The following is a 55623-nucleotide window of genomic DNA, read 5'->3' as shown; positions in this document are numbered from 1 at the left end:
GTTGCGCGCGAGCACGTCCTGGGCGAACAACATGAGCAGGCGGTCCGCGTAGATGATCTCGCCGCTGGCGGTCACCACGCCCATGCGATCGCCGTCGCCATCGAACGCGATGCCGAGATCCGCGCCGATCGTATGGACGGCGGCGATGAGGTCACCGAGGTTGCGCGGATCGGACGGGTCCGGGTGGTGGTTCGGGAAGGTGCCGTCCACATCGCAGTACAAGGGCACCACTTCGCAACCGATTTCCTCGAGCACGCGGGGTGCGACCGCGCCAGCCACACCGTTGCCGGCGTCGACCACGACCTTGAGGCGCCGTTCCGCCGAGACATCGCCGGCGATCTTCGCCACGTAGGCATCGATGACCGACTGCTCGCGCCATGTTCCCAGGCCGTCTTCCTCGAGACGACCCTCGGCGATGCGCCGGTGCAGATCGGCGATGGCGCCCTCGGCGAGGGTTTCACCACCGACGACGATCTTGAAGCCATTGTGGTCGGGCGGGTTATGGCTTCCCGTGACCGACACGGCGCAGCCGGTGCCGAAGTGGAACGCGGCGAAATAGGCCACGGGGGTCGGTACCGCGCCGAGATCGATCACGTCGATGCCGGCGGCGCGAAGGCCGTCCGAGAGCGCGCCGGCCAACTCGGCTCCCGACACGCGACCATCCCGACCCACGACGATTTCGCGCAGGCCACGCTCGTTCATCAGGCCACCGATAGCCTGGCCGATACGGCGTGCGATGTCGGCGGTCAGCTGGGTGCCGACGATGCCGCGGATGTCATAGGCACGGAAGATCGCCGGATCGAGGGCCACCGAGGGCGCGCGCGCCACTGGCTTTGCCACGTGCGCAGAAGGGGCGGCCAACCCGGGGATCGGCGCCGGCGGCAGGCGCGGCTTGCGTCCAACGTCGGCGACGAGGACATCCTCGGGCTCCGGCTCGGCCACCGGCTGCGGCCGTTGCCGCGCCCAGAGCAGCAGCACGCCACCACCGACGCCGATGAGGGTCAGGAGGACGGCCAGCATCTCGGAGTGCGGAATGACGATGAACGCCTTGGGCGAGATGGCATAGATGTAGAGCGACGTGCCGGGAACCTGCTGGCCGTCCGGTGACAACTCGCCGGACGACGAGCCGACCGCCTCCAGCATGAGGCTGTCGCCGCCGTTGCCCTGGCGCAGTTCGAGACGGCCACTGGAAGGGGACGACGCCATGAACTTCTGGCGGATATCGTCGAAGGGGTATTCGAGCCAGACCCAGGCGCGAACGGCGCCGTCGGCATTGACCGGCTCGGCCACGGTGAGCCGGCGTTCGCTGCCGTGCACCGAGCTCGACGCGAGGGGTGCCGCGGTCGCGCCCAGCGCCGCCATCAGCTGGGCCGCCTTGGCGTAGCCGAATTCGCGGTAGTTGGCGCGGACCACTTCGTCCAGCCCGCCGCTGTAGATCTCGATATTCGACGTGTTCGGCAGGAGCGCGCGCAGGCGCGCGGCGGTAGCGGCATGGTCGTCGATACCTGCTGCCACCTGCGGATCGGTAACGGCCCGCATGAGCTGGCTGTGCCGGGTGGCGTACAGGTCGCCGAGGTCATGCACCGCCTGGCGCTGGGCCAGGCGCGTGCGCTCGGCTGCATCGCTCTCATCGGCGATCAGCCAGGCCTGCCAGGCGCAGAAAGCGCCGCCGGCGATCAACAACGTGGCGCCGATCAGCGGCAGCACGCGTCGCATATCGATACGAAGCCCCCGCTTCGCCCCTCCCTCGTTACGCCCCATGCTGCCCCTTGCTCCCCGTCACCTGTCAGCCAACGCCCGTCGAACCAAATCCGCCTTCGCCCCGCTGCGAAGGGCTGAACCCGTCGACGACGCGCAAACGTGCCCGTCCTACCGGCACCAGCAATAATTGCGCAATCCGGTCACCCGGTGTGATGGTCAATATCGCGTTTCCGCGATTCCAGCACGAAATCATCAGAGGCCCCTGGTAATCCGCATCGATCACGCCGACCAGGTTGCCCATGACCAGGCCCTGCTTATGACCCAGCCCGGACCTCGGCACGATTAGCGCACACCAGGCGGGGTCACCGATATGGATGGCGAGACCCGTCGGTACCAGCAGGCTCTCGCCGGGGGACAGCGTCACCGGGGCATCGACCGCTGCCCTCAGGTCCATGCCGGCGCTGCCATCGGTCGCGGGCTCGGGTAGGGGAATGGTGTCGCCCAGGCGGGCGTCGAGAATCTTCAGTTCGATATCGATCAAGGCTCAGGTTCCGATGCCTGCGAGAAAACGTTGGGCGATATGCGCGACGAGCCGGCGCGCCAGCTCCGTCTTGGGCATCCGGGACAACGCGGCGCCGCCGTCGCGCCAGTACAGCTGCAAGGCGTTCTCCGCTACTTCGAAGCCGCGCCCCGGACCGACCTCGTTGGCCGCAATCATGTCGATGCCCTTGCGAAGCATCTTGTCCTGCGCATACGCGGCCAGCTCCTTCGTCTCCGCCGCGAAGCCGACCAGGAACGGACGATCCGGAAGCGACGCCAACGAGGCGATGATGTCCGGGTTCTCCGCCAGTTCGAGGCGAAGCGGGCTTCCGTCGGTCTTCTTCAGCTTGTGGTCGGCGGTGTCGACCGGGCGGTAATCGCCCACCGCGGCCGCCCCGATATAGATGTCGCTGCCGCGCGCCGCCTTGAGTACGGCTTCCTGCATGTCGCGGGCACTGCGCACGTCGATCCGGGTTACACCAGCGGGTGTTGGCAGCGATACCGGACCGGCGACGAGGGTGACCTCGGCGCCCGCATCGCGCGCGGCCGCGGCGACGGCGAAGCCCATCCGCCCGGAACTGCGGTTGCCGATAAAGCGCACCGGGTCGATGTCCTCGTACGTGGGGCCGGCGCTGACCAGCACGCGACGACCACGCAGCGGTTGTTCGCCGAACGAAGCCACCAGGATGTCGCGCAACTCGTGGGGCTCCAGCATCCGCCCGGAGCCGATGTCGCCGCAGGCCTGATCCCCGTCGGCCGGGCCAAGGATCCCCACGCCGCGAACGCGCAACGTACCGACATTGGCCTGCACCGCCAGGTTCGCCCACATCTGCTGGTTCATGGCGGGCGCTATATACACGGGAGCGGCCGTGGCCAGGACCACGGTGGAAAGCAGGTCGTCGGCGAAGCCATGCGCGAGTCGGGCGATGGTGTCGGCGCTGGCCGGGGCGATGAGCACCCGCTCGGCCCACTTCGCCAGTTCGATATGGCCCATGGCGGCTTCGCCCGCCTCATCCCACAGACTGACGCGCACCGGCTGGCCGGAAAGGGCCTGGAACGTGGTGGGCGTGACGAAGTGGGTGGCGCCTTCGGTCATGACGACGCGCACCTCGGCCTCGAGATCACGAAGACGACGGACGAGTTCGCAGATCTTGTAAGCGGCGATACCACCGGTAACGCCAATCAGGATGCGACGCTGGCGAAGACTCATGGCGGAACGACGCTGCTTCGGAGGGCCAGTTAGCTTAACGGATTTCAGGGAGCCCTTTTTTCAGAATCGTTCTATCGCCAAGGCGATGCCCGCAACCTTAAGTTGTCCGTCGGGCCGTCACTCAAGATGGCAGGACAGGGAATACGAGCGTATGAAGCGGACGACTTCCCATCGGACCGAGGTCCGCGATGCTGGCGTGCAGCCCGCGATGTACCGGCCCAGGCCGATCCATCAATGGCCTGAAGGCGAGCGACCCCGCGAGCGCTTGCTGGCCCATGGCGTGGCCGTGCTGTCCGACGCCGAACTGATCGGCGTCCTGCTCGGCCACGGCACCGCGGGCTGTGATGCCGTCGCCACCGGCCGGGTGCTGCTCACCCAGGCCGGTAGTCTCGGGCGGCTGCTGGCCGATCCAGACCACCTGCCCCGCGTCAACGGCGTCGGGCCAGCCAAACGGGCGCGCATCATCGCGGCACTCGAACTGGCCCGGCGGTCGTTGGGCGAAGGCCTCGCCGAGCTACCCCGCATCGAGAGCCCCGCCGAGAGCGCCGCGTACTTCCGGGCGCGGCTTCGCCACCTGCCCCACGAAGTGTTCGCCGTGCTGTTCCTGGACACCCGCCATCGCGTGCTGGCGTACGAGGAGTTGTTCCGCGGCACGATCGATGGTGCGAGTGTGTACCCGCGCGAAGTGGTCAGGGCCTGCCTGCGCCACCACGCCAGTGCGGTCATCCTGGCGCACAACCACCCGTCCGGGGTGGCCGAACCCAGCCGTGCCGATCGGGACATCACGCGGGTGCTGGTGGAAGCCCTGGGGTTGATGGACATCCGGGTGCTCGACCATCTCGTGATCGGCCATGGCGATCCCGTCTCGATGGCCGATCTGGGCCTGCTCTGACTACCCATAAAAAAGACGGCGCGAGTGCCGCTCGCGCCGTCTGGGGGCCATCTTTCGAGGGAGGGGCGTCGATAACCCTTGTGCCGTCGGCCGGGGAGACACCGGGCACAAGACGAATTGTGACGACAACCAGTTACAGCGCCGTGACGTGCCGAAAAACAGCTGATGACGCCTTGAAGGAATTGACTTATGCACATTGACCCCGTTTTCCACTTGGGCGTCACATCTGCTGTCCTCGCGGAGGTCACGGCTATAAACACATGATTTTGCAAGTCTTTACTTGTTACGCATCGAAGACATTTCCTGTAGGCGCCTTGCAGCTTCCGTTTCGGCCTTTGTTGCCCACAGAGTTATCCACAGGCCTGTGGATGAACTGCACGGGCTGGCGCGACCGGCGCAGGCGCCCCTTCTGATAGGATTGCCGGTTCCATATCCGTGTCCCGACTCCCGTGAAACAAGAGCTCAAACAACTCGTCCTGCAAGCCATCGGGGCTCTGCGGGAGTCCGGCAAACTGCCGTCCGATTTCGTCGCACCGACGTTCGTCATCGAGCGGACACGCAGCCGCGAGCACGGCGATTTCGCGACCAATGTCGCCATGATGATGGCCAAGGCCGCCGGTCGTAAGCCGCGCGATATCGCCACCGACCTGGTCGAGGCGCTCCCCGCGTCTGACCTGGTGGGCAAGGCCGAGATCGCCGGGCCAGGGTTCATCAACTTTTTCCTGGCCCCGGCCGCGTTTCACGCCGAGATCGGCCGCGCGCTCGCCGAAACGACCCGGTACGGCAGCAACCAGGATGGCGGTGGCCGCCAGGCCGGCGTGGAATTCGTCTCGGCCAACCCGACCGGCCCACTCCATGTGGGCCATGGTCGCGCCGCGGCCATCGGCGACAGCATCAGCCGCCTCCTCCTGGCCAGCGGCTGGAAGGTGACGCGCGAGTTCTACTACAACGACGCCGGCGTACAGATCGCCAACCTGGCGCTGTCCACGCAGGCGCGTGCCAAGGGCATCGCGCCGGACGAGGCAGGCTGGCCGGAGTCCGGCTACCGCGGGGACTACATCGCCGAGGTCGCCCGTGCTTTCCTTGCGCGCGAGTCTGTCGAGGCCGACGGTGAGACGGTCGTCGCCTCGGGCGACGCCGATAACCTCGACGATGTGCGCCGCTTCGCGGTGGCCTCGCTGCGCCACGAGCAGGACCTCGACCTCAAGGCCTTCGACGTCGGCTTCGACGTCTATTACCTCGAGTCCTCGCTGTACAGCGAGGGCAAGGTGGAAGAAACGGTGCGCGAACTGGTCGCCCACGGTCACACCTATGAAGAGGGCGGCGCGCTGTGGCTGCGCTCCACGGACTTCGGTGACGACAAGGACCGCGTCATGCGCAAGTCCGACGGCACCTACACCTATTTCCTCCCCGACGTGGCCTATCACCGCACGAAGTGGCAGCGCGGCTATGAGCGCGCCATCACCGAGCTGGGCTCCGACCACCACGGCTCGCTGGCGCGCGTGAAGGCCGGCCTCCAGGCCCTCGACACGGGCATTCCGAAGCAGTGGCCGGAATACGTGCTGCACCAGATGGTGACGGTGATGCGCGGCGGTGAGGAAGTGAAGATTTCCAAGCGGGCCGGCTCCTACGTCACGCTGCGCGATCTCATCGACGAAGCGGGCCGCGACGCCACCCGTTACTTCCTGATCGCGCGCAAAGCCGACTCGCAGCTGGTCTTCGACATCGACCTGGCGCGTTCGCAGAGCAACGACAACCCGGTCTACTACATTCAGTACGCCCATGCCCGCGCCAGCCGCGTGTTCCGCGAGTTGGCCGATCGCGGGCTGTCGAGCGACCGGGGCAACGGACTGGCGAAGCTGCCGCTGCTCGACACCGAGCACGAGCAGGCGCTCATGGTCGAGCTGTCGCGCTACCCGGAAATGGTCGAGTCGGCGGCGGCGAACCTGGAACCGCACCTGATCGCGCAATACCTGCGTGAGCTCGCGGGCTCGCTGCACAGCTACTATCACGAGCACAAGTGGATCGTCGACGACGCCGACCTGCGTGACGCCCGTCTTGTGCTGGTCGCCGCGACGCAACAGGTCATCAAGAACGGTCTGGATCTGCTGGGCATTTCCGCCCCGGAGAGCATGTAAATGGCAACACGCAAGAAGGCAAAGGGTCGTCAGGCCGTCCGCAACGGCTCGAGCGGCATGCCGGGCTGGAGCTGGGCACTGATCGGCATCCTCGCCGGCGCCCTGCTCATGGCATTCGCGATGCGCGGCACGTGGATGCCCATGATGCGCCAGCACGACGGTCCCGAGCCAAACCCGCAGGCCACGGCGCAGAAGGGCAGCGATCCGGGTGTGGTCGACTCCACCGAACCCGAGAAGCCGAAGAAGCCGTCGTACGATTTCTATTCCGTGCTTTCCGAGAAGGAAGTGCGTATTCCGGATGCCGAAATCCGCGCGCAGGCCAGCGCCGAGGCGCAGCAGAAGCAGCAACAGCAGCAGGCGGCCCAGCAGCAGGCGGCGGCCCAGAAGGCCGAGGTCGCCCAGCAGCAGCAAGCCACCGCCGCCGCGGCCAACCTGCCAAAGGCCACCACGCAGACGGTCACGGCCGCACCGGCGCAGCAGGCGCCTGCCGCCCCGGCCGCCACCTCGGGCTACCTGCTCCAGGTCGGCGCGTTCCCGAGCGCCGCCGACGCGGAAGCACTGAAGGCCAAGCTGGCACTACAAGGCTTCGTCGCCAACGTGCAGGCCGTGAAGGTCGGCGCCCAGACCTACAACCGCGTCCGTCTTGGCCCGTTCAAGTCGGCCACGGACCTGGAAAGCACCAAGCAGCATCTCCAGGCGGCAGGCATCAGCGCCATCGCCCTGAAGGAAGGCAGCTGAGGGATTTCCTCACTGCCGTTGCAAAAAAAAACCCGCCGGCGACGGCGGGTTTTTTGTTTTCAGCGGCCGCGCTACGTCAGCTGCCGCGCTTGAGACGAATCAACGCCGAGATGTCGTCGTCGCCGTATCCCTGGGCCATCAGTTCGCCGAAGTCGGCGAGCGACTGCTCGATGATGGTCCGGTCGGTCCCGGCCTCGCTGGCGATGCCACGAACGATGCCGAGGTCCTTGTGCAGCAGGGCCAGCTTGAATCCCACCGAGAACTCGTTACGCAGCATCGTCGCGCCACGCTTGTCGAGGAACCAGTTGCCGGCCGCGCCGGCGGCGAGCGTGGGAATCAGGCGATCCGCTTCGAGGCCGAGGGCCTCACCGAGGGCGAGGCCTTCGGTTACCGCGTGGGCGATGCCGGCCACCAGGACCTGATTGACCGCCTTGGTGGCCTGTCCACTTCCCACCGCGCCCATGTGCGTGATCCGTGCACCGTAGGCCTCGAGAACCGGACGGGCGCGTTCGAGCACGGCCGCGTCGCCGCCGACCATCACCGAGAGCTTGCCGTTCTTCGCGCCTTCCACACCGCCCGACACGGGCGCGTCCAGGAAGTCCACGCCCACGTCCGCGAGCATCCGGGCGGCACGCTTGGCGGTGGCGGGGGCGACGGTGGAATGGTCGATGACGACGCCGCCCTTCTTCATCGTTGGCGCCAGGGCCTGCACGACGCTGATGACGTCAGCGTCCGCACTGACGCACAAGGCGATGACATCGGCCGAGGCAGCCATCCCGGCGAGGTCGGGCGCCGCCACGCCGAGTTCCTTCGCCAGCGCCTCGGCGCGAGCCTGGGTGCGATTGCCGACCGCGACCAGCAGGCCCTTCGCGTGGAGGTGGCCGGCCATGGGCGCGCCCATGGCGCCGAGTCCGATAAACGCTGCCTTGATGCTCATGCCGTGGTCTCCGCGAGATAGGTGTAGCCCGTGAGTCCCTTGTCGAGCGAGGCGTACAGTTCCTCGGCCAGGGCACCCACGATGCCGGCCGCTGCAAGACGGTCGACGTACGACTGGCGCAGCGCCTTGAGGTCGTAACCCACGTAGTCGAGCATCAGGTCCGTCGTGTCGCCACGGCGGATGTGGGCGAACTCATAACCATGAGCCGTGGCGCGCACGTTCACCGCGTCGGTGTCGCCGAACAGGTTGTGGATGTCGCCCAGGGTCTCCTGGTACGCGCCGACCATGAAGATGCCCAGGCGATAGGACTCGCGCTCGTTCAGCGCGTGCAGGGGCAGGCTCACGTCCACGCCCTCGGCATCGACGTAGTGATCGATGCGTCCGTCCGAGTCGCACGTCAGGTCGGCGATGACACCACGGCGCGTCGGCTCTTCATCGAGCCGCGAGATCGGCACGATCGGGAAGATCTGGTCGATCGCCCAGATATCCGGCACGGATTCGAACACGGAGAAGTTGACGAAGTACTTGTCGACCAGCTTCTCGTCGAGGTCGTCCAGCGCCTGGCGGTGCGCACGCTCCGCCGGCAGCAGGCGCGGACGCACGGCGTTGGCGATGGCGTAGAAAAGTTCGTCGAGCGTGGCGCGGTCGCGCAGGTCCAGCTGGCCGAGCGCGTACAGCGAGAGACCTTCGGCCAGGTGGTGCTGGGCTTCGTGGAACAGTTCCAGCGGTGGACGCGAGTCCAGCTCGGCGTGGGTTTCGCGAAGGTGGCGGAGCACGCTGGGCTCGCCCGGGCGGCCTGCGGGCACGGCACCCTGGGGCACCGGCTCCACTTCGCTCACGTTGACGATCATCACCGCATGATGGGCCGTCATGGCACGACCCGACTCGGTGAAGATGACCGGCGCCTTCATGCCGTGCTCGGCGACCGCCTCGGCCAGGGGCTGGACGATGCTCGCCGCGTACTGGCCCAGGCTGTAGTTGATCGAGTTATAGCTGCGCGAGCGGGTGCCTTCGTAATCGACGCCCAGGCCGCCGCCCACGTCCACGATCTCGATCGGCACGCCCAGGCGATGCAGCTCGACGAAGTAGCGCACGGCTTCGCGCATGCCCGCGGCGATGTCGCGCACGTTGGAGATCTGCGAACCCATATGAAAGTGCTGCAGTTTCAGCGTGTGCTTGAGGCCGGCCGCGTCCAGGCGCTCGATCAGCTCGAGGATCTGACCCGGGCTGAGACCGAACTTGCCCTTGTCGCCACCGGTGTTCTGCCACTTGCCGGCACCGATCGAGGCCAGTCGCACACGCACGCCGAGCAGGGGCTCGACATCGAGCGCCTTGGCCTCGGCGAAGACGTGGTCGAGCTCGGACAGCTTCTCGATCACGATGTGGACGCGCAGGCCGAGCTTGAGGCCAATGAGGGCCAGGCGGATGTACTCGCGGTCCTTGTAGCCATTGCAGACCACCATGCTGCCCGGGCGTGCCTGCGCCAGCACGGCCATCAGCTCGGGCTTGGAGCCTGCCTCGAGACCGAAGCCCTGCTCGCCGGCCGCGACCAGTTCGCTGACCACGCCGCGCTGCTGGTTGACCTTGATCGGGTAGATCGCCGTGTAGGAGCCGGCGTAGTCGACATCGTCGATCGCCTTGGCGAAGGCCTGCTGCAGGCGGGCGAGACGATCGGCGAGGATATCGGGGAAACGAATGAGCAGCGGCAGGCGCAGGCCTTCACTCGTGGCCTGATCGACGATGGCCGGCAGGTCGAGGGCCGGGCCCTCCTCGCCACGGGGGCACATGAGCAGGTGGCCGTCATCGGCAACGTCGACGTAGCCGTTGCTCCAGTAAGGAATTGCGTAGGTCGACTTGGCGCGGTCGGTGGTCCAGTTCGCCATGGGCGAAGATCTCCAGGTGATTGTGTCGTGTCCCCCATCGGGGGTGCGCGGAACAGTCGCAGCGGCGAACTTTGACCTGAAGCGGGCCTGGCGGCCGGGAGCCTCGCACGCCGCGGGGCCAACCAGACTGGGCCTGCGCGGCGGGGCGACCACCGGCAGACCGCGTATTGTACCGGGCCGCCATGACATCCGTGTATCGCCCGGGGACCCGTGGGGTAACACCTACAAGCCTGTCAGGCCGAGGCCGGTGGCCGCTTCACTGCCCGGAGCCGGTACAATCCCCGCTTTCGATCCCCTTCCCGTTTGCAGGAACAGCGTCATGTCGCAGCAGCAGCTCAGCTGGTTTACCGAAGCCCACCAGGCTTCGGGCTCCTCCATCGGTTTCCGCGTCGAGCGCCTGTTGCACGCCGAGAAGACCGAGTTCCAGACGATCGAGATCTACCAGACCACCGACTGGGGCAACCTGATGGTGATCGACGGCTGCGTGATGCTCACCGGCCGCGACAACTTCCTGTACCACGAGATGATGACCCACCCGGCGCTGTTCACCCACGCCCGCGCCAAGCGCGTCGTGATCATCGGTGGCGGCGACTGCGGCACGCTACGCGAGGTGCTCAAGCACGAGGAAGTCGAGAGTGCCACCCAGGTCGAGATCGACGAGCGCGTCACCCGCCTGGCCGAGGAGTACTTCCCGGAGCTGTGCGAAGCCAATAACGACCCGCGCGCCGAGCTGCTCTTCATCGACGGCATCAAGTACATGGCCGAGGCGGCGCCGGAGTCGATCGACCTGATCATCGTCGACTCGACCGACCCGGTCGGTCCGGCCGAAGGCCTGTTCAACGCGGCCTTCTACGCCAGCTGCTACAAGGCCCTGCGCCATGGCGGCATCCTGGTCCAGCAGTCGGAGTCGCCGATGGCGCACATCGAGCTGATCAAGGCCATGCGTTCGGCCATGCGCACCACCGGCTTCAAGGCCGTGCGCACCCTGCCCTTCCCGCAGCCGTGCTACCCCACCGGCTGGTGGAGCTGCACCATGGCTCGCAAGGACGGCGATCTGTCGGGCTTCCGCGAGCGCGGCGCGATCAGCAAGAACTTCCCGACCAAGTACTACAACGCCGATATCCACAAGGGCGCGCTGGCCCAGCCGGAGTTCATGCGCGAGGCGCTGGGCGAGTAATCGGGAAAATGTGGGAGCCGCTTCAGCGGCGAAAAGCCAACGGAGCGGTTTAGCGGAAAGCTATGCCGGAGCGGAGCGGTTTATCCGACAGGCCATCGCCGGCATAGCCGGCTCCCACACAGAGCAACTCCCACACAAAGCAAAAAAAGGGCGCCTTCAGGGCGCCCTTTTTTGTACCTGCGACTTTTTCAGGCCTTTGGTTTCGCCGGCTCGGGCTTGGAAGGTTCCCAGCCGACAGGTGCTTCCGGCGGCATGCCGTAGGCACGGAGCGAGGCGAGGATCACGCTCATCTCGGTACCGCCGCTGCGCGCCAGCATCAGCAGCTTCTGCGCCGTGGCCTTGTCACCCTGTGCCTGCAGGTTCAGCTGCGCGAAGCGCTGCATCTGCCAGATCAGGTTGAGACGGGCGGTCTTCGCGGAGGCCTGATCGGATGCGTCGGTGGAAAGCGTCTCACGCAAATGCAGGCCGAGGGAACGACCGAGCGGGCTGCTGCCCCATTCGAGCACCTTGGCCAGCTTCAGGCAGTCGCCGACGACAGACGCATCGTCCTTGTTTTCATCGCAATACTTCGCCGTGGCCTGGAAACCCGGCATCGGCTGGGCACTGGCCAGGCCGAACACCAGCACCATCTGCACGCCGGCGGCGCCGGAGCCCTGCAGGGGATTGAAGGTGTCCGCCGGCGGCGGCAGCTGGGTGACCGAGTTGGCCAGCGCCTTCAGGCTGGTGCCGAGGTAGTCGTCGTAGATCTTCGCATTGGCGGCGCGAGTGAGATCGGCCCGCACGTCAGCCTTCGACGCGTTGTTGTGGCCGTCCACACCCAGCTTGAGCAGCCACACGGCCGCGTTATCCGGCGCCTGCTTCTGCAGCGTGGCCAGCGCTTCGGCGTTCGGGCAGGCATCCGCCTTGGTATCGCAATCGGCCAGTCGCGCCCAGGCGACCTGAGGACCGGCGTCTTCGTTGCGCGACGCCCGTTCGAGCAGGGCGTGGTAGGTGAGCACCTCGGGCGGGTTCACCAGCGGGCGCGCCAGCAGCGCGGCGCCGAGCAGGGGATCGGACTCGGTGCGCAGCGCGAGCACGCTGGCGAGGTCCTTCTGGAACTGCAGGAGGGCCCGGGTCTGGTCCTTCTGCGCCACCGGCCCCTTGGCCGGTCCCGTCGCCGCACCGGGCCACGGCGTTGCCGCAAAGGTGGGAAGCGAAAGCAGGCCAGCTAGGGCCAGGGTCACGACGCGGCGTCGCCGCATGGGCCATCTCCGTGAAATAAAACGACAAGAATACGGTTCGACCATGAACGGAAGCTGCGCCGTCAGGCCTTCACCAAGCGAAGACATTGCTACTATCGGTCCGAGCGCGGGGGGATCGGGACAGCTGTCCGCATGACCGCACCAAAGCAATCCTGCGACAGAACAGGAGTTTACAGTGGATCATTTTGCCTTCTTCACCAGCGCGCCCGCTGGTTTTTTCGTCGGCTGGGGCACGCTCACGCTGATCAACGCCGGCCTCGCACAAGGCAAGAACCGCAGCGGGCTCGCCTGGTGGGCGATCTCGCTCTTCCTCGGCCCCCTGGCGACCCTCATCCTGGTCGTGCTGCCGAAAGTCCGCGCAAAGATGTTCTGACCCGTTTGCGTGGGTCCGCTGGGTGTGTAGGCTAGGAGCCCTCCCACGGCAGGTGCGCGCGAATGCTTACGACGCTCGTAGCAAGCAGCAAGGGTGGTTGTGGCAAGACGACGCTGGTCACCCAGCTGGCCACCCACTGGGCACAGGCCGGGAAGCAGACGGCCATCGTCGACGCCGACCGACAGCAATCCAGCCTTCGCTGGGTCAGCCGGCGGCCGGAGAACGTACCCGGCGTCACCGCCGTCGAAGGCAGCCGCAGAGCCTTCGACCGCTTGCCGGCCGATATCCAGCGAACCATCGTCGACACGCCAGCGGGCGTCGGCGAAAAGGAGCTCGAGCCCTACCTGGAAAAGGCCGATGTCATCCTCGTGCCGGTACTGCCCTCGCACTTCGACCTCGACGCCACGCTCGACTTCCTGGCCGTGCTGCAGGCCATACCGCGGGTCAAGCGAGGCAAGCTGCCGGTCGCCCTGGTCGGCAATCGCCTGAAGCCGTGGACGAACGCCAGCCAGGCCGCGGTCGCCGAACTGGGCGAACGCGCTCCTTTCCCCGTGGTTGCGGAACTTCGCGACTCGCAAGCGTACGTCTTGCTCACGGCGCTCGGTAAAGGCATCTTCGATTACCACTCGGAAAACGTACGCGGACACCAGGACGACTGGGCAAAACTGCTTCGCTGGATCAAGCGCAGCACCTGAGCCGTATGGGAACGCGTTGGTTGCACCACGCCACGTCAGTGGCATTGCGGAGGACGGTACCCATGCACGAACTCATCCTGTTGCGTCACGCTGAAGCCGAGGCCAGTAAGGACGGCAAGGACGACCGCGAGCGAAAGCTCACCGAACACGGCAAGAACGAAGCACGCGCCGCGGGCGAATGGCTCGCCAGCCACGGCATCAAGTACGACCGCATCCTATGCTCCCCCGCCGAACGCACCAGGGAAACGGCAGCCCTGGCCCTCGGTCAGGTCGAGCCCTCCTACGAAACAAGCATCTACGACGCCACGCCCGGCGATCTCTACGACCTCCTCGACAAGCAATCGGATGTCGAGCGTGTGGTCCTCGTCGGTCACAATCCCGGCATCGAACAGCTGGTAGCCTTCCTCGTCGAAGGCCGGTCCGAGGATTACCGTGGCATGCCGCCCGGTGGCATGGCCCGACTCGTCTTCGATGGCCCCCTGGAACCCGGCAAAGCCAAGCTCGAGACGTTCTGGTCTCCTCCAAACTGAGTAGCTGTATGCGTCACCTGTTTGCGGCGATCGTGCTTCTCCTGTCGGCGGCGCCTCTGGCCGCCGCCGACCTGCGAATCGATCCCGTGCGTTCACGCGCCGAGTTCAGTGTCCGGCTGCTTTGGGTCAGCAACGTCTCGGGTGCGTTCGAAGGTATTCGTGGTGACGTTTCCATCGATCACGCCGCACAGACCGCCGTGGTCCGGGCCGATATCGACACCGAAAGTATCCGTATGGAATCGGCCAGACTCCGGCGCTGGGTCCTCGCGCCGGAGTTCTTCGATGCCGTCCACTACCCCACCATTCATTTCGAATCCCTGCCGACGCCCTTGATGTTGCTGACCCACGGCGGGGACGTCGCCGGCAAGCTCACCCTGCGCGGCATCACCCAACCGGTCACCTTCCACCTGCAGGGCAACCGTTGTCCGACGGAGTCGCTGGCTGGCTGCATCCTTCAGCTGCAGGGCATGATCGACCGTACCGATTTCGAGATGCGGGGTCGCCGTGGCGCCCTCTCCGATCGCGTGAATCTCGGCATGGCTATCGTCCTCGAAGCACCCTGACAAGCCCTGCGCCGGCGCAAGCTCACCTGGCGTTGTCGCCCGTCCCCTATCATCGACGGCATGCGCCGCTTCCTTACGATCCTGCTCCTCGCCGCCACGCTCCTTGCCGGCGGTTGCTCGCTGTCGCGCACGCGCATCCGTGAGGCCGACGCCGTGGTCTCCCTCACGGTGGACCGCCAGCTCACCTGTCACCAGGCCGACCGCTGCGCCACGCCCTCCCCGCTCGTCGATGCGGCGAAGGAAGCCAATACCGCATCGACCGCGGACAAGCCGGTCCATGTAGCCACGCTGCTCGAGGATGGCGAGCAGGCCATGGCGGCGCGGATCAACCTCATCCGTGCCGCCACCCAGACCATCGACGTGCAGACCTATATCTGGGAGCAGGACGATGCCGGCAAGCTGGTCCTCGATGAGCTGATCCAGGCCGCGCGCCGCGGTGTCCACGTACGCATCCTCGCCGACCAGCTGTTTTCCTTCGGCGATCCGGGCCTGCTGGCCACCCTGGCCCGCGCCAGCGACAACCTCGAGGTCCGGCTCTACAACCCCACCTTTCACAGCGCACGGACGCCGCCGCTGGAGTTCGCGGCCGGCATCCTCTGCTGCTTCTACAAGTTCAACCAGCGGATGCATAACAAGCTGATCGTGGTCGACGACCTGATCGGCATCACCGGCGGGCGCAACTACGAAGACCGCTACTTCGACTGGGATGGCAGCTTCGACTACATCGACCGCGACGTGATGGTCGGTGGCCCGGCGGCGAAGACCATGGGGGCCAGCTTCGACCAGTTCTGGACACATAAGCGCTCGATTGCCCTGACCCACCTGCATGACGTGAACCGGGAGCTCCTCGCCGATACCGACGACCCCCGGCACTGGCTGCCACCGACCTACGAGCATCCCGAGCGTGTCGCCCAGATCGTCAGCGACGCCGAGGACCCCGACTGGCTCGACGACCGGATCATACGGTCGACGCTACGGATGAACCGCATCGAGTACCTGTCGGACCTGCCCGGCAAGACCGACGAGCCCAAGCGCCGCGAGGCAAGGACGTTGACCCGCCACATCATGGGCCTGGTGCGCAACGCGAAGAGCGAGATCGTCCTGCAGACGCCCTACCTCGTCATGAGCAAGCCGGCGCAGAAGATTTTCGATCGCCTGCATGCGCAGCCGACACCGCCGCGCATCGTCGTGTCGACCAACTCGCTGGCCTCGACGGATGCATTCGCGGTGTATGCGCTGTCGTACAAGCACCGCAAACGCTACCTCACGGACTACGGTTTCGAGATCTACGAGCTGAAGCCGCATCCGGCGAATGCCGACATCGACGCGCTCGAGAATCCCTCGACGGCCCTGGTCACGCCGCCCCTGGCCGCGACGGGCTCGGGTAGCGGGCGCAGCCGGCGTTCATCGGGAGGACGCGCGTCGTATGGCGCCGTGCAGCCGTCGGAATCATCGGGTTTCCTCAGCGCGGGGAGTCGTTCCCGGCGCGGCGCGCGGCATCGTCCGGCGCCACTGAGCACCGAAGGCATCCGCTTCGGCTTGCACGCCAAGTCGATCGTCGTCGATGACACCTTCGCGATGGTGGGCACGCATAACTTCGATCCGCGCTCGGATCACTACAACACCGAGTCCGGCGTGATCATCTACGACAAGCGCTTTTCGGACCGCCTGCGCGATTCGATCATGCAGGACACCGAGCCCGGCAACGCCTGGGTGATCGGTCCGCGTGAAAAGAAGATTCCCGTGCTCTCGTCGGTGAACGAGTTCATCGGCGATGTGTCGGAGCGCCTGCCCTTCTTCGATCTGTGGCCGTTCCGGTACGCCACCAGCTATGAGCTCAAGCCCGGCTGCATTCCGATGCGCTGGACCGACCCGCGTTTCTTCGAATGCTACGAACCCGTGGGCGACTTCCCCGAGGTCGACGTGTCGTTGAAGCTCATCTACACGCGGATGATCACGGCGTTCGGCTCATCGGCGGCCGGCATTCTCTAGAACGGGCTGCTCTGGAGCAACCTGCCCTAGAGGCGCGTGAGTTCGAAGCGAATCGGCAGGTCGGCGGTGTAACGGGACGGACGATTATCCGCCGCCGCGAAGCGCCAGCCGCGGACGGCGTCCGTCGCGGCATGATCCAGGTCGAGATCGCCGCTACTGCGGCCGACGCTGACGTCGGTCACGTCACCGTCCTGGGTGACGGTGACATTGAGGATGACCTGACCTTCGCGTTGCGCACGTATCGCCGTCATGGGATAGCGCGGCGAGGGCATGTAGACGGGAACAAGGGGCTCGGGCTTTGACCCGCTCGCAACGCGCGGCGCGGCGACCGTACGATCGACCGACACGTGCACGCGGGGACGCCCCGCCGTTTCCGCGGCAGCCGGAGCGGTGCCCGGAGACAACGCCAGCGGATGCGCCTTGACCGGTTTCGGCAGCCGCGTCGGCATCACCACTTCGGCCAGGGGACGCGTGGCAGGCGCGCGCTCGTAGGTGAGCGCCGTGAGCCAGCTCGTCGCGGCGATGCCGATGACGAGCCCGAGAGCGCTGAGCGAGGTACTGGTGCGAAGTGCGAGCATGCGGGTGGTGTCGTAGCCGTGGATCAGGGACGTTCGAGGATCGCCGTGACGCCCATGCCGCCCGCAGTACAGATGGAAATCAGGCCGCGGCCCGAGCCCTTCTGCTCGAGCATCTTCGCCAGGGTGGCGACGATGCGCGCACCGGTCGCCGCGAAGGGATGACCCGCCGCGAGACTGGAGCCGTAGACGTTGAGCTTCGACGGATCGATCGATCCCAGCGGGCCATCGAGCCCCAGCCGGTTGCGGCAATAGTCGTCGGATTCCCATGCACGCAGCGTGCACAGCACCTGGGCCGCGAAGGCTTCGTGGATCTCGTAGAAGTCGAAATCCTGCAAGGTCAGCCCGGCCTGCTTAAGCATGCGGGGCACGGCCACGGTCGGCGCCATCAACAGGCCTTCGCCATGGACGAAGTCGACGGCGGAAATCTGCGCGTGCGTGAGGTAGGCCTGGATCGAAAGGCCACGATTGCTCGCCCACTCGTCGCTGGCCAGCAGGACGGCGGCGGCGCCATCGGACAGGCCGGTGGAGTTGCCTGCGGTGAGCGTGCCCTGGCCGGTGGTCTTGTCGAACGCCGGCTTCAGCGAGGACAGCTTCTCCAGCGTGGAATCGCCACGCAGGAAGCCGTCACGCTTGAGACCACGGAACGGCACGACCAGATCGTCGAAGAAGCCGGTCTCATAAGCGGCAGCCAGCTTCTTGTGGCTGGAGAGCGCGAGCTCATCCTGCTCGAGGCGGCCGACCTTCCATTCCTTCGCCATCAGCTCGCAATGGTCGCCCATGGACTTGCCCGTGCGGGGCTCGGCCACGCCGGGGAAGGAGGGCTTCAATTCCTTCAGGGAGAAGCCGCGCGTCGCGACGGTGAACTTCTCCTTGAGCGTCTTCGCGCGATTCAGCGCGAGCAGGCGCTTGCGCAGCTTCTGCCCGTAGACGATGGGAACGTCGCTGGTGGTGTCCGACCCGCCGGCGATACCGGCCTCGATCTGCCCGGCGGCGATCTTGTTGGCGATGACGATCGCGTTGTCGAGCGAGGTGCCGCAGGCGCGCGCCGTGGTGATGCCCGGTGTCGTCGGCGCAAGGCCGGACGAAAGCAGGGCCTCGCGGGCCAGGTTCCAGTCGGAGGAGTGGCGGATGACGGCGCCCATGGCGACCTCACCCAGCTCCGTACCGTGCAGGCCGAACTTCTCGACCAACGATCCCAGCACCTTGACCGACATACCGAAATTGCCGACATCGGCATAGGCGGTGTTGTTGCGGCAGAAGGGAATGCGGACGCCGCCGACCACACCCACGCGCTTTTGCGTCTTTTCCATGCTCTTAAAAGGACAATCCAGAATCGAATGAGGGTGCCGGGGCAAGGGCCCGTTTGCAGGCGAAGGGATCGCGGACGCCGACGATCGCCGACGAACGCGTATCGGCAAGGCTAACCCGCATCCCCTCCGGGCGAAAGCCCGAGATGCACGGATGGTAGAATCGCGTTCCTTTGCCGTTCGGAAAACCCCCGCCGTGAACGAGTCGCTGATCGCCTGCCCCGCCCTCCTGGCGCTGGAACTGGCCAAGGGCGAGATGCCCGGCCGGCTCGAGCTGACGCGTGACGAGGCACAGACCCTGGCCGGCCTGGTGGCCGACGACCTGCGCGCACTGCTCCCCGGCGTCGAAGCCTCGCGGTTTGCCCTGGTCGGTGCCCTGTTCGACGGCGTGGAGCTGCTGCGCCCCGGGTTTCCGGTCTTCGCCACCCTCGAGGAACTCGCCCGGCGCGTGCCTCGCGTGACGACCGCCGGTGGCGTGGTCGCCTTCGGCACCCATGAGGGTCACATGCCGGCGCAACCGCTCGTGCCGGATCCGCGCTATGTGGGCGGCCCCATGCGCCTGGTTCCCTGGATGCTGCTGGCCCCGGCCGAGCTCGCCGAGGAACTGACGGCAACGATGGAAGTGGAACTGGTCGGCCGCGGTGAAGCCGGTGCCGCGACGGCGGATTTTCTCATGCGGACCCTGGGCGTACGTCTCGAACACGCGCGCTACCTCAGCCGCGACGACCTCCTCGCGCTCACCTGCGTGCAGTACGAACACGTGAACCTGGCCCCCTTGTGGACCATGCTCGAGACCGCCCTGCTCACGCCGTATAAGGAAGAAACGGCGCTGGGCTCGCGTGGCCTGCCGCTGCGCTATGCCGAAGGCCGCGTGGGCATTCCCGGTATCGCCGGCTGGTTCGCCCGCGCAGGTGCGCGACGGGACAACCCGGCCCATGAGTTCGCCGGCACCATCTTCGAGCTGCGCCAGTACGCCGCCTTGCTCGCCGCGCATCACGTGCCCCTGCATCTCGAAGGCGAGCCTGCGCAGACCGCGGGTTACCTCATCGAAGCCATGGCCGACGCCGATGCCGCCCTGCCCCAGCCCATGCTTTACGCCCATGAAGCTGTCGGCCTCGGCATGGCCGCCGTGACGGTCGCCCAGCCATCACCGGGCAAGGCGCGGATCCTCGCCCATGGTTACCCGCTCGCCCCCGATGCACTTGGCCCCTTGCTCGACACGCTGGCGGAACGCTACGACACGGCCACCGAGGTTCACGCGCTCGGCAAGGTCCTGCTGGATGCCAACGGTGTGCTTTCCGCGCCAGCACCCTCCGTACACTGACCGATCTTCACGAATCCTTCGATATACGCCGCCGCAGGGACGCATTAGAGTTGGGCCATCGTGTCTTCGGCGACCGCATGCGCCTTCCCGCTCCACCCGTTAACGACTCTCCGACCGACTGGGCGGCCTACTTGCTGGAGCGAGCGCCGGCGATGATGGCCTACGTCGACACCTCGTTGCGCTATCGCTTCGCCAGTCCCGCGTATGCCGCCTGGATGGGCATCGAGCAAGACGGACTCGTCGGGCGCCGTCTCGATGAAGTCATCGCGCCTGCGGTGTACGCCCGCATCGAACCCGGTGTGACCGCCGCGCTTGCCGGCGATCCCGTTATCGCCGATCGCGAAATACGCCGGGACGACGGCAAGTGCTATGCCCAGGCCACGTTCACCCCGGACATCGATGACGACGGCGCGATTCGGGGTGTTTCCATCCTTCTCGCCGACATCTCCGGCCGGCATGTCCTCGAAGCGCGCCTGAAGGAAAGCGAACGGCGCTTCTCGCAGGCCTTCCGCCATGCGGCGATCGGCATGGCCCTCGTACTACCCAACGGCCGCTGGCTGCAGGTGAACGAAGCGCTCTGCACCATGCTCGGCTACACCGATCAGGAATTGCTCACCGCTGCCTACCAGGACATCACGCACCCGGACGACCTTGCGACCGATCTCGCGCTCGTGCAGAAGATACTTCAGGGCGAACGCGCCTCGTATCACCTGGAGAAGCGCTACATCCGTCGCGACGGGCGATTGGTGCATGCACTGCTCACCGTGTCCCTGGTTCGCGACGAAAGTGGCGAACCGCTGTACTTCATCTCGCAGGTCGTGGACATCAGCGAGCGCAAGGCTTTCGAGGACGCGCTGTTCCGCGAGCGCGAACTGGCCGAGGTCACCCTCAAATCGATCGGCGACGCCGTGATCACCACGGACCCGTACCTGATCGTCACCTCGCTCAACCCCATCGCCGAAGCGATGACCGGCTGGACCAGCCACGAAGCCGTGGGCCGACCCATGGACGACATCTTTCAGCTGCGCGACCCACTCACGCGCCGGCCGATCGCGAACCCGCTGCTCACCGCGGTGACCAAGAACACCATCATCGGCCTGACCACCGATGCCATCCTCGTGCACCGCAACGGCTTCGACAGCCCGATCGAGGATTCCGCGGCGCCCATCCACGATCACGCCGGCAATGTCGTCGGCGGCGTCGTGGTGTTTCACGACGTGAGCGAGACCCGTGCGCTCGCGCTGAAGATGGCGCATCTTGCGCACCACGATACGCTCACCGGACTGCCCAACCGCGCGCTGTTGCAATCGCGCATGGAGTTCGCCGTGACCGTCGCGGCGCGGCGTAACCAGCGTGCAGCCCTGCTCTTCGTCGACATCGACCATTTCAAGCAGATCAACGATTCCATGGGCCATGCGGCAGGCGATGCCTTGCTGCAGGAAGTAGCGCGACGTATCCGCGCCGCCGTGCGTCCCGACGACACCGTCAGCCGCCTGGGTGGCGACGAATTCGTCGCCCTGCTGCCCCATGTGGACGGCGCCTCCGATGCGGCCACCGTCGCCGAACGCGTGCTCGAAGCCTGCAGCGAAGCCGTGGGCGTGGATGCCTCGGCGCTCGCGATCAGTTTCAGTATCGGCATCAGCGTGTATCCGGACGACGCCTTCGATGCGGAGTCGCTGCTGCGCAACGCCGACACCGCCATGTACGAAGCGAAGATGCAGGGCCGCAACGGCTATCGCTTCTTCAATGCGAGCATGAACGAACGGAACAGCGCGCGTGTCCGCATCGAAGTCGAACTACGCAAGGCGCTTGCCCGCAACGAACTCAGCCTGCACTACCAACCCAAGGTCGACGTGAACCTGGGCACCGTGGTCGGGGCCGAGGCCCTGCTGCGCTGGCAGGTGGATGGCGAGGACGTCTACACGCCGGAGCAGTTCATCCCCGTGGCCGAGGATTGCGGCCTCATCGTGCCGATCGGCGAATGGGCCTTGCGCGAAGCCTGTCGCCAGGCGGAAATCTGGGCACGTCTCTACCGGCCCCTGTCCGTCTCGGTGAATGTGTCCGCCCTGCAGTTCCAGCACACGCGATTCTTCGAGTCGCTGCGTGTCGTGCTTGCCGAGACCAGCCTGCACCCTACCCTGCTCGAGCTGGAGCTCACCGAGCGCACGGTGATGGAAGGCGGCGACCACATCGCCGACCTGCTGCACCGGATCAAGTCGCTCGGCGTATCACTCAGCCTGGACGACTTCGGCACCGGCTATTGCAGCCTGTCGTACCTGAAGCACTTCCCCATCGACACCTTGAAGATCGATCGCACCTTCATTCGCGATGTCGCCTGGGACAACGACAGTGCCGCCATCGTCAGCGCCATCATCGCGATGGGCGCCGGCATGAACAAGCAGGTGCTCGCCGAAGGCGTGGAAAGCATCGAGCAAGCCAACTTCCTCAGCTCCGCCGGCTGCCCGCAGATGCAGGGCTTCCTGTTCGGCAAGGCCGTGCCCGCTCGCGAGTTCGAAGAACGCATCGCCGCCGTCGACACCGGCGACCCGCGCGTCCCGCAGATCTGACCGCGGCCTCCAGCTCTGACCGCGGCCCCTTGTAGGAGCCGATTCATCGGCGATCCCGCGGCAGCGGGCAAGGTTTTCGCTAGCACCCTATCGCCGATGAATCGGCTCCTACAAGAGCAGGGTGTCGCGAATCAGGCTTCCAGCATCGCCTCATACATGTAGTAGTGGCACCGCTCCATACCAAGCCCCGCATACGTCGCCTGCGCCCGCTCGTTCTCCGTCTCGACATACAAACGCACGCCCACAGCGCCAGCGCCACCGGCCATGGCTTTGACATGCGCATAGAGCCCGCGAAAAACACCCGCCCGCCGCGCCTCTAGCGCCACGTAAACACTCTGCACCCACCAAAAATCGCCGCAACGCCAGTCGCTCCACTCATACGTAACCAGCAGGCAGCCGACCGCGACGCCATCGAGTTCCGCGATCAAATAGAACCCGCGTCGCGGTTCGTCGAAGACAGCGCGCACACCACGACCGATCGTCGCCGGATCGAGCGCCTTGCTCTCCGTCTCCCAAGCCATGGCGATATTCCAGCCGGCGATCGCGTCGGCGTCGTCGATGCCTGCGCGGCGTATGTAGAGACTCATGCGTTTATCCGTTCGAAGGGCGTCGCTTACGCGAGGCGCCGAGTTTGCGTGTGAGGGTATTGCGACCGACGCCCAGGGCAGCCGCAGCGTGCTGCCGGTGTCCATCGTTGGCGATGAGTGCCGCCTGCAACAAGGTCTTGTCCAGCGCATCGCGGGCGCGCGCATGCACATCGACCTCGCCCTGGGCCAGAGCGTCCTGAGCCCAGATGCGCAAAGCGTCGGTCCATTCACTGCTGCGCGTTTCCCGCGCAGGCAAGACACCCAGGTCACCGGCGAGAATTTCCGAACCGGGCGCGATCACGGCGAGGCGACGGCACAGGTTCTCGAGCTCGCGCACATTGCCGGGATAATCGCGCTGCTCGACCAGCTTCATCGCACCGCGCGAGAATCGCTTCGGTGGCAGTTTCAGTTCCGCAGCGGCCTGCGCGAGGAAGTGTCGCGCCAGTACCGGGATGTCACCACGACGTTGGCGCAGCGATGGAAGAGCGATACGCACGACATCCAGGCGATGCTTCAGGTCGGCACGGAAGAGCCCTGCCGCGACGCGCGCATCCAGATCCTGGTGTGTTGCCGCGATAATGCGCACATTACCGCGCATCAGCTCACGACCACCGACGCGATAGAACTCGCCACCGGCAAGCACACGCAACAGACGTGTCTGCAAGGCAATCGGCATGTCGCCGATTTCGTCGAGAAAAAGCGTGCCGCCTTCCGCCTGTTCGAAGCGACCGGCGTGGCGTCGCTGCGCGCCCGTGAAGGCGCCCGCCTCGTGACCGAACAGTTCGCTTTCGAGCAGTTCGGCGGGAATCGCGGCCGTGTTCAAGGCGACATACGGCTTGCCGCTGCGCGCGCTTTCTTCATGCAGCGCGCGTGCGACCAGCTCCTTACCCGTGCCTGTCTCGCCGGTAATCAGGACATTGAGGTCACTCGCCGACACGCGGCCGATCAAGCGGAACACCTCACGCATCGCGGGGCTTTCGCCAAGCAGCGAATGCGCATCCACACGACCGGCAGGCACGATCACTTCTTCGTGCGCCGCGGCGAGCGTGCGCTCCACTGCCTCCACGGCCATGTCGAGATCGAACGGTTTAGCCAGATAGTCGGCAGCGCCTGCGCGATACGCCGCCGCTGTGGTGGCGACGTCGGTATAGGCGCTCATGACGATCACCGGGCCGATATTGCGCCGGGTGAGGTCTTCGAGCAGACGCAGGCCGTCTTCGCCCGGCATGCGCACATCGGTCACCAGCAGGCCCGGCCGGCCTTCGGCCAGCGCAGCACGCACGGCGTCACCCGCGCTGAATTCGCGCACCGTATGCCCCGCGTCACGCAGGGCTTCGGCGAGCACGAAGCGCACGCCGCGATCGTCGTCGGCGATCCAGATCTCACTCATGGTGCCGCTCCATCGGAAGGTACAGGGAGAACACCGTTTCACCGGGGCGACTGGTAAAGCGCAGGTCACCGCCGTGCTCGAGCGCGATCTCCCGCGATAGCGCCAGGCCGAGGCCCGTGCCATCGGGACGGCCCGACACCAGCGGCTGGAAAAGCGAATCACGAAGCTCGTCGGGCACACCCGGGCCGTCATCGATCACGTCGATGCGAAGGGCGGCACGCACGGTGCGCTCGCCCAGGCGCGCGCCGTGCTCGACACGAGTGCGCAGCGTGATCGTCGTCGCGCTGGCTTCGCTGGCGTTGCGGGTGAGATTGAGGAGTACCTGGAGCAGGCGATCGGTGTCGCCGACGCTGTCCGGCAGGCTGGGGTCGTAGTCGTGGCGGACGCGCAAGGCGTCGGCTTCGGCACCGACCAGGCCTTCGAGGCGTTCCAGCAGCTCATGGACGTTGACCGGACCCAAGCGGGCGGCGCCGCGATGGCGCAGAAGGCCGTCTGCGAGTGCGGCCAGACGATCGGCCTCTGCGATCACCATGCCGGCGAGCTGGCGGAGATCGTTGTCGCCTACGCGGCGTTCGAGGAGCTGGGCCGCGCCGCGCAGGCCGGCCAGCGGGTTCTTTACTTCGTGGGCGAAGCCGCGGAGCGTGGCCGAGAGGGGCGTACCTGCGGCGGCGCTGAGTTCGGGCGCCAGCGGGTGTACCTCGACCAGGAGCCGGCCGTCGTCCAGGGGCTGCATGGAGAGGTCCGCGGTGATCTCGCGGCCTCGTGCCACGCCGAAAACGACGCCGCGGAGGTTGAAGGGGCGGCGCTCGAGAAGACAGCGCTCCAACTGCGCGGCCAGTGAGGCCTCCCTCATCAGGGCGTGCAGGGGCTGGCCGACGGCCGTGCGGGGGCCGACGTCGAGTACCTCGCCCAGGGCGGGGTTGAGCCAGTTGACGCGTAGGTCGGCATCGACGACGGCTAGGCCGGTACCGAGGAGGGTTAAAAGGTCAGCCTGATCTGGTGCGTGCATTGCACCAATGTAGGGAGGTTGGGTGGGGGCCGCAACCGGACAGATTCTGAGAGGGAGGGGCGTGGACGGATTCTCATAATCGCGCCGCCGGTAGCAGATAGGAGAATCGCTCAGTGAGCTTGCACCGCACCTGGCAGACAACCGAGATGCGGCTGCGCGGGAAAGTTGGCTCGCTGCTGCCCCAGACTTCGGTTCCTGCGACGAGTTAGGCGAACTCGGCCAGGAACATTTCTATCTCGCGCTTTCCGAGCATCTTCCAGAGGGCGTGCAACTCGGCAAGGATGGGCGCGAGCAGCTGAGGGCGAAGCTCCCCTATCTCATCCTTGACGAGCCGGCAACACCGCTGGTGACGCCGGTGCACGTGACCGCCGAGCGGTTTGGCCGGGTCGACAGGATCTATGTGTCCACCCAGGCCATCACCTCCGTCTTCCAGGCTCGGATGAATCGCGCACGCCCGTGCGGAAGGTCGTGTCACTCCAGACCGGCCACCTGCCCTTCCTGGCGGATATCGAGGCCATGTCGCAGGCGATCGAGAACGCTGCGATCTGAAGGGGCGTCGCGGATGTCCCGGTATCGAGCTTCGATATCGGCATATCGCCGTGGACAATCGGCCGTTGCCGCGATCCTAGTCCTCTTCCGCCGCCTCACGCCCCTGCTGACGAATCAACGCCTCTTCCCGAGCATCATTAATCGACTGCCGAATGCTATCGAGGTCGACCTCAGACTCATCCGGCTCGAAATGCCCCGTCAGTTCCGTATCGGCACGCAGTTCACCGGCCTGGAACAGCGCCCACATCTCCTCGCCATACCACGTGTCCAGCAACTCAGGTGCCGAACGCCCAAGGTAAGCAGTGAGGTTGTTAACGTCACGCAGCAGCATAGTGCGCGCCGCATTGTTGCCCGCCGCGCTGACCACCTGCGGAAAATCGATCACCACCGGGCCATCCGGCCCGATGAGGACGTTGTAGGCGGAAAGATCGCCATGAATCAGACCGGCGCACAGCATCAGCACGACCTGCCGCACCAGGATCGCGTGGTATGCCCGAGCGTCTTCGGCGCTGACATCGACCTCGCCCAGGCGGGGTGCGGAGAGGCCGTCGGCGTCCGTGACCAGCTCCATCACCAGCACACCATGGAAGTAGCCGAACGGCTCAGGCACGCGGACGCCGGCGTCGCGCAGCAGATAGAGCGCGTCGACCTCGGCGTTCTTCCAGGCGACTTCCTGCTGCTTGCGGCCGTACTTGCTGCCCTTGCCGATCGCACGGGCCTCGCGACTGCTGCCGACCTTGCGGCCTTCCTGATACTGCACGCGCTGCTGGAAGCTACGGTGCGCCATGTCCTTGTAGACCTTGGCGCAGCGGACATCGCCGCCGCTACGGACGACGTAGACAGCCGCCTCCTTGCCGCTTTTCAGGGGTCGGAGCACGTCATCGATGATGCCGTCGTCGATCAACGGCTGCAGGCCTTGGGGGGTCTTCAAGATAGTCAGTGGGTCAGTGGCGTGGCGAGGACCGCCATCGACCGATAATTTTCACATTTTCCGGCACATAGCGCCAACTTCGGCCCCAAGCGACGTGAAGAACCGGGACCACGGGCCTCTTCGGACACTCAGGATCCCACTTTCGGCGTAAGGGTTCCCCGACAGACAGCCGGCGGCTTATCTGGCGATGATGCTGGCCATCTGACCACGCTCAACAGGGAGAAGACGTAGTGATCAGCAACACGATGAAGATATCGTTTGGCATGGCCATCGGCGCCATCGGCGCCTTTGCGGCACCCGCCCAGGCCGCATCGCTGGACCCCACGTTCGGCTCGGCAGGCATCGCGACCGCTGCCTTCGGCAGTTATGGTGCCGCCGCTCGGGTGGCGATCCAACCCGACGGACGGATTGTCACCGTTGGCCAGGACTCCCTCGGTGACTTTGTCATGGCACGCCATACAACGAGTGGCGCGCTGGATACGAGCTTCAATGGCACGGGCACGGTCGTTACCTCACCGCCTGGCAGCTGCCCGGGACAGGCGCGGGCGCTCGCCCTGCAGGACGATGGGAAGATCGTCGTTGCAGGCACCTCGTGCCCGAACTTCACCTCCACCCGCAACTTCACCCTTTATCGCTACAACACGGACGGTTCGCTGGACGGCACCTTTGGCAGCGCGGGCAAGGCGACCGTCAGTTTCTCCGCGGGAATCTCGGAGGCCTTCGCCGTGGCCGTCAAGGGTGACTCGATCTGGGTGGCGGGCTACGCAGGCTCTGACTTTGCGCTCGCGCGTCTTACCAGCGGCGGGACGTTGGACTTCAGCTTCGGAAGCGGCACGGGTAAAGTCACCACGGCGATCGGTACCAGCTCTTCCACCGCCGTCGGCATTGTCATTCAGGCTGACGGCAAACCCGTGCTAGCCGGGTCTGCGACGAACTCTGGCTACGTGTTCGCGTTGACGCGGTACTCCACGAATGGCGCGCTGGACACCACGTTCGGTGCCGGCGGTAAAGTCCTGACCAGCGTGGGTGCCGGCGCGGCCGACCACGTCTCGGCGTTGGCAATTCAAGGCGATGGCAAGATCGTCGCCGCCGGCTACGGCGCCAGCACGAACAACGGTTACTACCGTTTTGCGGCCGTTCGCTACACAAGTACCGGCGCACTGGATAGCAGCTTTGGATCCGGTACCGGCAAGGTCCTTACGGCCATCGGTAGCGGTGACGCGATCGGCAGGGATGTCGCTATCGACGCCAACGGAGGAATCATCGTCGGCGGCTACTCCACGGCAGGTAGCTACCGTCAGTTCACCTTGAATCGCTACGACTCGTTCGGCAATCAGGACTACAGCTTCGGACCGGTGATCACGCCCGTCGGCAGCGCAAACGCTGGTGCCCAAGGGCTCGCCATACAAAGCGATGGCAAGATTATCCTCGCAGGCTATGGCAATTCGCCGACGACCTTCGTTCTTGCGCGCTATCAATAATGCCGTTCGAAAATGCTGTCGATCTCGACAGGTATCCCCATCGGCAGGGACGACACGCCGATGGCACTCCGCGCGGGGAGCAGTTCGGCCCCGAAGAGGTCGCGAAGCAGGCCACTCGCCCCATCGGCGACCTTGGGGTGGGCGGTGAACGAGGCTTCGGACCGCACATACACCGTCAGGCGAAGACAGCGCTTGATGCTATCCAGGCCATAGCTCTTCTCGAGACTGGCAAGGATCAGCAACATCGTCATTCTCGCGGCGTCCTGTGCGTCGCTCAGGCTCATGTCGCCACCGACGAGGCCCGTCACGGGCTCGCCATCCTTGATCGGTCCAAGGCCCGAAACGAATACCTGGTTACCGGACGCGGTGACCACGTTGTACGAGCCAAGGGCAGGTAGTGGCGGGGGGAGTACAAACCCCAGCTGTTTGAGTCGATCCATGCAGCGCATAAACAGATGTCTCCTGAGGTTCCAGCACCGCGACATCGTATGCCGTAGTGCTGGAACCGATCGTTACTTGGCAGCCTGCTCGATCAACGCAGCGACCTCGGCCGGATGCGATACCGGCGAGGCATGGCTGGACGGAATCGTCACCGTCGTCGCCTTCATGCGCTGTGCGAAGAGTGTCTCCGCCTGGGGCGGAATCATCATGTCGTTGCCGGAGATCGCATAGTAGGTCGGCTTGCTGTGCCATGCAGCGATCGAGGCCGGCGTGCCGAAGGCCGTCGCGCTGATCGGCATCTGTGCCTTGGCCAGAGCCGCCCCTTCGGCCGCGGGCACGTCGCCGACGAAGACACGCGGGAACGCAGCAGGATCGATGGAAAGAAAGCCCTTCGCGTCCGGATGCACTTCCTTCTGCCCTTCCGTCGGCGGGCCGTTGCTGGAGAGCGTCTGCACACTCTCGCCCTTGTCGGGAGCAAACGCGGCGATGTAGACCAGCGCCTTCACCTTCGGATTGTCGCCGGCTTCGCCAATCACCACGCCGCCCCATGAGTGGCCCACCAGGACCGTCGGGCCCTTCTGCGATTCCAGCACCTCACGGGTCGCGGCCACATCGGCTTCCAGCGACGTCATCGGGATAGCCACCTCGCTGACCGTGAAACCCTTCTTGCGAAGGATCACGGCGACCTTGTCCCAGCTTGAAGGACCGGCGAACGCGCCATGCACCAGCACGACGTTCTTGGCCGTGGCAGCGCTCGCTGCCACGGGAGCGGCCAGGGCCAAGGCGACGGCAAGGGCCGCCGCCGAGTAAAAGAGTTTCATCAAGAGATCCTGTTTGGCGTGATAGTTTTTGCGCGCCGCACAGATATACCTTCCGACGAGAAAGCGAACCATGACAGGGCATCCGAAAGACTTGACGATTCATCCGGACGACGAGGCAGGCACCTCGCCGTCGGCGGATCTGCTTTCACACGTGCTCGCCCAACTTCGCCTCACCGGAGACAAGGTCACGTCGAAGTTCCTGCCGACAGGCCACGTCGTCCAGCTCGACCCGGCGATGGCGCACGTCATCGTGATCAAGGAAGGAGCACTCGCGGTCCATGCCGAGGGTCAGGCGACCATGCAGGTGCGCGCAAACGAGCTTCTCCTGCTGCCTCACGGGCCCGGGGGCGTACGTCTCGTGACGATGGCAACGCCAGCGACCATCATCGACTGCAGCTTCTGGTTCGATCCCGACAGTCGCCATGGCACGGCGCTGGCGCTACCGCCCCGGATCCATGTCCGCGAGGAGGACTGCGGCGCGTGGCTCAAGCCCATCGTTGGCTTCATGCTGGCGGAGGCGGCCGACCATCAGGCGGGCGCCGCTTTGATGGTTTCCCGGCTGATCGACCTGGTGGTGATACGCACACTTCGCAGCTGGGTCCATCAGGGCAACACGACCGGCTGGCTCGGCGGACTGATCGATGCGCGCATCGCCCGTGCGATCAAGGCGATCCACGAGCATCCCCGCGAGCGCTGGAGCATCGACGCCCTGGCTGGCGTCGCGGGCATGTCGCGATCGAGCTTCTACGAGCGCTTCACCGCGCTGGTCGGCCAGTCGCCGCAACGCTACTCGAACGAGTGGCGCCTGGCGCTCGCCCGGGAGCTCTTAAGCAAGAGTGGCGCACGGGTGGGCCAGGTGGGGCTGAGCGTCGGTTACCGATCCGAAGCCGCGTTCAGTCGCGCATACAAAGCACTCTATGGCCATTCGCCGCGCGAATCGGCCCGGCGCTAGGGCGTTTCCACCGCACCGACGGCCAGCGTGAAGCTCTGCAGGAAATGGAAATCCGGGCGGCGAAGCGCGAACTCGGGATGCTCGGGGTCGCACAGTCGCGCAAGGGCGTCGAAATCCTCGCTCGACAGATACGGTCGCAGTCTTTCGCCCCACGTGTTCTGGAAGATCGTCTCCAGAAGGTAGCTCTCGTCCGCGGGGCGCAGCGGCCAGGTCCGTTCGATCATGACCGTACGCACGGTGATGTCGCGTAGCCCGGACCGTTGCATCAACCCGACGAGGGATCGAACACCCGTCATGTCGCGCTCACTGACCTGATAACGAACGCGGTAGTACTGGCGAACCGCGTCGTTCACCAACCTCTCGAGCCTGGCGTCCCACGCAAAATACATGTCCGGCAACAGCGAGCTTTGCCCCACCGCCATGCGCCCGCCGGGACGAAGCAGGCGTGCGAGGACTTTCAAGCCAGCGACGGGGTCGTTGAAGTGGTTGACGGTATTGACCGACCAGATGAGATCCAGGGTCTCGCCCGCCAAGGGAGGCGAGAGCAGATCCGCCTGTATCACGAGGGCTTCGGCGGGTGCGACCGCGCGGGCGACTACCGTATGCGCTGCCGAAAGATCGATACCCATGACCATCCCTTCGTCGCCGACGCCGGCACGCAGCCAGTCGAGCGCATCTCCCGCGCCACACCCTGCGTCGAGCACGCGCATGCCCCTCTGCAACGGCAGGCTAGCGATCGACTGGCGGAGTTCCGGCTCGGCGAACGCATTGAACTGGCTCAACTTGCGTGAGTAGTTCCGTGCTGCCGTGTCACCGAGAACCCCGGATGATTCGGAGGGTCGAGTCATGACACCGGGGTCCAGGAAGGGATGCTACGCATTCCGACTCGCGACCACATGAAGCCCCCTGCGGCCATCCCTTGGTGTGCCGCGATTGTAGGGTGAACTCACACCACGGAGCCATAGGCACTCAGCCGGTTGAAATAGGGCAGGAGTCCTGTGCAACATGCGCGCTGGGAACCCAGGGAAGGCACTGTCTATGTGGGCACACTACGTCGCACTCGCGTTGCGCAGTAGCAGGCGAAGCAAGGCACTGACGGCACTCGTTGTCGCCTTACTGGCCTTTGGTGTTTCGGCCTGCATGGTCTCGTATGCGGTATTCCGCGCGACCACCAGCGACCCGCTTCCCGCCCGGTCTTCGCGACTGTATGCGCCACAGATCGACAACGCCGGGCCGGCGCACACGTTTCAGGGCCAGCCACCCGAGATGCTGAGCTATACCGATGCGGTGGCGCTCTGGCAGGCGGGCAAGGCAAAACGGCAAGCCCTGGTCTATCCGACCAAGTGGGGCGTCGAGTCCAACGATCCGTCGATCCCCGCCCTGTCGATGACCGGCGATGCCGTCACCGCCGACTTTTTCCCGATGTTCGACGTGCCGTTCCGGTTTGGTAGCGGCTGGGCGCCGCACGACGACACCGGCCACGCCTCCGTCGTTGTGATCAGTGGGGCCTTGAACGAGAAACTGTTCAGTGGTCGGAACAGCGTCGGTCAGGTGCTTCGCCTCGACGGGAAGGCCTTCCAGGTGGCCGGCGTCCTCGACGACTGGAATCCCAAACCGCGCTTCTTCGACACCGCCGTTGTTGGAGCTGCGGGCGCGTTCGACGATGTGGGCGATGTCTATATTCCGTTCACTCGCGCGACCGATATGAAGAAGGACAGCAAGTACTCCAACTGCCCGGTGGATTCCGGCGCCGTGGATACAGCGAACTGGGACGCGTACCTTCACGGCGAATGCGAGCGTATCGCCGCCTGGGTCGAGCTGCCGACGGCCGCGGATGTCGTGAGCTACCGCGAGTACCTGCGCCATTACGCTGAAGAGCAGCAGCGTCTCGGCAGGTTTGCCTGGCCACCGAATGTCGATCTGCATGACTTGGTGGACTGGATGGCCTATCTGCGCATCACACCCAAGGCATCGTCCTTGTCCATGCTGGTGTCTGCCAGCTTCCTGCTTATCGTGCTGGTGAATGTCGTCGGTCTCATGCTCGCCCGGTTCATGCGGCGGGCGCCCGAGATCGGCATCCGACGCGCGCTGGGCGCATCGCGCGCGTCCGTGTACCGCCAGTTTCTCATCGAGGGAGCCAGCGTGGGCTTCGTCGGCGGCCTCGCCGGCGTGGCGCTGACCTTGCTGGGACTCTGGGGCATCGGAGGACTCTTCGAGCCGAATATCGCGCGACTGGTAAGCGTCGATGCATCGCTCGTCGGATTGACCGTGCTCCTGTCGGTCGCGGCCACGGTAGTTTCCGCGCTGTACCCGACCTGGCGGGCGGCGCAGACCGAGCCCGCCTGGCAGATCAAGATCAATCCGTGAGGACGCTGACATGGCACTGACCCGCGCACTCATGCAACTGCGCCCGATTCTTTCGGCGCTGACCCGGCATAAGGTCTCCACCGTGCTCATCGTGCTGCAGGTGGCACTGACGCTGGCCGTCGCGTCGAATGCATTCTTCATCGTAGCGACCCGCGTCGTCCACATTTCCCGGCCGTCCGGAACGGATGAGTCGCACCTCTTCGCGATTCGTAGCGGGTGGAAGAGCGGGCTGACCGCGACACAGATCGATGCCAACATCCGCGCGGACCTGGACGCGTTGCGTCATGTCTCGGGCGTGCGTGACGTGTTCTCGAGCCAGGCCTACCCACTGGAGAACTATGGCGTCCGCCTGGCGGGTCTGAAGCTCCAGGCGGATCAGACCACTCGCCCGCCGCTGGGCATCGTCTACCTCGCCGATGACCACGCCATCCCTACCCTGGGTGTCGTATTGGAAGAGGGGCGTAATTTCCATCCCGATGAGATCACCACGATCCATCCTGATGGCGCGATGGCTGCCCCGGGCGTCATCATCACGCGAAGCCTCGCAGGCAAGCTCTTTCCGGACAGCTCGGCTCTCGGCAAGACGGTTTATCTCCCGGGTGGGCCGACGACGATTATTGGCATCCTTGCCAGCCTCCAGTCGCCTCTCACCACGACACACACCCTGGACGACGACAGCCTGCTGATCCCGGCCCGCTCGAGCGATCCGGAGAGCGTGGTTTATCTGGTGCGTACCCAATCGACCGCCATGGCACCCGTGATCGCCGCCGCGTTGAAGTCGCTCGAACCGCGTGGTGGCATGCGCATCGTCGACCCGAAGCAGGGTGTCGTTACCCTTGCCGAGGCACGCCAGCACGCCTATGCGACGGACCGCAGCGTCGCGACGTTGTTGAGTGTCGTCTGCGGATTGCTGTTGCTGGCTACAGCAGGCGGCATCGTGGGACTGAGCAGCTTCTGGGTCAGCCAGCGGCGCATGCAGATCGGGATTCGCCGCTCTCTCGGTGCTACCGCCGGTGACATCCTGCGCTACTTCCACGCCGAGAACTTCGTGATCGTCAGCGCGGGTGTGATCCTCGGCATCGCTCTCGCGGTACTTGCGAATGTCGAGCTGATGAAGGTCTACCCACTTCAGCTCATGCCGTTCTACGTGCCGCTGCTCGGCGCCCTCGTGCTGTGGGTGCTTGGCCAGCTGGCGGTATGGGGGCCGGCTTCCTATGCAGCCAAAGTGCCCCCCGTGGTCGCGATCCGTTCGGTCTGACGCTCAGGGAACCAACAACCAGCTCACCTGCTGGACCGGTGGCGGTCGCGGCAACCACGCACCCGATGCCGGGTAACCGTATTCATACGTCACGGTGTCCTGCATGGCGAACGAGTGCATCGGCTGGGCCTGGCAGACCACATCCCTGACCGGCATGACACCGGCGTTCAGATAAGCAAACTCCGTGCTGCGGGTGCAGGCGTTGTCGTCATACATGACGCCGTGCGTCGTCGCGTTGTTGACCAGCACCATCCGCGAGGCATTACCGCTATCCAGGCGATCCTTCAGCGCTTCCGAGTACGGCGTGGACGGGTCGAATTCGTCCTGCAACATCAAGGCATGCACCGTCGTGCGCGCTTCCAGCACGCGATCGAGCACAGGCTGCCACGGCCAGTTCTCGCAGTTGTCGATCAAGGTGGATGCACCGATGGCCCAATAGGTACGTACGTCCGCGATCTTCTGGTTGATGCTGCGCGGATCGGTGGAGCCGGAGTCGTTGCACTGCAGGGCGAACTGCATCGGGTTGAAACTGGGCAGCACGCGCAGGTCGGCATAGGTGGCCGCCGCCATCTGCTCGGCGGCTGCGATGTGCGCCGGATCGCCATCCAGTGCCTGTGACATCGCGCCCAGCGACGGCGAGACCAGCAGATCCCAGAACACCCACATGCCCGTGCCGTCCAACGCACCCAGTGCCTGGTCCGGCGTGACGCTGCCCATGCGGTGCTGCGAGGTCGCCTGGTAAATCTGCTGGAACGTCGTCAACACGTTCTGCGGCGTCGTACCCATGTGGAACTGGTCGTCGTGGCGTGAGATGAACGGGATGAAGGCCTGCTGGATGTTCAGCTGGTCCATCGCGATGCGCTTCAACGATTGCCGTTCCCAGTCCAGGTGCACCCAGTTCATGTTGCTGTCGAGCACGACGCGATCGAAGGTGTCGGGGAACATGCGGTCCGCATACGCCATCAGGCTGCTCCCGCTCGAGATACCCATCAGGTCGGCACGACGAAAGCCCAACACGGCCCGCACGAGGTTCAGGTCGCGAACGTGGTTGGGTGTGCTGATACCTTTCAGGAAGGCGGCATGTTGCTGCAGGCAGGTACGCATCGACCGGTTCCACCAGGTCTGCTGCGCCCGCAAGCTGGCCGCGGTCGGGTTGCGGCTGTCGCCGTCCATGAAATTCTCGGCACCAGTGCGCGACGCGTAGTCACAGCTCACCTGGGTACCGGTACCGTCGGTAATGCCACGCAGATCGACGCCGACCACCAGGTGATCGACCATGACCTGGGGCTGCAACTGCTCCAGCATCTCCGCCTGCGAAGCGCTGGAGTTATCCGGGCCACCGGCGTTCACCAACAGCAGGCGGGTATACGGCTGCGGGTTGAGCGGCCTGGAAATTCCGATGGTGATATCGCCCTGGCGGGGGTCTGCCCAGTCGACGGGTACCGTGATCAAGGCGCACTGGATGGTGCTGCCATCGGTGAACAGCGAGGGTGGGCAACCGCCCCAGTTGACCTGCTGGTGGTAGTACCTGGCGTAGGCCGGATCACTGCTGTGATCGTCGATACCATGGGCGCTCGCCAGTCCCGGACACGCCATGCAACCGATCAGCGCCAACAGCCTGGGCGCGGTCAACAAAAAGCGCTTCATTTTGATGCATCCTTGGTCAGTTCAGCCTGCGTAGACGCGATGATGTTCAGGGCAAGGGGGAGTCGTAAATGACCGGTCGCGAGCTTTTCCGATGTGACCACTTCGAACTGTCGCGTGAGCCCCGGATGCCGGAACGGGGGAAAGCCGACGATCCCATGTACGTCCAGGTCGCCGAGTCGATCGGGCGGGATATCGATTCAGGGCGCTTCCAGGTGGGCGCGCGCCTGCCCGGAAGCCGCTCGATGGCCGTTGCCCTGGGCGTTTCCCGCACGGTCGTGCTGATGGCTTACGACCAGTTGGAAAGCGAGGGCTACCTTGACTCGCGCTCGGGCAGCGGCACGTACGTGAGTGCTCGACCCGCCGCCGTGTCGGCACGCGAGGCACGCGCTGAGGAACAGAGCGAGGCGCCGGGAGAGGTGCGCTTGTCTCGCCTGGCCCAGCGGGCCGAACTGCCTGCCGCACCGATGCTGGAAGCGTCCGCGCCCGAGGACAACGTGATCGATCTTGCGCAACCTCGCGTAGCGTCAGACCCGCGTAGCCTCAAGGCATGGGTGCAGAACCTGACAGCGTTGCTGCGCCGTCGCCACGTGCCCGACTTCCCCGAGCTGCAAGGCGCTATCGATCTGCGCAAGGCCGTGGCCGGGTATCTGAGCGTCGAGCGCGCCATGGAGGTCGACCCGGACGACATTCTTATCGTCAGCGGCGCGCAGCAGGCACGCGATCTCATCGCCCGCGTCCTGCTCGACGAAGGTGACATCGTCGGCGTGGAAGAACCCTGCCACTGGAGCGTCCGCCACACCTATGAAGCGGTGGGAACGCGGATCGTCCCGTGTACGGTCGGCCCTGACGGTATGGACATCGATCGCCACGCGGCGACGCTGGATGGCGTGCGGCTGGTCAACGTGGCCCCCTCCTTCCAGTTCCCGACCGGCGTCGTCATGACCGAGGATCGACGCAGGGCGCTTCTGCAGTGGGCCTACGCGAACGATGCGTGCCTGGTGGAGGACGACTTCGATTGCGAGCACCGTTTCGGCGTGCGCACCTCGCCGTCGTTGTGGTCGCTGGATCGCCACGGCCGGGTGATCCACGTCAGCAGCTTTGCACGCTCCATGTTTCCCGCCTTGCAGCTCGGTTACATGCTGGTGCCGCGCGCGCTGCGTGAGCGCTTCCTGGCGGTGAAGTGGCTGGCCGATCGTGGCAGCATCTCGATGCAACAGCACGTGCTCGCTGCGTGCATCGGCAGCGGCCAGTATCTGCGCGATCTGCGACGTATCGCGCATGGCCTGGCTCCTCGTCACCGCCTATTGCATGGTGCGCTACACGAGCGTCTCGGCGACACCATGACAGTCACCGGATCGGTGGCGGGCGGATCGCTATTCATCCACTTGCCCCGGCTGCCGCGCAGTGCCACCGGCGCACTGATGGCCGAGGCACTGAAGCGCGGCGTACGCGTCCGCTCCGCCGAACGCTTTCACCGGATACCACCGGATCACGTCACCTTGGTACTGAGCTACGCCGGCGTATCGGAGGCGAACCTCAAACGCGCCGGGGTCCGGCTTGCCGAGGCCTATGTGGCGGTTGCCGGTCCCTAACCCGGAAAGAAAAGGTACACCGCGCTATAAGGCACGCGAACCTCCGCGTCGGCGTGACTGGCATCGCAACCCGTCGCAGGTGCCACGCCGCCCTCCGTGCGCGTACGCACGACATACGCGACCTTGCTCAGCACGCCACTGCCTGTCGTCGACTTCGCATGAATGACGAGCCAGGGAATGGCGCCGGTGTCCGGTGACGGCGACGCGTTCAACGCTTCGCCGACCACCGTGCTGCCATCGTTCGCCTGCCAGCTCGGCCCCGCGAAGTGCTTGCCGATGACGTTGCCTTTGACGTCGCTCAACGTCGCCTCGGGTGCTTTCAGCGTCCAGGCGTAATTCGCTGCGACGGCCTTGCAGGTGTAGATCTGTACGCCCTTGCCGAAGGCTTCGATGGCGGGCGGCTTGGCGGGAGCACTCTGGGCGCTGGCACCACTTGCGACTACCGTCGCGGCGAGAACGCATGTCTGCAAGATCGTACGAAGGACGAACGACGTTTTCATGGGCCTATCCCGGAATGCGTGAGGCCCCGACTATATCGGGTCTCACTGCATCGACGCAGCCACGGCCTTCCCGATTTCCGCGAACCATGCGTCGGCCTGTTTCGGTTTCGCAGGCGAATCGCTCAGGAAGACGGCGACGACCATGCGACGACCATTCGGTGCGGTGACGATACCCATGTCGTTCCACGCGCCCAGGCGGTCGTCGTAGGTTCCGGCGGTACCCGTTTTGTCGGCCAGCTGGAAGCCAACGGGCAGCCCCGCACGAACGCGGTTGGGAATGACCTGCGCCGTCATCATGCCGAGCAACATGTTTGTCGACGATGACGACACCAGCGCGCCGGACTGGAGCTTGTCGAGGAAGGTCGCGGCAGCATCGAGGGTCGTCGAGTCGACCTTGCTGGCCAGCACCGCCTGGAAGCCCTTCTTCTCGCGCGCGTTGGCTGCTTCGTCGGACTCGCCGGCGACAGGCTGCTCGCCAGGCTTGAGACCGTTCAACATCAGGCTCAGCTCGCGCTCGCCCATGTCGATGCGCATGCCGTGAACGCCCTTGCTCTCGAGGAACGCCGTGGCTGCATGACCGCCGCCAAGCAACCGGAGCAGTGCGTCGACGGCCGTGTTGTCACTCTGGGTCACCGCGGCACGAAGGACTTCTTCAACGGACACATCCAGTGGACCGGCCTCGAGCCGCTTGCCGAGCGACGGTACGGCCGAGCCGGGGACGATGTCCGCCGGGACCAGGTGAACTTTTTGATCGAGCTTCAGTTCGCCGCTGTCGACGCGCGCCAGCACCGCGGCGGCGATGGGCGCCTTGAACGCGCTCATCATCAGGTAGCTGCGGCCGTCGTTCACCTTGATCGACTTTCCGGTTGAAGGATCCATGACGACGATACCGAGCGTGCCCGGGCGCGCCTCGCTGGCGATGCGGTCGAGGGATGCCTGCAAGCGCGTATCGACGGGCGCGGCGAAGGCTGAGCCGACGGCAAGTGAAAGGACCAGGGCACGAAGCGTCTGCATCAACATCGGTAAGCCATTCATGGGAAACGGGCGCTCATCGTTGCAATAAATCGGGGTCGGACAACGACGAGAATGTGGCAATTGAGTGGCGGAGGTTGTCATGAACGCTAACGCTGGTGTGGACATGAAACTCGAGATCGTCGTCATTCCCGTCGCCGACGTCGATCGTGCCAAGCGCTTCTACGGCGATCTGGGATGGCGACTGGATGCCGATTACCCTTCCGACGACGGCTACTTTCGCGTCATCCAGTTCACGCCGCCGGGGTCTGGCTGCTCCGTGATTTTCGGCAAGAACGTCACCGCCGCCGCTCCCGGTTCGGCGCAAGGCCTCTACCTGATCGTTTCCGATATCGAAGCGGCTCGTCAGGAGTTGCTCGATCGCGGCGTACCGATCAGCGACGTGTTCCACGATGCGGCTGGCGTATATGCCGGGACTGACGAGCCCTATCTCTTCGGGCGGGTACGGATTGGCGGCGTCGATCCGGCACGTAGCAGTTATCGCTCCTTTGCCTCGTTCCAGGATCCGGACGGCAATGGCTGGTTGTTCCAGGAAATCACGCAGCGTGCGCCCGGCCGGGTAGAGGCCGCCACGACGTTCCGTTCGTCGCAAGACCTCGCAGCGGCCTTGCGGCGGGCGGGTGCCGCACACGGTGAGCACGAGAAGCGCACGGGCGGCAAACACGACGAGAACTGGCCGGACTGGTACGCGGAGTACATCGTCCGCGAACAGGCCGGCGAGGAACTGCCCCTGTAGCGGGCAGTCCAGGCTCCAAACCAGCGTTATGCGCGCGCGAGTACCGCGGCCGTCTCCAGGTGCGGCGCCATGAACGCCTCCCGATCGGCGCCGAAGTTGAGCGCCATGGTTCCGTTCACGGTGAGCAAGGTGGCATCCGTCACCCCGAGAAAGCCGAACATGGTCTGCAGATAGGGGCCGACGAAGTTGTATTCGTCCCTCTGGGGGCCACCGGTGCCGACGATGAAGGTCGCCTTCTTGCCCGTGAGCAGGCCCGCTGGCGTCGTCCCGTCGCCATACGAGAACGTGCGCTGGGCGCGCACCACCTGGTCGATCCACAGCTTGAAGATCGCGGGCACCCCGAAGTTATGCATCGGCACGGCGAACACGTATTCGTTGGCCTCTTCCAGTTCGGCGATCAGCGCATCCGAGAGCGCCAGCGTCTGGGTTTGCGCATCCGACCGCTGGTCCGCCTGCGTGCGCACGGCATTGACCCACGACGCATCGATGGGGGGAATCGGCGTGGCGTAGAGGTCACGCGTCAGCACGCGACCGCCGGGGTTGGCGGCGACCCACTGGTCCACGAACGCCGCGGACAGCTGCCGGGTGACGGAATTTTCGAGCATCGGGCTGGAATCGATGTGCAGTAGCGTGGACATGGCTTGGCTCCTAATAGACAAATGACGTTTACACAGCATATGTCTGCTGCATGTAATAGACAAGTGTCGCTTAGACGTCGGGTGCCTATGCCGGTATCCTTGAGCCCAATGACCCCTTCCGTGCCCGCCAGCCTGCCCGCCGTGCAGAAGATCGACCCGCGCATCCTGCGCAGTCGTCGCATGCTCATCGATGCGCTTGCCCGGTTGCTGACCCAGAAGTCGTTCGAAGAGATCTCGGTCCAGGACATCGCCGACGAGGCGACGCTGAATCGCGCCACGTTCTATCTGCACTATCCGGACAAGAGCAGCCTGCTGCAGGCCATGGCGGCAGCGCGCTTCCGCGACCTGGTCGAGCGGCGCGGACTGTCGTTCAACAGCTGCGAGGGTGGACTCCGGGCCATCGCGCTCGGTGTATGCGACTACCTGGCGGCGTCACCGGGATGTCCGGGCGGGCTCGGCAAGATGCCGCTGGAAGATTCCATCATCGCGGTGGTGGAAGACATCTTCCGCGAAGGATCCGGCCAGCATCAGGTCGTGCCAGGCGTCGACCCGGAACTGGTGTTCACCACGGCGGCGTGGGCCATCTTCGGCGCGGCCCGCCTCTGGCTGACGATGCGCGATCGCGTATCGGCCGAGGAGATGGCGGACAGGATCGAAGCGATCGTCCTGCCCATGTTGATGCACGCCACCGAGCGATAACGCGTCAGCCGTCGGTCGATCGCGTCAGGATCTCCCATGTGTCGATATCAGCCACCATGGCGACGAGTTTTTCGCGCACGAGAGTCAGCGCATCGCTGCCGAGCAGAAGATGCGCCGGCGGCTCGGGCAGGCTGACCAGGGTCAGGATGGCCTTCGCTGCCTTTGCCGGATCGCCGAGCTGCTTGCCACTCTTCTCTTCCCGCGCCTTACGGATCGGATCGAAGATGGCGTCGTAGTCGGCGATGCTACGCGGCGAGCGCTGCATCGACCGTCCTGCCCAATCCGTACGAAAGCTGCCCGGCGCGACGGCGGTGACGTGTACGCCGAACGGCTTCAGCTCCTTGCTGAGCACCTCGCTGATGCCCTCGAGCGCGAACTTGCTGCCGCAGTAGTACGCGATCCCGGGCATCGTGATGAAGCCGCCCATCGAGGTGATATTGACGATGTGTCCGCGGCGACGCTCACGGAATCGCGGCACGAAGGCCTGGGTGACCGCCACGGCGCCGAACACGTTCACCTCGAACTGGCGACGCATCTCGTCGAGCGGCGACTCCTCGAAGATGCCTTCGTGACCGTATCCCGCGTTGTTCACGAGCACGTCGACCGGACCGAAGCGCGTCTCCGCATCGGCAACCGCGGTCGGAATCGCATCAATGTCGGTAACGTCCAGCAGGATGGCGTTCGCGTGATCTTCGTGCAGCGCCTCGAAGGCACGGCGTGCTTCCTCGTTGCGAACGGTGCCGATCACTCGATGGCCGACGGACAAGGCCTCCCGGGACAATGCCAGGCCGAAGCCACTGCTGACGCCGGTGATGAAAAGGGTCTTGCTGCTCATGGATAGCCTCCTGGTCTGGACAGGTGGCCATCGTAGGCTTCCGGTGCGTTGGGCCCCATGGCCTGTCATATGGCGTAATTGCCTGATCCTATGAGTAGCGCTTGCAGAGGCGCCTCTGAAGCTGGAGAGTGGACGCATGGATACGCTCGTCCGCCGCCGCATGATCGGTCTCCTCCGCGCCCTCGCGCCGGCGGAGGGCTACACCCTGACGCCGTTGCCGGACGTGCGCCTACTTCGTGCCGACCGACCGTTGAGCCGTACGCCCGTGCTCTATGAGCCCGGCATCGTCATCGTCGTGCAGGGACGCAAGCGCGGCCTCCTGGGCGACGAGGTTTTCGTCTACGACGAGCAGCACTACCTCGTGGTGTCCGTGCCCGTCCCCTTCACCATGGAGACGGACGCCACGGCAGAGGAACCGTTGCTGGCGATCAATTTCCGTCTCGATCATGCGATGGCCGCCGAACTCTGCCTGCAGATTGACGAGCACCACGGCGCATCGGCGGCGGCTCCGCGCGGACTGTATGCCTCGCCCATGGAAGACGCGCTGGCGGCATCGGTACTGCGCCTGCTCGAGGCGCTGGCGAGCCCGCCGGAAGGCGAGCTGCTCGGCGCGGCACTCGTACGCGAGATCTATTACCGGATCCTCTCCGGTGCGCAGGGTGGGTCGTTACGCGCGGCGTTGGCGCAGCAAGGCAAGTTCGGGATGGTCGCGCGCGCGATCCGGATGATCCATAGCCGTTATGGGGAATCGCTCAGCATCGACGAACTGGCAAGCGAAGCGGCGATGAGCGCACCCACCTTCCACGCACACTTCCGTGCGATGACAGGCACCTCGCCGATGCGCTACGTGCAATCGACTCGCCTGCACCAGGCGCGGTTGATGATGCTTCGCCAGCACACCACCGCTGCCGCCGCAGCCGCTGCCGTCGGCTACGAGAGCGCGTCGCAATTCAGCCGGGAATTCAGGCGTTTGTTCGGAAGACCGCCGGTGGAAGAGGTGGAACGCATGAAGCGGAACTTCGCCATGCCGGCGGCGCTGACGCCCTCGCCCTTTGTTTCGTCGCATTGACCTGAGAGCTATGTCACTGCTTTTGTTCATGTTTCAAGAGAAGGCGAGCCGGAAGCCAGGGCGGGGGTGAGGCCTCCCTCCATGCCCGGCCGGCCCAATTCATCCTGCCGCAAGGAATTGAAAGGCACACTCGATCCGGCAATAACCCCGGCCTCGTGCCTCGTACGGAGATAGACCCATGCGCCATTCCGCCCTGCTGCTGGCCGGTTCCCTCGGCCTGATCCTGGCCTCGAACGCCTTCGCATCCGACCGTCCCGACCCGGGCAAGCTGACCACCCGCTGCCTGGATGCCGCGGCAAAGAAGTACGACGTCAAGAACGACTACATCCAACTCCAGCCGATCCAGGCTGCCGAGTCGGGCTCCGGCTACTCCATCGCCGGCGTCGCTGACGCAGGCATGGACGGCAAGAAGAACTTCACCTGCCAGTTCGACAAGAAGGGCAAGCTCGCTAACCTCGTTCCCGAAGGTAAGTAAGCGGGGAGATGGGTGGCCGCGTGCAGGGCGCGGCCACCTTTTTCTTCCTGGGGAGTGACTCAGTGAGAGGCTACGGCTGATCGCTCGATGGCGGTGTAACCGATATCACCGTTGTCACGAACTACCCCGCATGAACCGATCCTTGCTTTCACGACTCACCACCGCGCCGTGGACGTTACCGCCCGGTTGGCACGCCGTGCCCCTTCGACTGATCGTCGGCCTGGGCTTCGTGGAACACGGCTACGCGAAGCTCGCCCGCGGCCCCGATGCCTTCATCGCGATCCTCCACGCGATGGGGATGCCGTTCGCGGATGTGCTCGGCTGGGCCACGATAGGTATCGAGGTCGTCGGCGGATTGTTGGTCCTGCTGGGGGCGTTCATTCCGGTGGCGGCGTTGCCGATGCTCGTCGTGCTTCTGGTCGCAACGGTGACAGCGCATCTGCCGAACGGATTCAGTTCCATCAAGTTGCTGTCGTATGACGCGGCGGGTGCGCACTTCGGTCAACCGGGTTACGAAACGGACGTGCTTTATGCGGCGGCCCTGCTTGCCTTATGCCTCGGTGGCGCCGGGCCTTGGGCGCTGGATAACTACCGAGCCTCCTAAGTACCCGTTGCTTGCGCCAGTTGGGCGGCGAAGGCCCGCTGGTACGCCGGCCGCGCCTCGCCACGCGCTACGTAGGCGGCCAGATTGGGGAACTCGTCCAGAATGCCCGACATGCGCAACCGGAGCAGCACGGACACCATGATCAGGTCGCCCGCGCTGAACTCGCCATCGAGCCATTCGGCGTCGCCCAGACGGGCAGAGAGCGGACGAAGTCGCTGGCGGATACGATCGAAGACCAGGGGCATCCGCTCTTTCGACCAGGGCTTGTCGCCTTCCGCGAACTTGACGACGACGATTTCAAGAATCGATGGCTCGACGGAATTGAGCGCGGCGAACATCCACATGATCGCCCGGGCGCGTGCATTCCCATCGCTCGGTAACAGCCCCGCGTAGTGTTCCGCGATGTGGAAGACGATGGCGCCGCTTTCGAACAGGCACAGATCGCCTTCCTCGTAGGTCGGGATCTGTCCGAAGGGATTCATGCACACATGCGCGGACTGCTTCAGCGCTTCGAACGAAAGAGGGCGAACGTTATACGGCTGCCCCACTTCTTCCAGCGCCCAACGGACGCGGGTGTCACGCGAGAGCCCCTTGCCACCGTCGGGTGAATGTTCGAATGCGGTGATTGTAATGGTCATGGCGCACGTCTCCTGAATCAGCCTTCGGGCGGGCGGGTTGCCTTGCCTTACCTATCCCGTCGAACGAGCGTCGTGTCGTTCGACATCTCACACATAAGGTGTCCGCGCGAGGGCGGCATCGACGCCTTTGAAACCCTGCTCCATCACTCTCACGAACGCCGCCACCGGATCCTGCCCCTCCCGAAAGGCACGAAGCGCGTCGCCATACGCCACCACGAGGGTGGAAACCAGCATGCTCGCGGCGAGGCGCGCGTCGGAATCGGTGGGAGGCCGGCCCAGCGCATCGGCAAGCATCGCAGCGAGATCGTCGCCCAGCGTCACCCGCAACTCGCGCGCATAGGTCGTGAGCGACGGACTCACCACGACGGTTCGCCAGAACTGAATCGGCCGGGCGGACATCTGGAAGATCGGATGGCCCGTGTCCACAAGGGCTCGCATGGCAGCTTCGAACGCACGCACCGGGGACTGCGCTCCGCGTCCCGCGATCGCGTCGCGCACCAGGGCCCGAACCTCTTCCTCGCGGTCGAAGATCAGGTCCTCCTTGCGCAGGAAGTAGTTGAATACCGTTTTCCGGGCCACCCCGGCCTCGCGCGCCACCTCGGCGACCGAGACGTTGTCGAAGCCGCGCTCGATGAACAGGCGTGTGGCGACGTGGGATATCGCCTGGCGCGTCTCCGCTTTTTTCTGGTTCCGAAGCCCGTCCGGTTTTGACATCTGTCCCTGTGCCTTGTAGAAACTTACACCCAGTGTAACTATTTGGAGGGTGGCGCGCCTGCCACCGGCCCGAGGATATCGCCTTGATCTACGACGTTGTGGTGGCCGGCGCGGGCCCGGTCGGCCTGTTCCTGGCCTGCGAATTGCGCCTGGCGGGACGCTCCGTGCTGGTGCTGGAAGCGCAGGCCGATCCGCGGTCTCCCCTGAAACGCCTGCCCTTTGGCATGCGCGGCCTTTCCGCGCCGTCGATCGACGGATTCGACCGTCGCGGCATGCTGGATGAGATCGCGGCACGCCAGCCGGGGCGAGACGGCGTCGGTCCCGGCGCGGCGGGCGCCGCCCATTGGATGGACCAGCCTCGACGCCCGGCCGGCCATTTCGCCGGCATTTCGTTCTACGAGGACCAGGTCGACCGCTCGGCGTGGCCCTGGCGCCTGCCGGGTGCGGCCGCCACCAGCATGATGGTCACCATGGAGTCCCTGGAGCTCACGCTCGAGGCGCGGGCGGTGGCGATGGGCGCAGATGTCCGGCGCGGCGCTGGCGTCGATGGTCTCGACCAGGACGATGAGGGCGTGCACGTCACCGCGGCGGGTGACGTGTTTCGCGGGCGTTGGCTCGTCGGTTGCGATGGCGGCCGCAGCACGGTGCGCAAGGCCGGCGGTTTCGACGTCGTCGGTACCGATCCGGAATTCACCGGCTACTCCGTGGATGTCGAGCTGGCCGAGCCGCATGCGCTTCGGCCCGGCCGCCACTACACGCCGACGGGGATGTACACCTACGGCGCGCCTGGAACGGTCGCGATGGTCGAGTTCGATGGCGGCGCGTGTCACCGGATGCAGCCGATCTCGCTCGAACACGTGCAGGGAGTGCTTCGGCGCGTCTCGGGGACGGACGTCACGGTAACGGCACTTCGGCTGGCGACGACATGGACCGACCGCGCCTTCCAGGCGACGTCGTATCGCCGTGGACGCGTGTTGCTCGCCGGTGACGCCGCACACATTCACTCCCCTCTTGGCGGTCAGGGCCTGAATCTTGGACTCGGCGACGCCATGAATCTCGGTTGGAAGCTGGCCGCGACGCTGCGAGGCGATGCACCTGAGGGATTGCTGGATACCTACACGGCAGAACGACATCCTGTCGGTGCGAGCGTGCTGGATTGGTCACGCGCGCAGGTGGCGCTGATGCGGCCGAGCCGGAGTTCGCGTGCACTCGAAGCCATCGTCCGCGACCTGATCGACACGCGTGATGGGGCGACGTATTTCGCGGGGCGCGTCTCGGGGGTGACGCTCCGCTGTGACCTGGGATCCGATCATCCGCTGGTAGGACGTAGCGTCCCCGATGTCGAGCTGGCGGATGGAACCCGACTGAACGAACACCTCAGGAGTGGCAAGGGCTTTTTCCTCGACTTCGACCCGCATGCACCGCTGCAGGACTTTGCGAAGTTCGGCGATCGCGTCGAGTACATCGGCAGCAATACCAACAACGTCAACGATCGACTGGGATTGCGCGCCCTGCTCGTGCGACCCGATGGCATCGTTGCGTGGGCGACCGATGAAGAAGCGATTCCCGATGACGTGATTTGTAACGTGTCGCGATGGTTCGGCGAGGCATAATCGGCGATTGCAGATAGAAGGGCGTGTGTCATGGCAGTCGAAGATTCGCAGCGCATCGTCATCGCCGGCGGCGGTATCGCCGGCCTCGCCACCTGGCGCGCCTTGAAACAACGCGACATCGCGTCCCTCGTGGTCGAGCGCCGGCCCGTGGCGGCCGATGGCGGTCTTGCCATCAATCTTCCCGGCAACGCCATCGCGGCACTCGAGCAGCTCGGCCTCAGCGCACAGATCGCGCGGCTGGGACACCCGGTGCGCAAGCGTGAGTACCGTTCGCGCGACGATCGCCTGCTTGCCGCGATCGACGAAGACAGCTTCTGGGGCGCGACGCACCGCCCGCGCGCGGTGCGTCGCGCCGACCTGATGGCGATGCTCGGCAACGGCATGGAGGGTTCCGAACTCCGGTCGGATCGCGCCATCGCCTCGGTCCAGCAAGATCCTTCGACCGTCCATGTCCGTCTCGACAACGATGAGCAACTCTCCACACGCCTGCTAGTCGGCGCCGATGGCGTGCGCTCCACGGTGCGCCAGGCGGTCATGGGCGCGTCGCAGCCTTCTGCCGCTCACATCGCTTCCGCCAGCTGGCGCTTCATGGCACCCAATCCCGGCGTCGATGGCTGGACGGTGTGGACGGGCGAGCACGGCACGATCCTGCTGCTTCCCATCGACGATGCGACGGTCTATGGCTGGGTCGCCGTGAGTTCGCCGAATGTCGCGGGCGACGATCTTAGGCAGCTGGATCAGGCATTCCGTGACTTCCCCGAGCGCGTGCGCAAAGCGCTCGCCTGGGCGCTCGCTCATCCGGAGTCGCTCTACCATTCGCCCATCGAGGAAGTGCGCCTGAGCCGCTGGAGCGAAGGTCGGGTCGTACTTCTCGGTGACGCGGCGCACGCCACGGCACCGGTGTGGGCCGAAGGCGCGGCGCTGGCGATGGAAGATGCGCTCGCACTCGCCGGCATCGTCTCGGACACCGACGACATGGCTGTGGTCGGCCAGCGTTTCGAGCAAGCCCGCCAGCCACGCGTGGCGCATGTGCAGGCTATGACGGATCGTCTGTCGAAGTCGGCGCGACTGCCCTATGGACTGCGTCGATTCATCATGCCGTTCGTCGTCCCGCGCAGCTATCGGGCCACGTACACGCCGCTCAAGCAGGGCTGACGGCGGCGGCTCTGGATCCACGATCAGGTCGCCTTTACTTCGCCACCGTCCATCCGGATCGTCGAACCCGTCATCCACTTCGCACCCGGCGACACGAGGAAAGCCATGAGTTCGGCAATCTCCTCCGGCTCACCGTAGCGAGCGATACCTGCCTCGCGAGGGAACGCCGTGGTGGCTTCTTCCACCGTCATGCCGTGTGACGGCGCCCAATGCTCGAGATAGGAACGACGGCGGCCCGTCATGACGGGACCCGGCAAGACACTGTTTACCTGCACGCCATCCGCGATTCCCCGATCCGAGAAGGCCTTGGCGAGCGCGACGATAGCCGCGTTGATCGTGGCGACGGCTGCATAGGGGGCCTTCGGCGTCTCGGCGGAGTTGCCCGAGATGAGGACGACCGAACCGTGAGTCGCCTTCAGCGCCGGCCACGCTTCGATCGTCAGGCGACGCGCCCCGTGGAGCTTGAGCGCCATGCCCGCATCCCATTGTTCATCAGTCATCGCGAACAGATCGATCTGCGGTACCGCGCCGGCGATGTTGAGCAGGGCGTCGATGCGACCGAAGGTCGCCAGCGTCTGCTCGACCACGGCTTTCGCCGAGGCTGGTGCACCGAGGTCCATGTCGATGACAAGTGCTTCCGCACCGTCCCGACGAATGTCGGAGGCCGTCGACTCCAGGGATTCCTTGTTGCGCGCGACCAGCACGATCGCGCCGAAATCCCGCGCAAGGCGCAGTGCCGTGGATCGGCCGGTACCCTGGCTGGCTCCCGTGACAATGGCGACTGTCTTTGACATGGCAATGCTCCGGCTCTCAGTGAATGACGCCGCGAACGGCTTCGAGGATCACGCTGACAACGGCATCGGGTGCCGTGACGCCCGGCGTGTGGTCGACCGGCAGGGCATGGACGCGAGCACGCATGCGTTCGGCCATGAAGCGCTGGGTTTTCTCGACAATCATGCGGTCCTCCTCGGCCAGCAGGTACCACGCAGGGATGTCCTTCCACCGTGGACGCCCGACCGGCACCGTGATGCACGCAGGCGAGATCGGACGCTGGGTCGCCATCGCTAACGCCTGATCTTCGGGCGATGCGTCCTGTGCGAACGCCGACGCGAATGCGTCACGCGGCAGCCAGATCAGACCGTGACTGTCCGGCGCGAGCGTCGGCGCAAGAGGATGCGGCTCGTTTCGGTAGAAGACATCCGCGACCGTCTCACCTTCATCGGGTGCAAGAGCCGCGACATAGACCAGCGCCCGCACCTGGGGATGGCGAGCTTCGCCGATCACCGCACCTGCATACACGTGGCCTACGAGAACGACCGGCCCAGCGACGCGGTCGAGGGTGCGCTCCAGCGCCTGGACGTCATCGGCCAGGCTCGTCAGCGGGATCGGTGCCGAGACCGCCTCGATGCCTTCGTTTCGGAGAAGGACGATCACCTTCGACCAGCTGGAGCCATCGGCCCAGGCGCCGGGGACAAGGACAACGCGGACGGTCTGCTCGGACATCGCTCGAAGCTCCACTGAGGGAATGTTGGGAAGGTGGCCGGCGCGGTCTGGCGAGGACGGCCCGAGTAACCATCTAAACTACGTCGACGAGGTTATTTGCGTCCGCGTAACTTGTCAACTCCACTTTAGGCGGTTACTTTGTTGTCATCACCCAAGGACGCCCATGCCTTCCCCTACCCCCGCCATGCTCATCGCCGACTCGACCGGCCTCGATTTCCTCAACTCCATCGCGACGCCGACGAACGTCACGATCGACTGGATCGACGACGGCGACGGGTTGATCGACTGGCTCGGGCAGGCCCAGCTGGTACCGGCGGACGTCCTCGTCGCCATGCGGGGCGGCGCCATGCCGGGTGAGCTCGATCGGCTCGCTGAGCAGGTTCGGGATCTGCGGGAGTGGTTCCGGGGATTCGTTCGGGAGCACAAGGGCAAGCCGCTCACATCGGCGAGCCTGCGTGAGCTCGACCCGCTGAATCGCTTGCTCGCGCGCGACGAAGGCTACGGCCGTGTGGTCGCGCTCGATTCGGGCACCATCGGCTTCGAGCGAGTGCGCCGGTGGACGTCACCCGAGTCGCTGCTCCTTCCGGTCGCCGAAGCCATGGCGACGCTGGTCGCCGAGCAAGACTTCTCTTACGTGAAGGCCTGCGAAGGTCCGACCTGTACGCTGTTGTTCGCCGATCACACGCGCGGTCACGTCCGTCGCTGGTGCAGCATGTCCGCCTGTGGCAACCGGGCGAAGCAGCTTGCGCATCGACAGCGACTCGGTGCGCGACCTTGAGGCTTCACCGTACGCCGGCCACGACCAGGTACAAACCGACGATCACGCCCGTGGCAAGACTATTGGCGACCACTGCCGTCGCCATGGCTCGCCACCACGAAAGCTTCAGAAGCCGTGCGTAGATCGCAATCTGCGCCCACGCGTACCAGAGGCAACTGAGGATCAGTAACGCTGCGCCCACGAGTATCCAGTCGCCCTTCGCGAAGCTGATGATGGTCGACGCTATCGCCAGTCCCAGCGCGAACGGGGCGAGCAGGTAGCAGTGGATGTAGAACGGATGGCGCAGCGACTCCCTGTTCGTCGGCTGTCGCTGGTGCCTTAGCATGGCCATCGCACCGAACAAGCCAAAGAAGCAGAAAACGACGCTGCGGGTCGCGATGACCATCTGTTCGGACGAGAACAGCTCCCTGCCCAGGACGGTGTCGATCACCGGCGCGCCGTGACGCGTACCCAGTTCGATCAGATGCGCCAGCACGATCGTCAGGATCAGCATCAGCGGAGGGCTGACCATCTCGGTGAACTGCTCTTCGCGCGGCTGCTTCAGTTGCTCGCCCGTGTAGACGGCGACGGCCACCGGATGCCAGAGCGTCCTCCATAGGGCGCGGGGGTAAAACACCAACCAGCCCATGATCTCGTAGAGGAACTCTTCGAGCGACTGCAGGATACGCATGAAGTCCATCGAGCATCCTCACCTGGCTGGTCGGAGCGACAGCTCGGACTGTACTGCCACGCGCCTTGACTCCCAACCTGGCGTCCGTCACGTGAGGATGGTGCTCGGCAATCCCGTTCCGATATAGAGTCCGCACGGACGGCCCGGGCGATGGCTACCGGACCAAGAGTGACCTGACGGGGGAGCGCGCCGCATGCGGGCAGGACGTGGGTGGATGGCTGGCCTCGCCGGCCTGTTTTTCGTCGTGGCGGCAGCCGCGCAGATGCCGCCCGAGCCGGTGACGAAAGGCGATTATGGAAACGGCAAGGACTTCCGCCTGACGCCGATCGTGGCCAAGGATTCCGCCGGCAAGCCGATCACCGACATTCCCGCCTTCGAACTCGGCTACCGCGATGTAGACGGCTTATGGTTTGAACAAGGTCCACCCACGCCATTCACCGATGTGCTTCCCAAGGCGATGCGCGCTCGGGTCATGCTGGTGTTCGACGGCGGTTGGTCCCTCGTACCCCGCGGCTGGAAGATGGCGTACGCCATGTTCACCGGCGACTCGACCCTGGCCGTGGGCTACGAAGCGCCAGGTGGTAGGCGTGCCGGATGGATGAACGACGGCATGGTGGTCTGCGCCGGATGCGCCGAAGGCTATGCCGCACCCTACTTTCCCCGGACGATGCGCGATCTACGCAATGACTCTGGCGACGACTGGGAAAAGCCTCGCCCGCAGCACCGTCCGCTCCACCTGACCCGACCCGATGGGTGCACCGTCGTCTTCGATTACCGCATGCCTCACTCGCCACCTGCGCGGGAGTGGATGAACTACATCGGTCTTCAGTACGGCGTGTTGCTGAGCTTCGCTATCGCGATGCCCGCGTCCGACAAAGACCTTCGTGACCTGATCTTTGCGAACCACACGAGTGATCCGCAGACGTGCGTCGTGCGGCAGGATCGGGTCAGAGGATAGTGTCGCTTCCGGCGAATCAGCGCCTTATGGCTCGATCGGCGACGTCGATGCCTCGGATGCCTGGGCCTGCCGAAGCAGCCAGCGCGCGAGTGGGTAGGCACAACGCACGAGGCATCCTGACGCGACGATCTGCAGGATGTACATCGCGACGCCGACCTTCCCTTCGGAGCCGAGCCATACAAAAGCCGATACGCCACGTGCCGGTGCCAGCTCGAGGGCATTGAGCCAGAGTCTGACGAAGGGAATAAGCGACTCCTTCAGCCACCACAGTCCCATCAGCATGCAGCCGACCGCCAGCAGATCGATGGTCGAAGGCTTCGTCGCCTCCATCTTTCCGAGTCCGGATATGAGCCAACGGGACAGCGGACCGCTCATGATCCAGATGACCGCCGCTCCCACGAGGAACAGCGCGACCAGAGGCACACCGAACCAGAGCGGACTGCCCCAGGCGGCGGCCATGTTGTAGAGCGCGGCAGCTCGCCAGAACATGTCGATCGCGCCCATGCACAGCGAGAGTGCAAACAGCCTCAAACCAACCGCAACGATCTGTCTTGCCGTCATTCCCTTTCCCCCTTCGTGCATCATCCCAAGGGTATAGAGTAACCTGACTGGGAGGCTGTCCGGGAAGGGCTGGCCCATGTAGATTCGGCGCACGCCATGGCAGGGAGGAAACGGATGGAAGCGACGAGCATACGATCCGTGGGCCACCTGCGGACGAGCGTTGCGAAGCAGCGCGTGGGTATCGCCGCCGTTGTCCTGCTTCTTTTCGCGGGCCTTTTTTCCAGCGGCATCCGGGCGCGCCCTGTCGAGCCGGTCAAACTCACCCTTTGCCAACTGCTAAGCGACCCAGGCCGTTACAACCACGACATGGTCGAGATCACCGCTTATGTCGAGCACGACTTCGAGAACTTCACCATGCCGATGGAAGGCTGCCCCTCGCAGCAAGGCTTCGGCATGGGGTTGTGGCTCGAATACGGTGGAACGCAGAAATCGCAAACGAAGTACTGCTGCACGAACGACATTGGTGCGGACCGCAATGAGCCGTTGGTCGTCGAAGGGATTACCTGCAACCTGGTAGCAGATGCGACCTTCGAGCAGTTCCAGCGCCTCTTACAGCAGCGTGGCCCCAGGGCCGTGACCGCCACCGTCGTCGGCCGGTTCTTCGCCGGCGAACGAATGTCGTTGAATCACAAGGTCTCATTCTGGGGAGGCTACGGTCACATGGGCGTTTTTAGCATGGTGGCCATTGAGCGGGTGCTCGCCGTCCAGCCGGCGACGTTTCGCTCTCCGGACGCGAAGCCGGCAAGCTTGTCGACGGCCCCGCTTCCGCCCATCGATCCGCAGACCGTGGAGCCTTGACGCTACGATGTGGGCCTTCCAGAGGAGGGTATGACCTTGGAAACGCGATTCACTACCTCCGGCGTCCGCATGCGCCTGCACTCGTCCCGACCGGGCGACCTCAACTGGCTGCTGCTCCCCGGCGGTCCGGGCATCGGGTCGGAAAGCCTGCAGGAACTGGCCGACGCGATGGACGTGCCGGGGACGATCTGGCTCGTGGATCTGCCGGGCGATGGCTCGAACACCGGTCGCCAGCACGACGACCCGTTCCGGCTGTGGCCACACGTATTGGTGGAGGCCGCGCAGGAATTGCCGAACGTCGTGTTTGCCGGCCATTCCACTGGCGGCATGTATCTGCTCGCCACGCCGGAGGTTCGCGAGCATATCGTCGGCCTCGTGCTTCTCGACACCGCGCCCGATTGTGCGTGGCACGCCGAGTACGTTCAGATGACGCAGGATCACCCGCTGCCACGATTCGAGGAAGCGCTGGTTGCCTACGGGCGCGACAACAGCGTGGCCAACCTGACCACGCTGGTGCTGGAATCGACGGAGTGGAATTTCCAGCCGTGGGCGATCGAGACCGGTCGTGCACTCCTCGCTCGCATGCCTTACAACCGCGAAGCGGTCGAGTGGTCGGATGTGAACTTCGATCACACGTATAAGGCCCGCTGGTGGCCCACCGATATACCCGTGCTGCGCCTCTGGGGCGCGAACGATCGCATCGTCAGCCAGCGCGGCTGGGATGATCCAAGCTACGGCACGCCGAACGTCCTGACCTGCGAAGTACCCGATGCCGGCCACTTCCCGTGGATCGAGAATCCGGGTGTCGTCGGTGAGGCATTCCGCGAGCTGTCACGGCGGCTCCTGGCGAGGTAGTCGCGGCGATTGTTGCCGCGATGGAACCATTCCCGTGCCGTCGTCGGACCTACTGCCTCCCTCCCCGCATCCGTAGCATCAAGCCGCATGCCGGCTTCTTCGGCATCCGCCCGATGCGAACGCGAGGTAGGTATGAACATCCTGGTCATTGGTGGCTACGGCCTCGTCGGCCGGAACGTCGTGGCGCGACTCCGGGCAGCGGGGCACGAGACCACCGCCGCCTCACGGTCGACGGGCGTCGATGTCACGACTGGCAAGGGGCTGAGGCAGGCACTGGCCGGCATCGATGTAGTGGTCGACGTCAGCAATTCGCCTTCGTTCGACGACATCGCGGCGTTTGAGTTCTTCAAGGCCGCGAGCGAACACCTCCTCGCGGCCGAAGCCGAAGCCGGCGTGCGCCACCACGTTTCGCTTTCGGTCGTCGGCACCGGCCTGCTCGACGACAGCCACTATCTCCGGGGCAAGGCCTTGCAGGAAGTCCTCATCCGACACTCGGGCATCCCGTTTACGGTGGTGCACGCGACGCAGTTCTATGAGTTCCTCGTCGACATTGTCAGCTCGGCCGTGCGCGACCAGACGGTGCGGCTGTCGTCGGCCTTCATCCAGCCCGTCGCTTCCGACGATGTCGCGGCGGTGATCGCCGAGGCGGCGGTGGCGATGCCGATCAACGGCTCGATCCAGGTCGCCGGGCCCACGCGCGAGCGCCTGTTCGACATCGTCCAGCGCTTCCTGCTCGACATCGAAGCGCCTTGCGACGTCATCCTCGACGCCGACGCACCGTACTTCGGCGCCATTCTGGACGAGGACGTCCTGTTGCCCCGTGCGGACGCAACGCTTGGCACGCGGGGGTTTCAGGAGTGGCTGGAGCAGTCGGAGTATTCCCGCGTGAGGTGGTAGCGCGGGCGCCGGCTAGGTATCCGATGCCGGCAACCACGCGATGCATCTGGCCGATCAGCCGGGCCGTGCCGCTCAAGTCCGGCAGGGGCCCGACGCGGATGCCGACGTCCACCGCCTCGCGGACCATGTCCTGGGGACGGCATGCCGACCCGGAGCACGCCACGCAGCTCGCCGTCTCCCGCACGCTGTTCTCGGCGTCCTCGATAGCCGCAAGAATCGGGTCCATGCGCGCAAGAAATTCCTGTCCAGCTTCCGTCGGCGGCTGCCCCGGCATTTATGCGTAACCGGCATGGATGCTAGCCCGCAAGCTCTAAAGGCGCCACATAAAGCGCACTCGGACTATGCAATTTCGGCAAGACAAGCGAGCCGTCGAAACGTTGAAAAAGTTGTGCGGCCGAGCGTGCTTCCGTCGCGGAACTTCGCCTACTATCACGCGATGAACACACCTCTCGTAGCACCGCCGAAAGATACGCGCCAGGGCAGC

General features: G+C 65.2%; 55 protein-coding genes (2 of these 55 only partly in view). 29 read left to right on the top strand and 26 right to left on the bottom strand.

Translation table 11 applies throughout. The features are described from left to right. The 3 genes in view from BJI69_RS08540 to coaBC are tightly spaced (at most 25 nt apart) and all read right to left on the bottom strand, a layout consistent with a single transcriptional unit that may run on beyond the window. Window positions 1–1761, bottom strand: partial view of a phosphomannomutase/phosphoglucomutase gene (locus tag BJI69_RS08540; protein ID WP_071924908.1) — the 5' portion only. Its footprint begins 579 nt before the window's first position; the window shows 1761 of its 2340 coding nt (coding positions 1–1761); the start codon lies at window positions 1759–1761; its stop codon lies off the left edge, out of view. Window positions 1762–1786: 25 nt separating this feature from the next. Further along, on the bottom strand, window positions 1787–2242 hold the full coding sequence (gene dut / locus BJI69_RS08535) for a dUTP diphosphatase (RefSeq protein WP_046969429.1): 456 nt from the start codon (window positions 2240–2242) through the stop codon (window positions 1787–1789). A 3-nt stretch (window positions 2243–2245) separates the two neighbouring features. Next, window positions 2246–3451 carry a bifunctional phosphopantothenoylcysteine decarboxylase/phosphopantothenate--cysteine ligase CoaBC gene (coaBC, locus tag BJI69_RS08530; protein ID WP_046969428.1) on the bottom strand — a complete coding sequence of 402 codons (1206 nt, stop codon included), beginning with the start codon at window positions 3449–3451 and terminating at the stop codon, window positions 2246–2248. A gap of 208 nt (window positions 3452–3659) precedes the next feature. Between coaBC and radC the strand changes: the two genes are divergently transcribed. The 3 genes from radC to BJI69_RS08515 all read left to right on the top strand — a co-directional run bounded on the left by radC (window position 3660) and on the right by BJI69_RS08515 (window position 7219). Further along, window positions 3660–4343: a RadC family protein gene (gene radC / locus BJI69_RS08525; protein WP_046969440.1), complete on the top strand. Its 684-nt coding sequence runs from the start codon at window positions 3660–3662 to the stop codon at window positions 4341–4343. 449 nt (window positions 4344–4792) lie between these two features. Then, complete coding sequence (gene argS / locus BJI69_RS08520; RefSeq protein ID WP_046969427.1) at window positions 4793–6481, top strand: arginine--tRNA ligase; 1689 nt, start codon at window positions 4793–4795, stop codon at window positions 6479–6481. Continuing rightward, complete coding sequence (locus BJI69_RS08515) at window positions 6482–7219, top strand: SPOR domain-containing protein (protein ID WP_046969426.1); 738 nt, start codon at window positions 6482–6484, stop codon at window positions 7217–7219. 76 nt (window positions 7220–7295) lie between these two features. Here the strand turns inward: BJI69_RS08515 and BJI69_RS08510 are convergent, their stop codons facing one another. Both BJI69_RS08510 and speA read right to left on the bottom strand, forming a co-directional pair. After that, window positions 7296–8156, bottom strand: coding sequence for an NAD(P)-dependent oxidoreductase (locus BJI69_RS08510; protein WP_078023106.1), 861 nt, complete (start codon window positions 8154–8156; stop codon window positions 7296–7298). Further along, window positions 8153–10039, bottom strand: a complete 1887-nt coding sequence (gene speA / locus BJI69_RS08505) for an arginine decarboxylase (RefSeq protein WP_046969425.1) — start codon at window positions 10037–10039, stop codon at window positions 8153–8155. Before speA ends, BJI69_RS08510 begins: the two co-directional genes overlap by 4 nt. Window positions 10040–10358: 319 nt before the next feature. Between speA and speE the strand changes: the two genes are divergently transcribed. Further along, window positions 10359–11216: a polyamine aminopropyltransferase gene (speE, locus tag BJI69_RS08500; protein WP_046969424.1), complete on the top strand. Its 858-nt coding sequence runs from the start codon at window positions 10359–10361 to the stop codon at window positions 11214–11216. 188 nt (window positions 11217–11404) lie between these two features. Here the strand turns inward: speE and BJI69_RS08495 are convergent, their stop codons facing one another. Beyond that, on the bottom strand, window positions 11405–12457 hold the full coding sequence (locus BJI69_RS08495) for a hypothetical protein (protein ID WP_046969423.1): 1053 nt from the start codon (window positions 12455–12457) through the stop codon (window positions 11405–11407). Between the two features lie 175 nt (window positions 12458–12632). On the opposite strand from BJI69_RS08495, the gene BJI69_RS08490 reads away from it, so the two are divergent. The 5 genes from BJI69_RS08490 (at window position 12633) to BJI69_RS08470 (ending at window position 16610) form a co-directional block, all read left to right on the top strand. Further along, a complete protein-coding gene (locus tag BJI69_RS08490) occupies window positions 12633–12830 on the top strand; it encodes a hypothetical protein (protein WP_046969422.1) in 198 nt (65 codons plus the stop codon). A gap of 62 nt (window positions 12831–12892) precedes the next feature. Beyond that, window positions 12893–13525, top strand: a complete 633-nt coding sequence (locus BJI69_RS08485) for a ParA family protein (protein WP_046969421.1) — start codon at window positions 12893–12895, stop codon at window positions 13523–13525. Between the two features lie 62 nt (window positions 13526–13587). After that, window positions 13588–14055 carry a SixA phosphatase family protein gene (locus BJI69_RS08480; RefSeq protein WP_046969420.1) on the top strand — a complete coding sequence of 156 codons (468 nt, stop codon included), beginning with the start codon at window positions 13588–13590 and terminating at the stop codon, window positions 14053–14055. Window positions 14056–14063: 8 nt separating this feature from the next. Beyond that, a complete protein-coding gene (locus BJI69_RS08475; protein ID WP_046969419.1) occupies window positions 14064–14618 on the top strand; it encodes a YceI family protein in 555 nt (184 codons plus the stop codon). Between the two features lie 60 nt (window positions 14619–14678). Then, on the top strand, window positions 14679–16610 hold the full coding sequence (locus BJI69_RS08470; protein WP_046969418.1) for a phospholipase D family protein: 1932 nt from the start codon (window positions 14679–14681) through the stop codon (window positions 16608–16610). Window positions 16611–16636: 26 nt separating this feature from the next. Here the strand turns inward: BJI69_RS08470 and BJI69_RS08465 are convergent, their stop codons facing one another. Together BJI69_RS08465 and BJI69_RS08460 are read right to left on the bottom strand one after the other, a co-directional pair. Beyond that, window positions 16637–17188: an energy transducer TonB gene (locus BJI69_RS08465; RefSeq protein ID WP_052767381.1), complete on the bottom strand. Its 552-nt coding sequence runs from the start codon at window positions 17186–17188 to the stop codon at window positions 16637–16639. A 23-nt stretch (window positions 17189–17211) separates the two neighbouring features. Further along, window positions 17212–18498 (bottom strand): acetyl-CoA C-acetyltransferase, encoded by a 1287-nt coding sequence (locus tag BJI69_RS08460; protein ID WP_046969417.1) that lies wholly within the window; start codon window positions 18496–18498, stop codon window positions 17212–17214. A 193-nt stretch (window positions 18499–18691) separates the two neighbouring features. On the opposite strand from BJI69_RS08460, the gene BJI69_RS08455 reads away from it, so the two are divergent. Further along, window positions 18692–19819 (top strand): hypothetical protein, encoded by a 1128-nt coding sequence (locus BJI69_RS08455; protein ID WP_244465340.1) that lies wholly within the window; start codon window positions 18692–18694, stop codon window positions 19817–19819. A gap of 77 nt (window positions 19820–19896) precedes the next feature. Beyond that, window positions 19897–22386, top strand: coding sequence for a sensor domain-containing protein (locus BJI69_RS08450; RefSeq protein ID WP_046969437.1), 2490 nt, complete (start codon window positions 19897–19899; stop codon window positions 22384–22386). A gap of 131 nt (window positions 22387–22517) precedes the next feature. Here BJI69_RS08450 and BJI69_RS08445 read toward each other — a convergent pair whose 3' ends face one another. From BJI69_RS08445 to BJI69_RS08430, 4 genes are all read right to left on the bottom strand, one after another. Then, complete coding sequence (locus BJI69_RS08445) at window positions 22518–22973, bottom strand: GNAT family N-acetyltransferase (RefSeq protein WP_046969415.1); 456 nt, start codon at window positions 22971–22973, stop codon at window positions 22518–22520. A gap of 4 nt (window positions 22974–22977) precedes the next feature. Beyond that, entirely contained in the window at window positions 22978–24363 is a 1386-nt protein-coding gene (gene ntrC / locus BJI69_RS08440) for a nitrogen regulation protein NR(I) (protein ID WP_046969414.1), read from the bottom strand. Further along, window positions 24356–25372: a nitrogen regulation protein NR(II) gene (gene glnL, locus BJI69_RS08435; protein ID WP_046969413.1), complete on the bottom strand. Its 1017-nt coding sequence runs from the start codon at window positions 25370–25372 to the stop codon at window positions 24356–24358. The genes ntrC and glnL overlap by 8 nt, the downstream gene beginning before the upstream one ends. A gap of 625 nt (window positions 25373–25997) precedes the next feature. Continuing rightward, window positions 25998–26852 carry a PA4780 family RIO1-like protein kinase gene (locus BJI69_RS08430; protein ID WP_046969412.1) on the bottom strand — a complete coding sequence of 285 codons (855 nt, stop codon included), beginning with the start codon at window positions 26850–26852 and terminating at the stop codon, window positions 25998–26000. A 230-nt stretch (window positions 26853–27082) separates the two neighbouring features. Between BJI69_RS08430 and BJI69_RS08425 the strand changes: the two genes are divergently transcribed. Next, a complete protein-coding gene (locus tag BJI69_RS08425) occupies window positions 27083–28333 on the top strand; it encodes a delta-60 repeat domain-containing protein (protein WP_046969411.1) in 1251 nt (416 codons plus the stop codon). Here the strand turns inward: BJI69_RS08425 and BJI69_RS08420 are convergent. Together BJI69_RS08420 and BJI69_RS08415 are read right to left on the bottom strand one after the other, a co-directional pair. Continuing rightward, complete coding sequence (locus tag BJI69_RS08420) at window positions 28327–28773, bottom strand: RidA family protein (RefSeq protein ID WP_211258546.1); 447 nt, start codon at window positions 28771–28773, stop codon at window positions 28327–28329. The two genes, BJI69_RS08425 and BJI69_RS08420, sit on opposite strands and share 7 nt — an antisense overlap. Window positions 28774–28845: 72 nt before the next feature. Continuing rightward, window positions 28846–29595 carry an alpha/beta fold hydrolase gene (locus BJI69_RS08415; RefSeq protein ID WP_052767380.1) on the bottom strand — a complete coding sequence of 250 codons (750 nt, stop codon included), beginning with the start codon at window positions 29593–29595 and terminating at the stop codon, window positions 28846–28848. Window positions 29596–29665: 70 nt separating this feature from the next. Here BJI69_RS08415 and BJI69_RS08410 point away from each other — a divergent pair, with 70 nt between their 5' ends. After that, complete coding sequence (locus BJI69_RS08410) at window positions 29666–30547, top strand: AraC family transcriptional regulator (RefSeq protein WP_046969409.1); 882 nt, start codon at window positions 29666–29668, stop codon at window positions 30545–30547. On the opposite strand, the gene BJI69_RS08405 is transcribed toward BJI69_RS08410, so the two are convergent. Continuing rightward, window positions 30544–31395: a class I SAM-dependent methyltransferase gene (locus tag BJI69_RS08405; protein WP_078023105.1), complete on the bottom strand. Its 852-nt coding sequence runs from the start codon at window positions 31393–31395 to the stop codon at window positions 30544–30546. The genes BJI69_RS08410 and BJI69_RS08405 overlap by 4 nt on opposite strands. A gap of 190 nt (window positions 31396–31585) precedes the next feature. Between BJI69_RS08405 and BJI69_RS08400 the strand changes: the two genes are divergently transcribed. Together BJI69_RS08400 and BJI69_RS08395 are read left to right on the top strand one after the other, a co-directional pair. After that, window positions 31586–32914, top strand: coding sequence for an ABC transporter permease (locus BJI69_RS08400; RefSeq protein WP_046969408.1), 1329 nt, complete (start codon window positions 31586–31588; stop codon window positions 32912–32914). A gap of 10 nt (window positions 32915–32924) precedes the next feature. Beyond that, window positions 32925–34172 (top strand): ABC transporter permease, encoded by a 1248-nt coding sequence (locus BJI69_RS08395; protein ID WP_052767378.1) that lies wholly within the window; start codon window positions 32925–32927, stop codon window positions 34170–34172. Window positions 34173–34175: 3 nt separating this feature from the next. Here the strand turns inward: BJI69_RS08395 and BJI69_RS08390 are convergent, their stop codons facing one another. Continuing rightward, entirely contained in the window at window positions 34176–35819 is a 1644-nt protein-coding gene (locus tag BJI69_RS08390) for an alpha/beta fold hydrolase (protein WP_046969407.1), read from the bottom strand. A 68-nt stretch (window positions 35820–35887) separates the two neighbouring features. On the opposite strand from BJI69_RS08390, the gene pdxR reads away from it, so the two are divergent. Further along, window positions 35888–37411 carry a MocR-like pyridoxine biosynthesis transcription factor PdxR gene (gene pdxR / locus BJI69_RS08385; protein WP_244465339.1) on the top strand — a complete coding sequence of 508 codons (1524 nt, stop codon included), beginning with the start codon at window positions 35888–35890 and terminating at the stop codon, window positions 37409–37411. On the opposite strand, the gene BJI69_RS08380 is transcribed toward pdxR, so the two are convergent. Both BJI69_RS08380 and bla read right to left on the bottom strand, forming a co-directional pair. Beyond that, window positions 37408–37911: a DUF3455 domain-containing protein gene (locus BJI69_RS08380; protein WP_046969406.1), complete on the bottom strand. Its 504-nt coding sequence runs from the start codon at window positions 37909–37911 to the stop codon at window positions 37408–37410. The genes pdxR and BJI69_RS08380 overlap by 4 nt on opposite strands. 42 nt (window positions 37912–37953) lie before the next feature. Continuing rightward, window positions 37954–38946, bottom strand: coding sequence for a class A beta-lactamase (gene bla, locus BJI69_RS08375; RefSeq protein WP_046969405.1), 993 nt, complete (start codon window positions 38944–38946; stop codon window positions 37954–37956). Window positions 38947–39025: 79 nt separating this feature from the next. Between bla and BJI69_RS08370 the strand changes: the two genes are divergently transcribed. After that, window positions 39026–39679 (top strand): VOC family protein, encoded by a 654-nt coding sequence (locus tag BJI69_RS08370; protein WP_046969404.1) that lies wholly within the window; start codon window positions 39026–39028, stop codon window positions 39677–39679. A 26-nt stretch (window positions 39680–39705) separates the two neighbouring features. On the opposite strand, the gene BJI69_RS08365 is transcribed toward BJI69_RS08370, so the two are convergent. Then, on the bottom strand, window positions 39706–40317 hold the full coding sequence (locus BJI69_RS08365; protein ID WP_046969403.1) for an FMN-dependent NADH-azoreductase: 612 nt from the start codon (window positions 40315–40317) through the stop codon (window positions 39706–39708). Window positions 40318–40425: 108 nt separating this feature from the next. On the opposite strand from BJI69_RS08365, the gene BJI69_RS08360 reads away from it, so the two are divergent. Continuing rightward, a complete protein-coding gene (locus BJI69_RS08360; protein ID WP_046969402.1) occupies window positions 40426–41016 on the top strand; it encodes a TetR/AcrR family transcriptional regulator in 591 nt (196 codons plus the stop codon). 4 nt (window positions 41017–41020) lie between these two features. Here the strand turns inward: BJI69_RS08360 and BJI69_RS08355 are convergent, their stop codons facing one another. After that, window positions 41021–41851, bottom strand: coding sequence for an oxidoreductase (locus BJI69_RS08355; protein ID WP_046969401.1), 831 nt, complete (start codon window positions 41849–41851; stop codon window positions 41021–41023). 136 nt (window positions 41852–41987) lie between these two features. Between BJI69_RS08355 and BJI69_RS08350 the strand changes: the two genes are divergently transcribed. The 3 genes from BJI69_RS08350 (at window position 41988) to BJI69_RS08340 (ending at window position 43999) form a co-directional block, all read left to right on the top strand. Further along, window positions 41988–42920, top strand: coding sequence for an AraC family transcriptional regulator (locus BJI69_RS08350; protein WP_046969400.1), 933 nt, complete (start codon window positions 41988–41990; stop codon window positions 42918–42920). 178 nt (window positions 42921–43098) lie between these two features. After that, window positions 43099–43395: a hypothetical protein gene (locus BJI69_RS08345; protein WP_046969399.1), complete on the top strand. Its 297-nt coding sequence runs from the start codon at window positions 43099–43101 to the stop codon at window positions 43393–43395. 130 nt (window positions 43396–43525) lie between these two features. After that, window positions 43526–43999, top strand: a complete 474-nt coding sequence (locus BJI69_RS08340) for a DoxX family protein (RefSeq protein WP_052767376.1) — start codon at window positions 43526–43528, stop codon at window positions 43997–43999. Here BJI69_RS08340 and BJI69_RS08335 read toward each other — a convergent pair. After that, on the bottom strand, window positions 43996–44637 hold the full coding sequence (locus tag BJI69_RS08335; RefSeq protein ID WP_046969398.1) for a glutathione S-transferase family protein: 642 nt from the start codon (window positions 44635–44637) through the stop codon (window positions 43996–43998). The genes BJI69_RS08340 and BJI69_RS08335 overlap by 4 nt on opposite strands. Before the next feature lie 87 nt (window positions 44638–44724). Further along, a complete protein-coding gene (locus BJI69_RS08330; protein WP_046969397.1) occupies window positions 44725–45351 on the bottom strand; it encodes a TetR/AcrR family transcriptional regulator in 627 nt (208 codons plus the stop codon). A gap of 83 nt (window positions 45352–45434) precedes the next feature. Between BJI69_RS08330 and BJI69_RS08325 the strand changes: the two genes are divergently transcribed. Both BJI69_RS08325 and BJI69_RS08320 read left to right on the top strand, forming a co-directional pair. Beyond that, window positions 45435–46964, top strand: a complete 1530-nt coding sequence (locus BJI69_RS08325) for an FAD-dependent monooxygenase (protein ID WP_046969396.1) — start codon at window positions 45435–45437, stop codon at window positions 46962–46964. 30 nt (window positions 46965–46994) lie between these two features. Next, on the top strand, window positions 46995–48119 hold the full coding sequence (locus tag BJI69_RS08320; RefSeq protein ID WP_046969395.1) for an FAD-dependent monooxygenase: 1125 nt from the start codon (window positions 46995–46997) through the stop codon (window positions 48117–48119). A gap of 23 nt (window positions 48120–48142) precedes the next feature. Here BJI69_RS08320 and BJI69_RS08315 read toward each other — a convergent pair whose 3' ends face one another. Both BJI69_RS08315 and BJI69_RS08310 read right to left on the bottom strand, forming a co-directional pair. Beyond that, window positions 48143–48913 (bottom strand): SDR family oxidoreductase, encoded by a 771-nt coding sequence (locus BJI69_RS08315; RefSeq protein ID WP_046969394.1) that lies wholly within the window; start codon window positions 48911–48913, stop codon window positions 48143–48145. A gap of 16 nt (window positions 48914–48929) precedes the next feature. Next, window positions 48930–49622, bottom strand: a complete 693-nt coding sequence (locus BJI69_RS08310) for an alpha/beta hydrolase (RefSeq protein WP_046969393.1) — start codon at window positions 49620–49622, stop codon at window positions 48930–48932. A gap of 163 nt (window positions 49623–49785) precedes the next feature. Between BJI69_RS08310 and BJI69_RS08305 the strand changes: the two genes are divergently transcribed. Next, entirely contained in the window at window positions 49786–50400 is a 615-nt protein-coding gene (locus BJI69_RS08305; RefSeq protein WP_046969392.1) for a CGNR zinc finger domain-containing protein, read from the top strand. A 4-nt stretch (window positions 50401–50404) separates the two neighbouring features. Here BJI69_RS08305 and BJI69_RS08300 read toward each other — a convergent pair whose 3' ends face one another. Further along, on the bottom strand, window positions 50405–51079 hold the full coding sequence (locus BJI69_RS08300; protein WP_046969391.1) for a hypothetical protein: 675 nt from the start codon (window positions 51077–51079) through the stop codon (window positions 50405–50407). Between the two features lie 184 nt (window positions 51080–51263). Between BJI69_RS08300 and BJI69_RS08295 the strand changes: the two genes are divergently transcribed. After that, window positions 51264–52028 (top strand): hypothetical protein, encoded by a 765-nt coding sequence (locus tag BJI69_RS08295; protein WP_125903015.1) that lies wholly within the window; start codon window positions 51264–51266, stop codon window positions 52026–52028. Between the two features lie 24 nt (window positions 52029–52052). Here the strand turns inward: BJI69_RS08295 and BJI69_RS08290 are convergent, their stop codons facing one another. Continuing rightward, window positions 52053–52667, bottom strand: a complete 615-nt coding sequence (locus tag BJI69_RS08290) for a hypothetical protein (protein WP_125903014.1) — start codon at window positions 52665–52667, stop codon at window positions 52053–52055. A 96-nt stretch (window positions 52668–52763) separates the two neighbouring features. Here BJI69_RS08290 and BJI69_RS08285 point away from each other — a divergent pair, with 96 nt between their 5' ends. The 4 genes from BJI69_RS08285 to BJI69_RS08270 form a co-directional block, all read left to right on the top strand. Then, complete coding sequence (locus tag BJI69_RS08285; RefSeq protein WP_181016750.1) at window positions 52764–53387, top strand: hypothetical protein; 624 nt, start codon at window positions 52764–52766, stop codon at window positions 53385–53387. A gap of 36 nt (window positions 53388–53423) precedes the next feature. Further along, window positions 53424–54242, top strand: a complete 819-nt coding sequence (locus BJI69_RS08280) for an alpha/beta fold hydrolase (protein ID WP_211258544.1) — start codon at window positions 53424–53426, stop codon at window positions 54240–54242. A gap of 132 nt (window positions 54243–54374) precedes the next feature. Continuing rightward, window positions 54375–55139, top strand: a complete 765-nt coding sequence (locus tag BJI69_RS08275) for an SDR family oxidoreductase (RefSeq protein WP_046969386.1) — start codon at window positions 54375–54377, stop codon at window positions 55137–55139. 436 nt (window positions 55140–55575) lie between these two features. After that, on the top strand, window positions 55576–55623 hold the start of the coding sequence (locus tag BJI69_RS08270; RefSeq protein ID WP_046969431.1) for an SAM-dependent methyltransferase. The gene runs 789 nt beyond the window's last position; 48 of the gene's 837 nt are visible here — the first part of the coding sequence; its start codon is at window positions 55576–55578; its stop codon lies off the right edge, out of view.

The organism is Luteibacter rhizovicinus DSM 16549 (genome assembly GCF_001887595.1).
Classification (GTDB): domain Bacteria; phylum Pseudomonadota; class Gammaproteobacteria; order Xanthomonadales; family Rhodanobacteraceae; genus Luteibacter; species Luteibacter rhizovicinus.
This window is presented reverse-complemented; position numbering and strand designations above follow the sequence as displayed.

Bases quoted from the DNA above. Each gene is read 5' to 3' on its own strand.
- coaBC (WP_046969428.1), bottom strand. From the start codon at position 3,451: ATGAGTCTTCGCCAGCGTCGCATCCTGATTGGCGTTACCGGTGGTATC.
- radC (WP_046969440.1), top strand. From the start codon at position 3,660: ATGTACCGGCCCAGGCCGATCCATCAATGGCCTGAAGGCGAGCGACCC.
- BJI69_RS08515 (WP_046969426.1), top strand. From the start codon at position 6,482: ATGGCAACACGCAAGAAGGCAAAGGGTCGTCAGGCCGTCCGCAACGGC.
- BJI69_RS08510 (WP_078023106.1), bottom strand. From the start codon at position 8,156: ATGAGCATCAAGGCAGCGTTTATCGGACTCGGCGCCATGGGCGCGCCC.
- speA (WP_046969425.1), bottom strand. From the start codon at position 10,039: ATGGCGAACTGGACCACCGACCGCGCCAAGTCGACCTACGCAATTCCT.
- speE (WP_046969424.1), top strand. From the start codon at position 10,359: ATGTCGCAGCAGCAGCTCAGCTGGTTTACCGAAGCCCACCAGGCTTCG.
- BJI69_RS08495 (WP_046969423.1), bottom strand. From the start codon at position 12,457: ATGCGGCGACGCCGCGTCGTGACCCTGGCCCTAGCTGGCCTGCTTTCG.
- BJI69_RS08485 (WP_046969421.1), top strand. From the start codon at position 12,893: ATGCTTACGACGCTCGTAGCAAGCAGCAAGGGTGGTTGTGGCAAGACG.
- BJI69_RS08480 (WP_046969420.1), top strand. From the start codon at position 13,588: ATGCACGAACTCATCCTGTTGCGTCACGCTGAAGCCGAGGCCAGTAAG.
- BJI69_RS08475 (WP_046969419.1), top strand. From the start codon at position 14,064: ATGCGTCACCTGTTTGCGGCGATCGTGCTTCTCCTGTCGGCGGCGCCT.
- BJI69_RS08470 (WP_046969418.1), top strand. From the start codon at position 14,679: ATGCGCCGCTTCCTTACGATCCTGCTCCTCGCCGCCACGCTCCTTGCC.
- BJI69_RS08465 (WP_052767381.1), bottom strand. From the start codon at position 17,188: ATGCTCGCACTTCGCACCAGTACCTCGCTCAGCGCTCTCGGGCTCGTC.
- BJI69_RS08460 (WP_046969417.1), bottom strand. From the start codon at position 18,498: ATGGAAAAGACGCAAAAGCGCGTGGGTGTGGTCGGCGGCGTCCGCATT.
- BJI69_RS08450 (WP_046969437.1), top strand. From the start codon at position 19,897: ATGCGCCTTCCCGCTCCACCCGTTAACGACTCTCCGACCGACTGGGCG.
- BJI69_RS08445 (WP_046969415.1), bottom strand. From the start codon at position 22,973: ATGAGTCTCTACATACGCCGCGCAGGCATCGACGACGCCGACGCGATC.
- ntrC (WP_046969414.1), bottom strand. From the start codon at position 24,363: ATGAGTGAGATCTGGATCGCCGACGACGATCGCGGCGTGCGCTTCGTG.
- glnL (WP_046969413.1), bottom strand. From the start codon at position 25,372: ATGCACGCACCAGATCAGGCTGACCTTTTAACCCTCCTCGGTACCGGC.
- BJI69_RS08420 (WP_211258546.1), bottom strand. From the start codon at position 28,773: ATGGATCGACTCAAACAGCTGGGGTTTGTACTCCCCCCGCCACTACCT.
- BJI69_RS08415 (WP_052767380.1), bottom strand. From the start codon at position 29,595: ATGAAACTCTTTTACTCGGCGGCGGCCCTTGCCGTCGCCTTGGCCCTG.
- BJI69_RS08410 (WP_046969409.1), top strand. From the start codon at position 29,666: ATGACAGGGCATCCGAAAGACTTGACGATTCATCCGGACGACGAGGCA.
- BJI69_RS08405 (WP_078023105.1), bottom strand. From the start codon at position 31,395: ATGACTCGACCCTCCGAATCATCCGGGGTTCTCGGTGACACGGCAGCA.
- BJI69_RS08400 (WP_046969408.1), top strand. From the start codon at position 31,586: ATGTGGGCACACTACGTCGCACTCGCGTTGCGCAGTAGCAGGCGAAGC.
- BJI69_RS08395 (WP_052767378.1), top strand. From the start codon at position 32,925: ATGGCACTGACCCGCGCACTCATGCAACTGCGCCCGATTCTTTCGGCG.
- BJI69_RS08390 (WP_046969407.1), bottom strand. From the start codon at position 35,819: ATGAAGCGCTTTTTGTTGACCGCGCCCAGGCTGTTGGCGCTGATCGGT.
- pdxR (WP_244465339.1), top strand. From the start codon at position 35,888: ATGACCGGTCGCGAGCTTTTCCGATGTGACCACTTCGAACTGTCGCGT.
- BJI69_RS08380 (WP_046969406.1), bottom strand. From the start codon at position 37,911: ATGAAAACGTCGTTCGTCCTTCGTACGATCTTGCAGACATGCGTTCTC.
- bla (WP_046969405.1), bottom strand. From the start codon at position 38,946: ATGAATGGCTTACCGATGTTGATGCAGACGCTTCGTGCCCTGGTCCTT.
- BJI69_RS08370 (WP_046969404.1), top strand. From the start codon at position 39,026: ATGAACGCTAACGCTGGTGTGGACATGAAACTCGAGATCGTCGTCATT.
- BJI69_RS08365 (WP_046969403.1), bottom strand. From the start codon at position 40,317: ATGTCCACGCTACTGCACATCGATTCCAGCCCGATGCTCGAAAATTCC.
- BJI69_RS08360 (WP_046969402.1), top strand. From the start codon at position 40,426: ATGACCCCTTCCGTGCCCGCCAGCCTGCCCGCCGTGCAGAAGATCGAC.
- BJI69_RS08355 (WP_046969401.1), bottom strand. From the start codon at position 41,851: ATGAGCAGCAAGACCCTTTTCATCACCGGCGTCAGCAGTGGCTTCGGC.
- BJI69_RS08350 (WP_046969400.1), top strand. From the start codon at position 41,988: ATGGATACGCTCGTCCGCCGCCGCATGATCGGTCTCCTCCGCGCCCTC.
- BJI69_RS08345 (WP_046969399.1), top strand. From the start codon at position 43,099: ATGCGCCATTCCGCCCTGCTGCTGGCCGGTTCCCTCGGCCTGATCCTG.
- BJI69_RS08340 (WP_052767376.1), top strand. From the start codon at position 43,526: ATGAACCGATCCTTGCTTTCACGACTCACCACCGCGCCGTGGACGTTA.
- BJI69_RS08335 (WP_046969398.1), bottom strand. From the start codon at position 44,637: ATGACCATTACAATCACCGCATTCGAACATTCACCCGACGGTGGCAAG.
- BJI69_RS08330 (WP_046969397.1), bottom strand. From the start codon at position 45,351: ATGTCAAAACCGGACGGGCTTCGGAACCAGAAAAAAGCGGAGACGCGC.
- BJI69_RS08320 (WP_046969395.1), top strand. From the start codon at position 46,995: ATGGCAGTCGAAGATTCGCAGCGCATCGTCATCGCCGGCGGCGGTATC.
- BJI69_RS08315 (WP_046969394.1), bottom strand. From the start codon at position 48,913: ATGTCAAAGACAGTCGCCATTGTCACGGGAGCCAGCCAGGGTACCGGC.
- BJI69_RS08310 (WP_046969393.1), bottom strand. From the start codon at position 49,622: ATGTCCGAGCAGACCGTCCGCGTTGTCCTTGTCCCCGGCGCCTGGGCC.
- BJI69_RS08305 (WP_046969392.1), top strand. From the start codon at position 49,786: ATGCCTTCCCCTACCCCCGCCATGCTCATCGCCGACTCGACCGGCCTC.
- BJI69_RS08300 (WP_046969391.1), bottom strand. From the start codon at position 51,079: ATGGACTTCATGCGTATCCTGCAGTCGCTCGAAGAGTTCCTCTACGAG.
- BJI69_RS08295 (WP_125903015.1), top strand. From the start codon at position 51,264: ATGCGGGCAGGACGTGGGTGGATGGCTGGCCTCGCCGGCCTGTTTTTC.
- BJI69_RS08290 (WP_125903014.1), bottom strand. From the start codon at position 52,667: ATGGGCCAGCCCTTCCCGGACAGCCTCCCAGTCAGGTTACTCTATACC.
- BJI69_RS08275 (WP_046969386.1), top strand. From the start codon at position 54,375: ATGAACATCCTGGTCATTGGTGGCTACGGCCTCGTCGGCCGGAACGTC.